This is a genomic window from Methylobacterium sp. Leaf108, from assembly GCF_001423265.1.
Classification (GTDB): Bacteria; Pseudomonadota; Alphaproteobacteria; order Rhizobiales; family Beijerinckiaceae; genus Methylobacterium.
On the sequence record NZ_LMND01000008.1, the window covers coordinates 1 to 55574 of the forward strand.

The 55574-nt window shown below is 66.2% G+C and carries 53 protein-coding genes, 1 tRNA gene and 1 pseudogene (1 of these 55 running past the window's edge); 22 read left to right on the forward strand and 33 right to left on the reverse strand.

The features are described from left to right. The first annotated feature begins 91 nt into the window (after positions 1–91). Positions 92–895, forward strand: coding sequence for an IS5 family transposase (locus ASF39_RS06975; protein ID WP_056282220.1), 804 nt, complete (start codon positions 92–94; stop codon positions 893–895). 435 nt (positions 896–1330) lie between these two features. On the opposite strand, the gene ASF39_RS20315 is transcribed toward ASF39_RS06975, so the two are convergent. From ASF39_RS20315 to ASF39_RS06980, 3 genes are all read right to left on the reverse strand, one after another. Beyond that, positions 1331–2107 (reverse strand): class I SAM-dependent methyltransferase, encoded by a 777-nt coding sequence (locus ASF39_RS20315; RefSeq protein ID WP_162240579.1) that lies wholly within the window; start codon positions 2105–2107, stop codon positions 1331–1333. A 138-nt stretch (positions 2108–2245) separates the two neighbouring features. Continuing rightward, the gene (locus tag ASF39_RS20320; RefSeq protein ID WP_162240580.1) at positions 2246–2932 is read right to left on the reverse strand and encodes an FkbM family methyltransferase; all 687 of its coding nucleotides are present in this window, start codon (positions 2930–2932) and stop codon (positions 2246–2248) included. 674 nt (positions 2933–3606) lie between these two features. Further along, entirely contained in the window at positions 3607–4566 is a 960-nt protein-coding gene (locus ASF39_RS06980; protein ID WP_082494416.1) for a methyltransferase domain-containing protein, read from the reverse strand. A gap of 1034 nt (positions 4567–5600) precedes the next feature. Between ASF39_RS06980 and ASF39_RS06990 the strand changes: the two genes are divergently transcribed. Both ASF39_RS06990 and ASF39_RS06995 read left to right on the forward strand, forming a co-directional pair. Further along, positions 5601–8852 (forward strand): rhamnan synthesis F family protein, encoded by a 3252-nt coding sequence (locus ASF39_RS06990; RefSeq protein ID WP_056282229.1) that lies wholly within the window; start codon positions 5601–5603, stop codon positions 8850–8852. A 237-nt stretch (positions 8853–9089) separates the two neighbouring features. Next, positions 9090–9551, forward strand: a pseudogene (locus ASF39_RS06995) (helix-turn-helix domain-containing protein); the annotation flags it as partial. Between the two features lie 427 nt (positions 9552–9978). On the opposite strand, the gene ASF39_RS21095 reads toward ASF39_RS06995, so the two are convergent. From ASF39_RS21095 to ASF39_RS07005, 3 genes are all read right to left on the reverse strand, one after another. After that, the gene (locus ASF39_RS21095; RefSeq protein WP_156648420.1) at positions 9979–10386 is read right to left on the reverse strand and encodes a hypothetical protein; all 408 of its coding nucleotides are present in this window, start codon (positions 10384–10386) and stop codon (positions 9979–9981) included. Positions 10387–10867: 481 nt separating this feature from the next. After that, on the reverse strand, positions 10868–11263 hold the full coding sequence (locus ASF39_RS07000) for a DUF4149 domain-containing protein (RefSeq protein ID WP_056282232.1): 396 nt from the start codon (positions 11261–11263) through the stop codon (positions 10868–10870). A 125-nt stretch (positions 11264–11388) separates the two neighbouring features. Continuing rightward, positions 11389–11667 carry a hypothetical protein gene (locus ASF39_RS07005; protein ID WP_056282235.1) on the reverse strand — a complete coding sequence of 93 codons (279 nt, stop codon included), beginning with the start codon at positions 11665–11667 and terminating at the stop codon, positions 11389–11391. Between the two features lie 682 nt (positions 11668–12349). Here ASF39_RS07005 and ASF39_RS07010 point away from each other — a divergent pair. After that, positions 12350–12961 (forward strand): heme-binding protein, encoded by a 612-nt coding sequence (locus tag ASF39_RS07010; protein ID WP_056282238.1) that lies wholly within the window; start codon positions 12350–12352, stop codon positions 12959–12961. 278 nt (positions 12962–13239) lie between these two features. Here ASF39_RS07010 and ASF39_RS07015 read toward each other — a convergent pair whose 3' ends face one another. Together ASF39_RS07015 and ASF39_RS22265 are read right to left on the reverse strand one after the other, a co-directional pair. Next, positions 13240–14163 (reverse strand): YiiG family protein, encoded by a 924-nt coding sequence (locus ASF39_RS07015; RefSeq protein WP_056282242.1) that lies wholly within the window; start codon positions 14161–14163, stop codon positions 13240–13242. 235 nt (positions 14164–14398) lie between these two features. After that, the gene (locus ASF39_RS22265) at positions 14399–14644 is read right to left on the reverse strand and encodes a hypothetical protein (RefSeq protein WP_056282246.1); all 246 of its coding nucleotides are present in this window, start codon (positions 14642–14644) and stop codon (positions 14399–14401) included. A gap of 135 nt (positions 14645–14779) precedes the next feature. Between ASF39_RS22265 and dinB the strand changes: the two genes are divergently transcribed. Beyond that, the gene (gene dinB / locus ASF39_RS07025) at positions 14780–15886 is read left to right on the forward strand and encodes a DNA polymerase IV (protein ID WP_056282248.1); all 1107 of its coding nucleotides are present in this window, start codon (positions 14780–14782) and stop codon (positions 15884–15886) included. Positions 15887–15949: 63 nt separating this feature from the next. Here dinB and ASF39_RS07030 read toward each other — a convergent pair whose 3' ends face one another. Then, positions 15950–16594, reverse strand: a complete 645-nt coding sequence (locus tag ASF39_RS07030; RefSeq protein WP_056282337.1) for a methyltransferase domain-containing protein — start codon at positions 16592–16594, stop codon at positions 15950–15952. Positions 16595–16614: 20 nt separating this feature from the next. After that, positions 16615–16857, reverse strand: a complete 243-nt coding sequence (locus ASF39_RS07035; RefSeq protein WP_200938179.1) for a hypothetical protein — start codon at positions 16855–16857, stop codon at positions 16615–16617. 264 nt (positions 16858–17121) lie between these two features. On the opposite strand from ASF39_RS07035, the gene ASF39_RS07040 reads away from it, so the two are divergent. After that, complete coding sequence (locus ASF39_RS07040) at positions 17122–17598, forward strand: BLUF domain-containing protein (protein ID WP_055887142.1); 477 nt, start codon at positions 17122–17124, stop codon at positions 17596–17598. Between the two features lie 426 nt (positions 17599–18024). Here ASF39_RS07040 and ASF39_RS07045 read toward each other — a convergent pair whose 3' ends face one another. From ASF39_RS07045 to leuC, 7 genes are all read right to left on the reverse strand, one after another. Then, positions 18025–19137, reverse strand: coding sequence for a hypothetical protein (locus ASF39_RS07045; protein ID WP_055887145.1), 1113 nt, complete (start codon positions 19135–19137; stop codon positions 18025–18027). 199 nt (positions 19138–19336) lie between these two features. Further along, the gene (locus tag ASF39_RS07050; RefSeq protein ID WP_156387734.1) at positions 19337–20380 is read right to left on the reverse strand and encodes a YihY/virulence factor BrkB family protein; all 1044 of its coding nucleotides are present in this window, start codon (positions 20378–20380) and stop codon (positions 19337–19339) included. A gap of 110 nt (positions 20381–20490) precedes the next feature. Beyond that, positions 20491–21381 (reverse strand): ImmA/IrrE family metallo-endopeptidase, encoded by an 891-nt coding sequence (locus ASF39_RS07055; protein ID WP_055887152.1) that lies wholly within the window; start codon positions 21379–21381, stop codon positions 20491–20493. 261 nt (positions 21382–21642) lie between these two features. Then, positions 21643–21906 (reverse strand): hypothetical protein, encoded by a 264-nt coding sequence (locus ASF39_RS07060; protein ID WP_055887155.1) that lies wholly within the window; start codon positions 21904–21906, stop codon positions 21643–21645. Positions 21907–22307: 401 nt separating this feature from the next. Then, a complete protein-coding gene (locus ASF39_RS07065; protein WP_244472301.1) occupies positions 22308–23654 on the reverse strand; it encodes a DUF6538 domain-containing protein in 1347 nt (448 codons plus the stop codon). Between the two features lie 84 nt (positions 23655–23738). Next, positions 23739–23823, reverse strand: a tRNA-Leu gene (locus ASF39_RS07070). 82 nt (positions 23824–23905) lie between these two features. Continuing rightward, a complete protein-coding gene (gene leuC, locus ASF39_RS07075; protein ID WP_055887158.1) occupies positions 23906–25318 on the reverse strand; it encodes a 3-isopropylmalate dehydratase large subunit in 1413 nt (470 codons plus the stop codon). Positions 25319–25486: 168 nt separating this feature from the next. On the opposite strand from leuC, the gene ASF39_RS07080 reads away from it, so the two are divergent. Together ASF39_RS07080 and ASF39_RS07085 are read left to right on the forward strand one after the other, a co-directional pair. Beyond that, a complete protein-coding gene (locus ASF39_RS07080; RefSeq protein WP_156648421.1) occupies positions 25487–26476 on the forward strand; it encodes a 2-hydroxyacid dehydrogenase in 990 nt (329 codons plus the stop codon). After that, positions 26473–27285, forward strand: a complete 813-nt coding sequence (locus ASF39_RS07085; RefSeq protein WP_082494417.1) for an AprI/Inh family metalloprotease inhibitor — start codon at positions 26473–26475, stop codon at positions 27283–27285. The genes ASF39_RS07080 and ASF39_RS07085 overlap by 4 nt, the downstream gene beginning before the upstream one ends. Positions 27286–27299: 14 nt before the next feature. On the opposite strand, the gene ASF39_RS07090 is transcribed toward ASF39_RS07085, so the two are convergent. The 4 genes from ASF39_RS07090 to ASF39_RS07105 form a co-directional block, all read right to left on the reverse strand. Next, positions 27300–28079 (reverse strand): hypothetical protein, encoded by a 780-nt coding sequence (locus ASF39_RS07090; protein WP_056282252.1) that lies wholly within the window; start codon positions 28077–28079, stop codon positions 27300–27302. A 133-nt stretch (positions 28080–28212) separates the two neighbouring features. Then, a complete protein-coding gene (gene proC / locus ASF39_RS07095) occupies positions 28213–29016 on the reverse strand; it encodes a pyrroline-5-carboxylate reductase (RefSeq protein WP_056282255.1) in 804 nt (267 codons plus the stop codon). A gap of 8 nt (positions 29017–29024) precedes the next feature. After that, positions 29025–29528, reverse strand: a complete 504-nt coding sequence (locus tag ASF39_RS07100) for a YbjN domain-containing protein (RefSeq protein ID WP_055887166.1) — start codon at positions 29526–29528, stop codon at positions 29025–29027. A gap of 301 nt (positions 29529–29829) precedes the next feature. Continuing rightward, positions 29830–30111, reverse strand: a complete 282-nt coding sequence (locus ASF39_RS07105; protein WP_056282258.1) for an accessory factor UbiK family protein — start codon at positions 30109–30111, stop codon at positions 29830–29832. A 248-nt stretch (positions 30112–30359) separates the two neighbouring features. Here ASF39_RS07105 and ASF39_RS07110 point away from each other — a divergent pair, with 248 nt between their 5' ends. Further along, a complete protein-coding gene (locus ASF39_RS07110) occupies positions 30360–31079 on the forward strand; it encodes a response regulator (protein ID WP_056282261.1) in 720 nt (239 codons plus the stop codon). 135 nt (positions 31080–31214) lie between these two features. Here the strand turns inward: ASF39_RS07110 and ASF39_RS07115 are convergent, their stop codons facing one another. Further along, entirely contained in the window at positions 31215–32216 is a 1002-nt protein-coding gene (locus tag ASF39_RS07115) for a hypothetical protein (protein WP_056282265.1), read from the reverse strand. Between the two features lie 364 nt (positions 32217–32580). On the opposite strand from ASF39_RS07115, the gene dnaK reads away from it, so the two are divergent. The 4 genes from dnaK (at position 32581) to ASF39_RS20325 (ending at position 37153) form a co-directional block, all read left to right on the forward strand. Further along, complete coding sequence (gene dnaK / locus ASF39_RS07120; RefSeq protein ID WP_055887176.1) at positions 32581–34497, forward strand: molecular chaperone DnaK; 1917 nt, start codon at positions 32581–32583, stop codon at positions 34495–34497. A gap of 130 nt (positions 34498–34627) precedes the next feature. Further along, positions 34628–35797, forward strand: coding sequence for a molecular chaperone DnaJ (gene dnaJ / locus ASF39_RS07125; protein WP_055887179.1), 1170 nt, complete (start codon positions 34628–34630; stop codon positions 35795–35797). 253 nt (positions 35798–36050) lie between these two features. Next, a complete protein-coding gene (locus tag ASF39_RS07130; RefSeq protein WP_244472304.1) occupies positions 36051–36614 on the forward strand; it encodes a phospholipid methyltransferase in 564 nt (187 codons plus the stop codon). Positions 36615–36799: 185 nt separating this feature from the next. Next, the gene (locus ASF39_RS20325) at positions 36800–37153 is read left to right on the forward strand and encodes a hypothetical protein (protein WP_156387736.1); all 354 of its coding nucleotides are present in this window, start codon (positions 36800–36802) and stop codon (positions 37151–37153) included. Positions 37154–37289: 136 nt separating this feature from the next. Here the strand turns inward: ASF39_RS20325 and ASF39_RS07140 are convergent, their stop codons facing one another. Both ASF39_RS07140 and ASF39_RS07145 read right to left on the reverse strand, forming a co-directional pair. Then, positions 37290–38015: a hypothetical protein gene (locus ASF39_RS07140; protein WP_244472302.1), complete on the reverse strand. Its 726-nt coding sequence runs from the start codon at positions 38013–38015 to the stop codon at positions 37290–37292. Between the two features lie 46 nt (positions 38016–38061). Then, positions 38062–38364: a hypothetical protein gene (locus tag ASF39_RS07145; protein ID WP_244472305.1), complete on the reverse strand. Its 303-nt coding sequence runs from the start codon at positions 38362–38364 to the stop codon at positions 38062–38064. Positions 38365–38629: 265 nt separating this feature from the next. Between ASF39_RS07145 and flhA the strand changes: the two genes are divergently transcribed. The 4 genes from flhA (at position 38630) to ASF39_RS07165 (ending at position 43136) form a co-directional block, all read left to right on the forward strand. Continuing rightward, positions 38630–40768 (forward strand): flagellar biosynthesis protein FlhA, encoded by a 2139-nt coding sequence (flhA, locus tag ASF39_RS07150; RefSeq protein WP_055887197.1) that lies wholly within the window; start codon positions 38630–38632, stop codon positions 40766–40768. Positions 40769–40948: 180 nt separating this feature from the next. Beyond that, a complete protein-coding gene (locus tag ASF39_RS21620; RefSeq protein WP_056282272.1) occupies positions 40949–42016 on the forward strand; it encodes a hypothetical protein in 1068 nt (355 codons plus the stop codon). 65 nt (positions 42017–42081) lie between these two features. Then, positions 42082–42558, forward strand: coding sequence for a TadE/TadG family type IV pilus assembly protein (locus tag ASF39_RS07160; RefSeq protein ID WP_162240581.1), 477 nt, complete (start codon positions 42082–42084; stop codon positions 42556–42558). Beyond that, a complete protein-coding gene (locus tag ASF39_RS07165) occupies positions 42555–43136 on the forward strand; it encodes a hypothetical protein (protein WP_156399111.1) in 582 nt (193 codons plus the stop codon). The genes ASF39_RS07160 and ASF39_RS07165 overlap by 4 nt, the downstream gene beginning before the upstream one ends. Before the next feature lie 37 nt (positions 43137–43173). Here the strand turns inward: ASF39_RS07165 and ASF39_RS07170 are convergent, their stop codons facing one another. The 3 genes from ASF39_RS07170 to fliI form a co-directional block, all read right to left on the reverse strand. Next, entirely contained in the window at positions 43174–44223 is a 1050-nt protein-coding gene (locus ASF39_RS07170; RefSeq protein ID WP_055887465.1) for a lysylphosphatidylglycerol synthase domain-containing protein, read from the reverse strand. 173 nt (positions 44224–44396) lie between these two features. Continuing rightward, positions 44397–44804 (reverse strand): flagellar export protein FliJ, encoded by a 408-nt coding sequence (fliJ, locus tag ASF39_RS07175; RefSeq protein ID WP_055887208.1) that lies wholly within the window; start codon positions 44802–44804, stop codon positions 44397–44399. An 84-nt stretch (positions 44805–44888) separates the two neighbouring features. Continuing rightward, positions 44889–46244: a flagellar protein export ATPase FliI gene (gene fliI, locus ASF39_RS07180; protein ID WP_055887210.1), complete on the reverse strand. Its 1356-nt coding sequence runs from the start codon at positions 46242–46244 to the stop codon at positions 44889–44891. A 484-nt stretch (positions 46245–46728) separates the two neighbouring features. On the opposite strand from fliI, the gene ASF39_RS07185 reads away from it, so the two are divergent. Continuing rightward, a complete protein-coding gene (locus ASF39_RS07185) occupies positions 46729–47430 on the forward strand; it encodes a response regulator transcription factor CtrA (protein ID WP_055887213.1) in 702 nt (233 codons plus the stop codon). Positions 47431–47888: 458 nt separating this feature from the next. On the opposite strand, the gene rpsU is transcribed toward ASF39_RS07185, so the two are convergent. Continuing rightward, entirely contained in the window at positions 47889–48215 is a 327-nt protein-coding gene (rpsU, locus tag ASF39_RS07190) for a 30S ribosomal protein S21 (protein ID WP_055887215.1), read from the reverse strand. Positions 48216–48463: 248 nt separating this feature from the next. Continuing rightward, on the reverse strand, positions 48464–49678 hold the full coding sequence (gene phaZ, locus ASF39_RS07195; RefSeq protein ID WP_056282283.1) for a polyhydroxyalkanoate depolymerase: 1215 nt from the start codon (positions 49676–49678) through the stop codon (positions 48464–48466). A 360-nt stretch (positions 49679–50038) separates the two neighbouring features. Between phaZ and ASF39_RS07200 the strand changes: the two genes are divergently transcribed. Beyond that, complete coding sequence (locus ASF39_RS07200) at positions 50039–50695, forward strand: glutathione S-transferase family protein (RefSeq protein WP_056282284.1); 657 nt, start codon at positions 50039–50041, stop codon at positions 50693–50695. A 201-nt stretch (positions 50696–50896) separates the two neighbouring features. Here ASF39_RS07200 and ASF39_RS07205 read toward each other — a convergent pair whose 3' ends face one another. Beyond that, positions 50897–51505 (reverse strand): YqgE/AlgH family protein, encoded by a 609-nt coding sequence (locus ASF39_RS07205; protein WP_055887231.1) that lies wholly within the window; start codon positions 51503–51505, stop codon positions 50897–50899. Between the two features lie 190 nt (positions 51506–51695). Between ASF39_RS07205 and ASF39_RS07210 the strand changes: the two genes are divergently transcribed. Next, the gene (locus ASF39_RS07210) at positions 51696–52178 is read left to right on the forward strand and encodes a peroxiredoxin (protein ID WP_055887233.1); all 483 of its coding nucleotides are present in this window, start codon (positions 51696–51698) and stop codon (positions 52176–52178) included. Positions 52179–52289: 111 nt separating this feature from the next. On the opposite strand, the gene zapE is transcribed toward ASF39_RS07210, so the two are convergent. Continuing rightward, the gene (gene zapE, locus ASF39_RS07215) at positions 52290–53504 is read right to left on the reverse strand and encodes a cell division protein ZapE (protein ID WP_082494420.1); all 1215 of its coding nucleotides are present in this window, start codon (positions 53502–53504) and stop codon (positions 52290–52292) included. Between the two features lie 217 nt (positions 53505–53721). On the opposite strand from zapE, the gene ASF39_RS07220 reads away from it, so the two are divergent. Continuing rightward, positions 53722–54030, forward strand: a complete 309-nt coding sequence (locus ASF39_RS07220) for a hypothetical protein (protein ID WP_244472303.1) — start codon at positions 53722–53724, stop codon at positions 54028–54030. Positions 54031–54256: 226 nt separating this feature from the next. Then, positions 54257–54508, forward strand: a complete 252-nt coding sequence (locus ASF39_RS07225) for a hypothetical protein (RefSeq protein ID WP_055887241.1) — start codon at positions 54257–54259, stop codon at positions 54506–54508. A gap of 25 nt (positions 54509–54533) precedes the next feature. On the opposite strand, the gene ASF39_RS07230 is transcribed toward ASF39_RS07225, so the two are convergent. Beyond that, positions 54534–55241, reverse strand: coding sequence for a spermidine synthase (locus ASF39_RS07230; RefSeq protein WP_056282286.1), 708 nt, complete (start codon positions 55239–55241; stop codon positions 54534–54536). Positions 55242–55296: 55 nt separating this feature from the next. After that, positions 55297–55574, reverse strand: the 3' portion of a protein-coding gene (locus ASF39_RS07235; protein WP_055887247.1) for a formate--tetrahydrofolate ligase. 1396 nt of this gene lie beyond the right edge of the window; the window shows 278 of its 1674 coding nt (coding positions 1397–1674); its start codon lies beyond the right edge, outside the window — the gene reads right to left on this strand; the stop codon is at positions 55297–55299.

Genomic DNA, 55574 nt, shown 5'->3' on the forward strand with positions numbered 1-55574 from the left:
AGCTTGGCGACGATCTCCTCGGGCTTCGGGTGCTTTGCCATCTCGTCCGTCCTCCAGGCTCAAAAGCCATACCAAAGGGCGGACCACTTCAATGGGGGCTGATCAGCAGCATAGCGGTGCGGGCTTGCGCTATGAAACCGATCTGACAGATGTGGAGTGGGCGGTGATCGCGCCCTTGATGCCGGAACCGGCGCCGTGTGGCCGGCCTCCTATCTGGACAACGCGGGAGATCCTGAACGCCATCTTCTACGTGCTGCGCGGCGGCATTGCGTGGCGGCTGATCCCGAAGGACCTGCCGCCGCGCTCGACCACGTTCGGCTATTTCGCTCGCTGGCGGGATGCGGGCCTATTTGCCCAGATCAACCATGACCTCGTCATGGCCGACCGCGAGCGGGTCGGGCGGGAGGCTTCGCCGACCGCCGCAGTGCTCGATAGCCAGAGTGTGAAGACCACCGAGAGCGGAGGGCCGCGCGGCTACGACGCCGGAAAGAAGATCAAGGGCCGCAAGCGTCAGGCCCTGGTCGACACGGACGGACGCGCTCTTGTCCTCGATCCACAGCCCGCCGACGTGCAGGATCGCGATGGTGCCGGACCGGTACTGCGCCTGTCGCGGCGGACCTTCCCGTTCATCGCCAAGGCCTTCGCCGATGCGGGCTATGCGGGCGACCGGCCCGCGACCGCAACGATCATCACCGTCGACATCGTGCGCAAACCCAAGGATCAGGTCGGCTTTGCCGTGCACCCGCGCAGATGGGTGGTCGAACGCTTCTTTGGCTGGATCAGCCGCAACCGCCGCCTGTGGAAAGCCCCGGAGGCGACCCTCGCCTCGGCCCAGGCCTTCCTCTACGCCGCCGCCGTAATGATCCTCGTCCGAAGGCTCGGCCGAGCGGCATGACTTATCGGACGGACTCTGAGGCAACCGCGGGATGGGGCCCTGAGCCCGCTCACGACCATCGTCAGCCTGCCAGAACGCCAGTCCAATCACGCCAAAGCTGCCGGCGTCGGCAAATCATCGACCAACCCCTTCAATGATGCGGTTCTTCGAGGTGTCCGAGAGCGAGCTTTGGTCACATCACCACGCAGACGCCTCCGAACAAAACCTCGCTTCCGCCTACCCGCGCCTTGGGCCTATGCGCTTTGCAATGCCGCTTGAATGGCCAAAGTCGAACTCAGGCTCGCTTCACTATGCTGAATCGCTCGACGGATCGCCTCCGTCGTTAGTGGCGCTGCCGTGAGGAACCTGGCCCATAGCGCGTCCCTCCACTTTGACGTGAAGATTGCACCATCAAACCCTGGGATCAAACATCAAGCGAAACTTGCTGCAGGCAGGCTAACTTGCGGACTGGGCCGGCTTTCGAGCTAGCACACAGTACTGAACTCCAAGATAACCAAACCTCTCAGACCAGTAAAAGCTCAGACATGGATTAACAAACCCTATATCTCGTAGAGTCTGCAAAAAATCCCATCCGAAGGTTGTAAAGCAAAGCAGACCATTGGGATCTAATGGATCGCCATGGTATTCCGGCTCCATGATGTGATCGATTTTACCGTTTGAATTGAACCTCGCGCGAACGAGGGAGCTTTCAAGATCGAGGTTAAAAGGTGCGGATAATACCAGCTGTCCATCCGGCCGCAGCACTCGGAATGACTCCTGCAACCCCTTCAAATAATCAGGGACATGCTCAATAACGTCCATCGTTACGAGAGCGTCAAAACTTTCATCTAAAAATGACAACTTTGTTAGATCTTCGCAGCGGATACCAGATTGGTTAACGGCACCAAGCTCCGTCCCGTCCCTCAAAAATTCACTGCCGATTGATTTTGGCCAATATTTGACAGCATGCTTATAAGTGTCCGTTACCTGTTCGGTAAAATAAACATCTGATTTGACTGGGATCTTGATCTCCGCTGACATCATGTGAAGCAATGCCCGCATACGATTATTTAAACGACAATCTTGGCAATCAATTGTTTCTCGCCACAGCGGGATCTTACGCCCGCCTTCTAGAAAACTGAAATACTTATTCACCGTCATTGCTGTATTTTTACAGCAAACGCCACAGTAGCACTTTATTTCAAATTTATCTTCATCTTTCAAAATTTCCATGTCTCTCGGCATCGTATACCGAAATATCGAGTCAGAAGAGTGCCGGTGAGCGTCAAAAGTAGCAAAGTCGCTGAACGATAAAAGTCCAATTGGTTGGATGCTCGGCATAGGGTTTCCGTTCAGACAAGACGAGTAGAGCTAAAAAACATAGCTATTGAGTACACGATTACATACGTGCTCAGGGTTTTCGCATCTTCCTTCGCTAAGGCCATGTAGTACTGCCGGATGATAAAACAAGTCGTCGTTTCTCAATTCGCATACTTTATAACCGAAATGCTTGAAAATGTGGCGAATAGCGGCGCGCTTTGGCTCCTCGAAATTATGCTCAACACTTACAAGACCAAAGCTATAACGATAGAAGTCGAAAGCTTCCAGCACTTGCAGTTCCGCGCCCTCTATATCTAATGACATATAATGAATTTCAGCCGGAGCACCGAAACGATCAAGCAGTTCGATCGGGTGCAACGTGTCAACGCTAACTATTCCTTTAGAAATACTTTCTCTTGTGAGCGATGTGGAGTTAATACTGTCGACCGCAAGAAGCTTGCTCAGTCCATGAGCGTCCTCCAGATCCAAACAAATCCTAGATTCAGGCCAGAGCGCGCAATTTACTGTTATGCACGAACGATTTGCGCATACGGATTTATAGTACCTCGGGTTAGCCTCAACGCAAATGCCATTCCAGCCAAGTTCTTTTTCAAGGTAAACTGTGTTGCTGGTAGTCACTCCGTCGAAAGCGCCAAATTCTAAAAAATATCCGCCGCGCAGCCCGCGATAAACTTCTGTGACCCATTGGTCCTGGCCCACATGCGACGCATATTTCATCCCGCGCTCCCCCCACCGAAGAACTGACCCTGTCAACGAAGGAGACATCACGCTCCTGCGTGTGGCGACCTCTCAGACGTTTGCTGGTTACTATGCCGCTGTCGCGCTGAAGATTCCTGCCGACGTCATGTACGCTTGGTATCGCACTGAGGGATGCGTCTCGTCCACCGTGCCGCGTACCCTCCCCTTCGCCGCGAAAAATCCTCTTTGGTAGACGCTTGTATCAAAGCCGGCGGGATTGGGCTGTCCCGTCCGTCACGAAAGAGACAGGTCGCCCCAACGCAGTGAGGACGCTTACACTGTCGTTCTTCTAACCGGCGCATCCTGGCCGACCGGGGCCAGGAAACTGAATAGCGTCAGCTCGAGCTGACCGCGCGCGATGGTTTTGCTCGCGTGACCGGCTCGTGTTCAGCTGAGGCCGTGTGCCGTGCCGCCTCCCGCAGTCGGAAGCGCTCATTCGCTTGGTTCCTTGAGAAACCCGGGCCGCTGCCGATGCGATCCAACCCATCTCACCTCGGGACCCAATACCTAAGCCAATTTACGAGAGGATTTATGCTTCGACGTCTGCCCGAAGCGGAGTTGAGGCATGACTCGATATTGGCCAAGCGAAATAGTGTTGATCGCATAGACATATAAAAATACGAATATTGCTTTTGATTTTATATTCCTGAAATCTATTTAGAAATGAATTGGCCTGTCCGCGTATCCTTTGCGTCATAGGCCTCCAATTTCGTACGCAAATGCTCGACTTGAATGTTGAGAAGCTTGTTGGCCGTCGTCAGCCGGGCAATCTCCTGCTCCCGAGCGGCCAGCGCCTCGGTGGCGGTGCATAATTCTGTCTCCAGAGCCTGCATCGCGCCAACCGCGTAGCGGAGCTCGTCGCGTTCGTGGCCGTCGTCGTAAAGGCTGGCGATGGGGATGTCGGCGCCGCCCGCGACGGCGATGAAGAAAGACGGCTCAATCGCATCCGTGCTCGTGAAGGTGCCCGCGCCCGTCGCCCGCGCAGTATGGCCGCCGGCCGCGGACGAGGCTTCGATCGGCAGAATCACTGAGCCGTGGATACTGCGCTGAGCGAGGAGCCGTACCGTGGGAAAGTGCCGTCCGAGCAACGCAACGAACTCGGTTTGCGTCATTTCGTGCGTGTGCCAGGGGTTGCTCGCGTGCCACGCCTCGTCCTCGGCCTCAGCGTTTGGGGTCGAAATCAGCAGGATGCCGTCAGGCTTGAGTACGCGGCGCAGTTCGGCCAACGCACCGGCCTGGTCGATGCCGTGCTCGATCGTCTCGAAGCAGATCGCTACGTCGATCGAGGCGTCATCTGCCGGCAGGTGCGTGATACTGCTGGCCACAAACCGCACCCGGTCCGACCCATAGCGTTGCTCGGCATGGGCGACCGCGACCGGATCGACGTCCACGCCGAGCACAGAGCGCGACCGTACGGCCAGCAGATGGCTGCCGTAGCCCTCGCCGCAGGCTACGTCGATCACCGATTTTCCGACCACCAGCCGCTCCGCGTAGATGTAGCGGTGCATGTGCTCGTATCGGATTGCACCCTTCACTTCGGGGCAGAATCGTTCTCCGGTAAACTCCAGTCCCGACTGGGACAATTCGGTGCTCAATTCCACAACAGTTTTCATCTTTTTGTCCGAAACAACCGCCTACGGGGCCATACTGACAGCTTCGAATGCTGATGGAACCTGCAGAAGTACTGGATACTGCAGGATGGACGAAACTGATGCAATCCGACACGGACGAGCCAGATTCCTCCGAGCGGCGGGGCTGTTGCTTTTACAGGAAACGCACGCGGACGTAAGTGCTCGCTCTCGATTTGCGAACTCCCTGACGTTTGCTGTACCGCCCCCCTCCACGTGTTATCCAACGTCCGGGACGGTGTCCCCCTGCCCGACATCTACCTCGGCTCAAGGCAAAAAAGTCGCGCCATGTCCCTCCAAGACGCGCCTCGCTGGGTGCAGCGTAATCCCTTCGACCTTGAGGCCGAGAGGCAGCTCTCCGGCTCGGACCTGTTCGACCCGGACTGGTACCGGCAAACGCAGGCTCCGGACCTGCCTACGGAGCGGGATTCGGCACGGCACTACCTTCAGGACGGCGCCGCCCTCGGCCTAAGCCCCGGCCCCCTGTTCGACGGGCCATGGTATCTCGAGCGCAATCCGGACGTCGCCGCAGCCGGGATGAACCCCCTGGTGCATTACCTGCAGTGCGGCCACGAGGAAGGCCGAGCGACCTGCCCTGTCGCCGACCCGGCTGAGGTTGCGCTCGTTGCGACCTCGTACCTGTTCGACCGNGCATTACCTGCAGTGCGGCCACGAGGAAGGCCGAGCGACCTGCCCTGTCGCCGACCCGGCTGAGGTTGCGCTCGTTGCGACCTCGTACCTGTTCGACCGGGACTGGTACCGGCAAACGCAGGCTCCGGACCTGCCCCCGGAGCGGGATCCGGCACGGCACTACCTTCAGGACGGTGCCGCCCTCGGCCTCAGCCCCGGCCCGCTGTTCGATGGGCCAAGGTATCTCGAGCGCAATCCGGACGTCGCCGCAGCCGGGATGAACCCTCTGGTGCATTACCTGCAGTGCGGCCACGAGGAAGGCCGAGCGACCTGCCCTGTCGCCGACCCGGCTGAGGTTGCGCTCGTTGCGACCTCGTACCTGTTNTCTGGTGCATTACCTGCAGTGCGGCCACGAGGAAGGCCGAGCGACCTGCCCTGTCGCCGACCCGGCTGAGGTTGCGCTCGTTGCGACCTCGTACCTGTTCGACCCGGACTGGTACCGGCAAACGCAGGCTCCGGACCTGCCTACGGAGCGGGATCCGGCACGGCACTACCTTCAGGACGGCGCAGCCCTCGGCCTCAGCCCAGGCCCCCTGTTCGACGGGCCATGGTATCGCGACCGCAATTCGGACGTCGCCGCAGCCGGGATGAACCCCCTGGTGCATTACCTGCAGAGCGGCCACGAGGAGGGCCGAGCGGCGCGCCCTGTCGCCGACCTGGCCGAGGTCGCGCTCGTTAAGACCTCGGACCTGTTCGACCCGGATTGGTACCGGCAGACGCAGGCGCCGGACCTGCCCCCGGAGCGGGATCCGGCACGGCATTACCTTCAGGACGGCGCAGCCCTCGGCCTCAGCCCCGGTCCCCTGTTCGACGGGCCATGGTATCTCGACCACAATCCGGACGTCGCGGTAGCCGGGACGAACCCGCTGGTGCATTACCTGAAGTGCGGCCACGAGGAAGGGCGGCCCATCCGTCTTGCCTGTACCCGCGACGCCGCGGCCCAGCGGATCGAGACCCGCCCGCTCGTCCTGCGCAAAAGCAAAACGGCCCGCATCGCTATCGTCGTTCATGCCTTCTACGTCGACGTCTTTGAAGAATTCCTCCCTTATATCGTGCGGGCGATACAGCACTTCGATCTGCTAGTCTCAACCGACACGCCGGCCAAGCGGTTGGCAATCGAAGCAGCCGCGAGCCGCGCCGGCCTCGCCCGTCGCACACGAGTCGCGGTGGTTGAGAACCGCGGCCGCAACTTCGGCCCTGTCGTCACCGTATTTGCGCAGGAAATCCTGCGCTGCGACTACGTGCTCCATGTCCACACCAAGAAGTCGCTGTACAGCGGCAACGAGCAAATACGCTGGCGCAACGATATCTACCGGACGTTGTTTGCCAAAGCCGACTGCGCCCACCTCGCCCTAACCCTGTTCGAGGATGACGCAAAGCTCGGCCTGTTCTTCCCCGAGACCAGCGCACACATGCCCTACTGGGCACATACTTGGCTCGCAAACGTCGGATCCGGTCACGAGCTCCTCGGACGGCTCGGCCTGCGCTACGACGGGTTCGACGAGTATCTCGATTATCCGGTGGGCGGCATGTTTTGGGCCCGCACGGCGGCCCTGCGTCCGCTTCTGGAGGCCGGCTTCGCGCCACACGACTTTCCCAACGAGCACGGCCAGACAGACGGGACACTCGCCCACGCCATTGAGCGGGCGATTACCCTCGTGTGTCGGTCTCAGGGGTACGACTACGTCTGCTTCGACTACGACAGGGGGCTAGCGCGCTACGGCAGCAGCGCTCGGAACTGGCACCAGTACAGCGGCCGATCACAAGACGAGATGCTTGAGCTGCTCCGCTGCGCCGACCTCATCTCCTTCGACCTGTTCGACACACTGGTTTGTCGCCCGGCTCGGCGGCCAGACGCGGTGCTGAAGCTCATCGAGCACCGCATCTCGGCGGAAACGGGTGGGCCGGTTCCGCTTTTCGAGGAACGCCGCGCTGCCGAGAACCGGGTCCGCGCTCGGAAGCATTATCAGGGCGACGTCAACTTGTGCGAGATCTACGCTGAACTCGCCGCCGCGGGCCCGATCCCTATCGACGTGGTCGAGCGGGCGCACGCCCTTGAGAGGCGAATCGACCTCGGCTGCCTCCTGCCTCGTACCGAGGTCATTGCCATCCTCAAGGCCGCGCACGGGCTCGGCAAGCGGGTCGTCCTGATAACGGATACCTACTACAAGAAAGCCGACATCCTCGACATCCTGCAACGCGTCGGCGTCGCAGAGTTGTTCGCGCAGGTCTACGTGTCCAACGAAGTCGGCGCGCGGAAGGACCGGGGCGATCTTTGGTCCCACGTTGAGGAGGCGGAAGGAGTGCCGCGCGCTCGCTGGTTGCATGTCGGCGACAACGAGCACTCCGACATCCAGGCTGCCTGCGATCGGCGCATCCCCTTCCTGCACGTCGCCCACCCGGCGAAGATCCTGGCCCAGAGCGGGTTCCAGCGCGACGACGGCGACTTGGCGCGGACGTGGCCCACCGACCTCGTTATCGGCCAGGCAATGCTAAAGCTCACGCGCGCGCCGTTCCTCGACCGGGACCGGCCGCCATACCTTTCGCTCGCCTCGACCCGCGACATCGGCTTCACGGTCTTCGGGCCAATCATGCTGCTGTTTATGTCGTGGCTGATCAGACACGCCGCGCTTGCCCTTGTCGATCGGTTGTACTTCCTGGCGCGAGAAGGCGACTTCCTGGTCCGGGTCTACCGCCTGATTCGCGAGCGCTACGGCCTGCACGATCTACCCGAGGGCCGTTATTTCCATGTGTCTCGGCAGACGGCGATCGCTGCCGCACTTGCCATCGAGTTCCGGCCGGAACTGGTGACATCGACGGGAGACTACACGGGCGACCTCCGCGCGCTCCTCCGCAACCGTACTGGCTTCGTGGCCCCGGCGCATCTCGGCCTCGACCGCTTCGAGGTCGCACTGGACGCCGATGCCTCGGTCGTCGAACGGGTCATGACCCTGCTGGAGCCGGAAATTACCGAGCATGCCGGCGACATGCGTGCGCGTTTCCTTGCCTACGCCCGCCAGGAGGGTTTCGATGCGGATGAAAAATGCGCCGTCGTCGACGTCGGCTACTCCGCCACCATCCAGAAAATGATGCAGGTGGCGCTCGGACGACCGCTTATCGGGTTCTACATGGCGACCTTCGACGCGGCGAGCGCAGTCGAAAAGGGCGGCGGCTTTGCCTTCGGTTGCGTGAGCGAGAACGCCAAGCCATGGACCTCGCCGATGCCCGCACTGAAGTACTCGCTCGCCGTCGAGGCGTTTCTGACGGCGGCGCACGGGCAGGTCGTCGGCTACACGGTGGGCGACCGCGTCACGCCGCTGTTCAAGACCGACCTCCGCACGGATGACGAGCATGCCGTCCTAGCCGAGTTGCACGACGGGGCAGAGCAGTACGTTCGCGACACTCTCGACCTCTACGGGCCAGAGCTGCTTAAGACCAACATGCCGCTCAAGGGGCCACAGGAATTCCTGCGGATGTTGATGGAGGGCCAGATTGCGGCGCCATTTGTGGCGGTGAAGGGCCTGGGCGTCGAGGACGACTTCTGCGGTATCCCCATCCACAAGGTCTACGAGGCTTTATAGGGCTCCGGATAGATGCCCTGGGCGTCTTTACCAAGCATCGCTAAGCAGGACGCACGCGGGGTAGCGTCAGCATCTCGGTCGTGATTCCTTCCTTGGGTTTGGAGCCTGAGGAGGATGCGATGGCTGCTCCGGTGCCGCTGCGATCAGACTTCGATGCCGAGGCCTTGCGCGGTCTGGCCAAGGGTTCGCGTGATCCGGCATGCCAGACCCCGCGCCCGTCCGGCCCNCATCTCGGTCGTGATTCCTTCCTTGGGTTTGGAGCCTGAGGAGGATGCGATGGCTGCTCCGGTGCCGCTGCGATCAGACTTCGATGCCGAGGCCTTGCGCGGTCTGGCCGTGGGTTTGCGTGATCCGGCGCAGACCCGCCGCCTGCTGGCGCTGTCGGTGATCGCCGCGGGTGGTCTGCGCTCGGAGGCGGCCAAGATCGGCGGGGTCGGGCTGCAAACGGTGCGCGACTGGGTCGTGGCCTTCAACGCCGATGGACCGGACGGGCTGATCGACGGCAAGCCCCCCGGGGCTCGTCCGCGCCTGAACGCCAACCAGCGCGATGTCCTCAAGGCGCGGGTCGACCACGGACCGACGCCGGCCGCACACGGTGTGGTGCGGTGGCGGTTGTGCGATCTGGCCCAGATCCTATCCGAGGATCACGGCGTGTCGGTCTCCGAGCAGACCTTGAGCCGAGTTTTACGGGCCATGGGTGTAGATCGGCGTCGAAGGATGACCCTGAGCAAAACAGACGTAATTCATTATGGAACCTAGGGAATTTCCATCGAAGGTGGGGTCACGATTGGCGCCGATCGTGACCCCACCTTCGACAAAGATTACGGTTTTAGATCAATAACTTAGCGTGATCTGAGGGAGGGGTCATCCTTCGAGGCTTTTTCACACCGCCCAGATCAGCGCAGTCATCGCCTCGGGGTGCGATGGAGCTGGCGCGCAAAGCGTCTTCGACGTCCTCAAACGGGGGCGCAAGCTGGCCCTAGCCTCGCTCCTGGTGAAGCAGGGCTTCGGGGTACGAGACGCCTGGGTCCGGGAGAATCTTAGCCGGAGCGAGAGCGATCAGTTCCTTGCCGAGGTTGGCCACCAACTCGGTTCATGACACCGAGGGCCGAGCTCTCGGGCGGCTCTATGGCTTACTCGTGGCCTTCTTCGACGGCTTAGCGGGTTTGATGCTTCCCGTCTCGGAGACACGTTCACGAGCCTGATCGAGGCGCTTCTTCGAGGCGACAAGCTCGCGCTGTGAACTGCCAAGCTGGCCCTTGGCCGCGTCGCGCGCGGCAACAGCTCGGGCGAGCTCCTCGCGTGAAGAAGCGAGTTTGCCTTGCCACTCACGCACAAGGTCGATGTTTGCCTGCTCCAACTCTCTCTGACGGTTCACAAACCCGCTTCTTTCTGTCTGAAGCAGGCTGACCTCAGTCGTAAGATTGCGGTTGGCTGACGCTTTGTTCGCGTAGGCTCCCCAACCTGCAAAGGCTAAAACCCCCAGGATGAGAGGAAGTAAATGAGCAGGTGCCGGCTTCCACGCAATAATCACCTGGAGTTTTCAACGCAGCAGTTCGAGCAAGCGAGGCATGGACCAGCTGTCTCCTAGGGCAACTGTGCGGACCCCGCTGGTCCGAACGGTTGATCGATCACTTTCACGACAATGCTCACGCAGCGTTAATCCTTGCTTACGGAGCACATCACAAAGCGGCTTGCACCGCCGACAGGAGCTTAATGTCGGATGGCTGCCGGCCTGAATGGTCGAGGCTCTTGTTGCTTTCGAACGAGGTGGCCGTCCTAAAAGACAAAAACTTGCTGAGGTTATTTAGGCAGGCCGGTTGGGGCGATGTGCCTCGCGACTGCCTCCGCCCTGACCAGCCTATGCTGCGACACCCGTCGCAGACAGTCGGCACATGACCCAGGTTGCCTAGGATCCGTGGTGGGAAAATTACACTAATGGGAAATGACATGCTCATATCGCGGCCGCAGGCCCCCTCAGCTTTACTCAACGCGCGGTATCTAAATGAAATCATCTAGGTAGAGAGTCTCAAAATCACTGCGGACGACCCAGCGATATGGGCCAGCGTGACTATGACGGATCCAGTGTGAAGGACTCGGAACCGTGTGCGATTTCCCAAGTCGGTTGCTCCATTGATGGCCGGCATGAGAATCTGGCGCGCGATGAGTGCCGTGACGGCTATGAGCCCTAGGATGAGGGCGGAGGTCCTATCAATGGTGGCTGCCAGCGCGGCGCCACTGAGGGCGCACCCTATGACGAAGACGTAGAAGTGCGGGAAGGCGCGGCGCAGGAGCGGGCCTGCCGCGTCGGCGGGGAGGGCACTGAACAGGAACGAGGCGAAGCCGAACGAGTACAGGACCATCCCGCCAAACATGAGGGCGGTTAGGAGGATAGCCGCTTGCGAGAGCATCGTTTTCAGACCTCGATGATTTTCAAATCGCCTTTGCGGGCAGCATTCGGTCTGCTCGGCCCCCGATAACATTGCCCTTCGCCGTGCAACGCTTCCCCGCTTTACGAAGTGGGGAAGGCCTTCGCTCAGATCGAGTCTTTCAGAGTCTGCTTCGTGCAGGCCCTGAACACGTCGTGGATCGCCAAGTCGGCATGCGCAGTCATGCTCGCAGCGTCATTGAGGCAGGACAGCACATCCTCACGCGGAACACCTACTTCGCTGGATTTCTCCAGCTGCTGCAACAGGCGGTCCCGGTCCGCGCCCGTTGCGGCACTCCAGTCCCGCAGGGTGTCCCGCGGTTGCAAGGCCAAGGCTGGCGCCGCAATCGATCCCAGTATCAAGATCAGTAAAGATCGGGTCAGCATCTTGGATGTCCCTCAATCAAGGTGGTATTTTAATACTCAATTAATACTTGATTATACCCCTTGAAAGCGCTAGGTGAATCAACACAACGGCGGCAATCCAAGTCGGCTATCATGTTTTACACTAGGACCTAATGGTAGAAAGGAGTGACTTGCAGTGGGCCTCCCTGGACGGGGAACCACGTTTCAGATCGCACCAACGCTATCTGTGAAGCCGAACTGCGTTGACGATGCGCCTTACTACCGCACTTGACCGGCATCGAGGCCTTCGCGCTGGATCTCGCCGCGTGCACCTACAGATCCTCATGGGGCCGAAAGGTTGAATTCTATCCGCAGCGGCCTGGCTTCTAATGGCCGCATTCGCTTCCCTCAGTCGCGACCAGATCCATCCTAGCTTGTTCTAGCTGCTACGGTTCTGCGGTGTGGCCAATTAGTCACGAGCACGGGCATGTCGTTGCATAGCAAGCCGGAACAGGCCCAGGGCATCGCTGCATTGGGAGCGATGGCGGTTCATGGTGACCTGACCAAGGTATCCATTGATGCTCTGGCCGCACTGATGGACGGCAGCCACGCCGCGGTCTTCTATGCCGGAAAACCAGTCGGCCTACATGACCTACGTCAGAGACCAGACTGCAAACGACCGCAGACCCCTTGTGTACCCCCATGACTAAAAGATGCGTGGACGATGGACAAGTTCTTCTACTACCTCGTGACTCTGCTTGAATCCGCGCTGTCGGTCGTGGGCATCCGCGGGACCTATGAAGAGCCGCGCTATGCGGTCGTCGAGCGACTCGACCGCGGGGTCGAGGTGCGGGCTTATGAAGGACGCGTTGCCGTCGAGACGGATGCCAGGGGACAACAGGACGGGGAGGCGTTCGGCCGGCTTTTCCGCTACATCACCGGGGCGAATGGTGGCGGTCAGCGGATCGCCATGACGACGCCCGTCGAGAGCAAAGGCCGCCTGATCGCGATGACGGTCCCGGTCGAACAGGGCGCCCAGGGAACCATGCGTTTCTACCTGCCGAGGGCGGTCGTCGAAGCCGGTGCGCCGGAGCCGACGGAACCTGGTGTGAGACTGGTTCGCATCCCTCCGGAACGGTTGGCCGTCCTGCGCTTCTCGGGCACCGCATCGCCTGCGGCTAGGGATGAGCAGGCCCGCATCCTGACGAAGGTGATGGAAGCCGCTGGACGAAAGCCGGCGGATCAGCCCTTCTTTATGGGCTACGATCCGCCGTTCTCGGTGCCATTCCTGCGCCGGAACGAGGTCGCGGTGCGACTACCGTCTCCCTCGTCGTGAGTTGCGCTAACGGATCGCCAAGCTTTTAGGAAGCCTCGATGGGGCCTGGTGGCTGAGGGGCCGGTGGCTCCGCCGGTGGATCAATCTCAGGTACCTGAGGGCCGGGAGTTGGATCGCCGATGGGCGGGAGGGGATCGTCTCCGGGGCGTGGCGTATCTGACTGCATCATTTGGCTTCCTCGTCATCCCGGCGAAGCGCGCGCCGCCGAGATGTAACGTCCATCGTACGGGATGGTCCCGTCAGCGCCGGCAGCGTCCGGCAGCGTCCGGCAGGACCGCCTAACGCGGGAAACGGGTCGCCGTCTGCGAGGACGAAATCAGGGTGTTGTAGTCGTTCACGATCCAGGTTGTGTCGATACGGCCGCGGCGTGCGTCACCCTTCGCGCGGCCGAGCTTCTCGCGGAACTCGCGTAGCTTGCCGAGCCAGGAAGCCGGTCGGCCCTCGAAGCCGGAGAAGGAGCCCGGCTCGGCCGTGGTATACTCGTCCATGCTCCTGACGGCCGAGGCATAAGTGGCGAGTGCGGCGTCGAAGGCCGGCAGGTCAACGATGGGCCTAGCTTCGCGCGGGAGCAGTTCCACCACCGGACGCGCTCGTAGCATGACGTTGGCGACGATCCAGCGCGCCTTGCGGCCTTCCTGCTTCTCGATCAGCGCGAGCTCTGCCTCGTCGCTCTTAAGCTTCTCACGGGCGAAGAGCGGTTCGAGCTTCGCCCGTTCTTCCAGGAAGGCATTGCCGGCAGGCGCGAGCTTGCCATGCAAAGTCTTGCCCTCCGCCATCTTGTCGACCTTGTAGTCCGCCCGCTCGTAATAGCCGTTCGCCTGCGCAATCAGCGGGGCGAGCGTTTCGTAGGCCGCGACGTACGGTGGGATGGCCGCGTCGAGCTCCGCCATGCGTGGTTCCGCACTCACGGCCGCCTTCGCCTTCGCGATCTCGTCGCGCACGTCATAGAGTGAGTAGAGCCCATACACGATGCTCTCACGACCTGTCGGGCCGGTCTGCATGTTCACCCAGCTTCCGTAACGCGCCATCGATTCCGAAGCGCGGAGCGTCCGGTTCAAGAGCCCGACATAGGCGTTCAGCTTGCGGATGACGGCCTGCGAGGCGACCGTCTCCGGACCGGCGGGGACCGAGGTCTGCGCAAAAGCCGGAACGCAGCCCATGAAGACGGCCAGGAACACGGCGCGTCGCGTCGGGAAGGTCATTGGATAGCCCCTCGTGATGAGGCGGGTGGGTAGCATTGCAGCCGCACGACCGAAAGCGGCGGCAGACGGTCGTGCGGGTCACGCCTGCGGAGCCTAATTTTCAATAAACACCAAAGCTTTACCCCCTGAGGATCTTTATCTAAAGCCGCGAAATTCTAAGAAATATGAAATCGAGGTAGGGTCAAACTCGGTGCCTATCATGCTTTTCTACAAGCATGGCCAACTCGCGCTGGTTTCAAGCTGCCTGAAAGGCGCCACCGGCCTGCGATACGAAGGGCTGCACCAACACACGACGACCGCTGAGGTCGTGCACGGTGACGCTCCACTCCGACCAGTCCTCCTGATCATCGAGTTCGTCCATGACGCTTTTGGCGACCGCCACAGCCCGAGGCATCAGGCGTCCGGGGCAACGCACATCCTTGCCAATGGCATCGAGAACGAGGGCGTAGCCATTGGTTGCGTGAAAGCGGTAGCGGGCCATGATCTGCAAATCCCCTTCGCAGCACCTTCCGAAAACGCCTCAGTTCGCGTTATGTTCTATATGAGGGTAGCCGGTGAAAAAGGGCAAGGCTGCGTGTCGGTGCGCAGCCCGTCGTCCGGTGCTTCAGGGGCGGGAATGCCGAACGATACAGCACCCTTGACCGAACCTGTCGCCGTCGCTCGGAAGATCATCCACATCGACATGGATGCGTTCTATGCGTCCGTCGAGCAGCGCGATGATCCGGCCCTGCGCGGGCGCCCCTTGGCGGTCGGCGGATCACGCGAACGCGGTGTCGTGGCAGCGGCGAGCTACGAGGCACGGGTGTTCGGCGTGCGGTCGGCGATGCCCTCGGTCACCGCCCGGCGGCTCTGCCCCGACCTCGTCTTCGTCAAGCCGCGCTTCGAGGTCTACAAGGCGATCTCCGCCGAGATCCAGGCGGTGTTCGCCGAGCACACCCCGACCATCGAGCCGGTGTCTCTCGACGAAGCCTACCTCGACGTCACCGAGAATCTCCAAGGGCTCGCGACCGCCACCGCGGTTGCACGGGCCATTCGGGCGGAGATCCTGGCTCGCACCGGCCTCGTGGCTTCTGCGGGTATCTCCTACAACAAGTTCCTGGCGAAGGTTGCCTCCGACTACCGAAAACCGGACGCCCTGTTCGTCATCACCCCGGCCATGGGACCAGCTTTCGTCGAGGCCTTGCCCATCGGACGTTTCCATGGCGTTGGCCCCGTGACGGAGGCCAAGATGAAGCGCCTTGGCATCCTCACGGGCGGCGACCTCAAGGTACGCTCGCTCAGTGAACTTCAGGCCATCTTTGGCAGCTCGAGCGGCTACTACCACAACGTCGCCCGGGGCATCGATCACCGACCCGTTCGGGCACATCGCATCCGCAAGTCGGTGGGGGCGGAGAACACCTTCTCCGAGGACACCACCCAGTTCGCCGTTCTCAGCGAGCGGCTACAGCCGATCCTCGACAAGGTCTGGACGGTCTGCGCGAGCAAGGGCGTCGCCGGCCGCACCGTCACCCTGAAGGTAAAATTTTCCGACTTCGAGCAGATCACCCGGGCGCGTTCCCTCACAATGCCGGTGGAAAGCCGCGAATCGCTGGCGCAGATCAGCCTCGGCCTGCTGCGGGACGTGTTTCCCCTACGCCGCAGCGTGCGACTGATCGGGGTGTCGCTATCCGGGCTGCAACATGGCGCGGCGGAAGAGCCACGTCAGCTTGGCCTTGCCCTGTAGCTGAGGGGCCGTGAGACAGCCGCTGCTAAAGCTTAGGCAACCCTCCGCCCGCCGCCTGCGCTACTACACGTCCGCTTTCGGCGTCGAGGTTCGTCCGATCACCGCCCGCATCGGATCAGTGGGTCCACCTTCCGGCAGTAGCACCCTGGCCTCAATCGCCGAGAACGCTGCGTGCTGCAGGTACAGTGCGATGAGCCGAGCATGATCATCCCCGCCGATGGCCCGCCAAATGGCCACCGCCTTCGTGGGGAAACAGCGGTTCGAGAAGGTGATGACCACGGGTGCGCCCGGCACCAGCACACGTGCGACCTCGCGCAGGACGGCCACGGGATCTTGTAGGTACTGCACCCCGACGCAGATCAGGGCGGCATCGATGCTGGCGTCGTCGAACGGCAGGATGGGGTCGGCGTTGAGGTCCTGCACAAAGTGCTGCGTCAGGCGTGCGTTGGCGGTGAGTTCTTCAGCGTTGAGGCCATGGCCAATTACACCCCCGTAGGCGACCTCTGCAGGCAGGTGGCTGACCCAACTCGACATCAGGTCGAGGATGCGGCCACCGGGCGGTAGTAGCGTGCGGTACAGGTCGGTCACGGCGTCGATAGCCGCGTCGTCGATATGCGTGACGAAGCGGGCCTGCGCGTAGAACAGCCCGTCCGGCGTGCGATCCTGCTTGGCGAAGGCTTCGGGAGGAAAGTTGGGGAGGTCGCTCATGATGGGCTCCATCGGCCGAGTCACCGCTCCGCACGCAGGCTCCCGACGAAGCGGCGCGCGACCTCCCGTACGGCTTCGTCGTCACGCTCACCATCTGGCCCCTTATCCCATAGATGGTCGAGGCTGGCATCGAGTTGATCGAGGAGCTCAGGGTGGTGCTGCGAGACAAAGCGGATGGTCCCGAAGAGCAGGTGCTCGATAGCCATCTCACGGCGTTGGGCATCGACGATTTGCACGGTGGGATCAGATGATTTCTCGGTCATGACGGTTCAACCGGCCGATGCGGAGTAGGGTTCGGCATACCCTGTCGCCATGATGCCGCATCGGACTGTTCCGGGGCATGGCGCCGGTCAGGAGACTTTCTCGCCCGCCCGTCCGCTAGTGCGTCCGGCGAGTAGCAGCACCTTCGGTGTCCGCGCGACGGCCTGGGCCGCTACGTTCAATTTCAAATTCGGCCAGTTACGCTATCCTGCCGCTCACGCACCGGGCGGAACGCCCTGCCTGGCATAAACGGAGCGGGCCTAACCATGTTTGACGAGTACGGTTTTCACCGCGGCACTGAGTTGGACGAAGCCGCGCTGCCCCCGCTCTATCATTTTGTCTACTGCAGCCGTGCCGCCGACGGCGTCGACGATGCCGAGGTCGGCCGCATCGTCGAGTCGGCCCAGCGACACAATCCCGCTCGCGGCATCACCGGGGTGCTGGTTTTCGGCAGCGGCGTTTTTTTCCAGTGGATCGAGGGGCCGGCCGTCCAGATACACAAGCTGATCGCGAGCCTGCATGGCGATCCGCGCCATTACGATATCGTCGCGCTGAGCCAGAGCGAGGAAAGGCGAGAGCGCCTTTATCCGAACTGGGACATGGAGAAGGTCGAAGCCGAGGACATCCGCCCGGTATTGCAGGACGCGCTCGAAAGCGCTGACGACAAGAACAATGTCGCGGCACTGACTCGGATGCTCGATCAACTCAATTCGGGGACGCTAGCTTCGTTTGGGCGAAGCTGATCGGGCCCAGCGAGGTGTCAAGCGGCGAATGAAAGCCGGAGGCTAAGGACGAATGCCCGCTCCAGTCGAGAGCACCCGGAAGCTTACGAAGGAGGTTTTAGACATCTCGAAGAACGCTGCGCTCATTGGCGCGCGGCGGTACTTCGCGACAAAAATCGACTCGCCCCATAGCCTACACCATCGGACGGCCGTTCTCGTAGAGAAGCATCGCCTCATGCGAGACCGCTGCCGTAGTTTCTTCAAGGTAGGTGCGCTCAGCCATGCGGTGGGCACGTGCGCCCCCGAGGAAGTCCACGCTGAGACTGCGACATAGCCTGGCTCAGTCAGCGACCAACGCGGCCGCCCAGGAAGCCGCGGCGCGGAAGGCAACAGGCACACGTGGCCAGCATATTCAGATCGGGGTCGGCGGTGATCATCGCGTGGTCCTCACGGTGCAGCAATGCGTTTGCGCAGAACCAAGTCGCCTCGGAACAGAAACTTCTGGGCACGTTTGCCGGTGTCTACCTCGGTGGTGAACACGTTGCCCTTCGAGTCCACCGCAAGATTGTGGACCCAGTGGAAGTCGCCTGCCTGCCGGCCGTTGCGCCCGAAACGGCCGAGCACCTCGCCGGTGTCGCGGCTGAGAGTGCGGACTTCGTTGTTCGCTCCGTCTGCGTTGATGAGGTAGGTCTCGCGCTCGTCCGGCCATAAGGCGAGCTCCCACACCGCGCCGTTGGCCCGCGTGCCGCGCTCGACGAACATCTCCTTCACGAAGCTGCCGTCCTTGTGGAAGACCTGGATGCGGTTGTTGGTGCGGTCGCAGACATAGACTAGCCCATCCCGGGCGATCTGGACGCAGTGCACCGGATTGCGGAACTGCGCGGCCGGCGCAGCATCGGGATCGTAGGGACCGAGCTTCTCGTCGGTCGGCGGCTTACCGTAGGCGCCCCACATGCGCTTGAACGCGCCCGTCTCGGCATCGAACACGATGATCCGATGGTTGTAGTAGCCATCCGCGACGTAGAGTTCGTTGGTCTCGGGATCGACCTGCATCGCTGCGGGCTTGCCAAGCCGCGCGGTATCCTGGCTATCGGTCTGCTGACCCGCCTTGCCGATCTGCAGGACGAACCGTCCCTCCTGGGTGAACTTCAGGATCTGGCCGTCGGTATCGCCATTGCCAGCCAGCCAGACAAAGCCCTTATGGTCGATGTGGATGCCATGCTCGTTCGTGGGCCAGTCGTAACCCTGGCCAGGGCCACCCCAGGACTTCAGCAGCGTCCCGGCTTGATCGAAGACGAGGACGGGCGGTGCCGGCTTGCAGCACCGGGTCCGCGGTGGATCGAGGCTTGCTGCCTTCTCGTCGTCGGTGAGTGTCCGCGGCCGCTGCACGACCCAGACATTGTCCGCCGCGTCGACGGCGACGCCGGCGGCCTGCCCCATGATCCAATCGTTCGGCAGACGTTTAGGCCAAGCCGGATCGACCTCAAAGCGGAGGGGCTCCTCTGCATGGACTGGCAGAGCGAGAACGACGGCGACAACGGCCGCAAGGCAACGCAGCATGCGGGTTCCTCCGGCGATCTTGTTTCTGGCGTGATCGCTTTGTCTCGGCCCATAGGGCACCCATAGATAGGTTTCGTCCAGTTCCCCAGCTTTAGCTTTTGGCCGCATTGTTTTTACCAGCCCGTTCACACTAGGCTGATGTTCGCCTTGCGCCATTTTCAGCCCTTTGACAAAGCGGCGATGGCGCTACTCCAGCGATTTATTCCTGGCTTGGTCCAACATTGTCGGCAGCGAAGGCGTCCCGGACGCCAAGGGGTTTGGGCCATCCCTCGGTGCTGTCGCGGGCGGTCTGGCGTTCCATTTCTGAATTGATCTCGGCGCCGAGCAGGACGACGACAATGGAAAGCCAGATCCAGGACATCAAGCCAATGCCAGCGCCAAGAGACCCGTAGATACGGTTGTAGCTATCGAAGCTCGCCACGTACCAGGAGAACATTCCGGACGTGCAAACCCAGAGAAACGCGGCCAGCGCGCTGCCCCAGGTCACCCAACGCCATTTCGCTCGGCGCCTGCTCGGGCCGTAGCGATAAATCAGCGTCAGGCTCAGGCTGACCACGACCAAAATCACTGGCCACCGGGCCACGGACAGGATGGTATCGGCCACCCCCCCGAACCCGAAGCGCTCCATGATCGCCGGAAGGACGACCACCACGCTGATCGTCAGGAGGAGAAACGCGGCGCCGCCGAGGGTGAATAGGAAGGTCGTGGCGTAGAACCGGACCAGGGTCCGATCCTCCCGTTCCCGGTAGATGACGTTGAGGGCATCGAAGAGGGCGCTGACGCCAGAGTTTGCACTCCATAGGGCGATGAGCAGGCTGATCGTCGATGTGAGGCTCAGCGACCCGGTGCTGCGAGCCGCGATCCGCACGAGTTGCTCGGAGAGCAGTTCGAGCGCGGCGGCAGGGAGTATGTAGGTCAGGAGGCCGACATGCTGGCTGATCACGTTGGGATCGGAAAACAACCCGTAGATCGAGACCACGGCGACGAGACCGGGAAACACGGCAAGCAGGGTGAAGAAGGCGACGCCGCCGGCGGTGGTGAGCACACGATCCTTCGGTAGAGCCCACAAGGCGCGCCACAGGATGTCCTTCCATCCTGCCTTCGGAATCTCGGAGGGGCGGCTCGCATCGCGGCCCCGATCAGGTTCCCGCGCGCGCTGGCGTGCCGTTTCGAGGGTCGCTGCATCCTGGGGACGCGTGGCGACCGAGCGCCAGTCGTCGCCTTCATCAACGTCCTGAACCACGGCTACGACCCTGTGGGGCATCGGTACGAATGATTGCGACGTGATCCTGACGACATCGGTTCAGCCGAAGTCGGAGCGGCGCTTCGTATCCGAGCCTGCGGAAGTGTCGCCTAGCGTCGCCCTGAATGGAAGCGGTAACGCCAGCCCTCCTCCAGCCTGCGCTCCTCCGCGCTCTCCTCCGGGACGGGTTCCAGACGCAGGAGGATCATCGCGAAGCCATTCTGCTGTAGGTACACCTGCTCGTAGAGGGACGGCGCGCGAAGGTCGCGCCTTACATCGATCCAGAGATCGGGACTGCACGCGGCCCTGTCGCTCGCGATGTTCGGCCGATGCGAACCGCTGTGATAGAGCGAGCTTGTCGGGACCGGGCTGCCGACTGCGCAGATGATGGCTGGAAAGGAGAGGCTGCGGTAGCAGCGTTGCACCCGGCCGTTGCCCGCCACGACAATGGCGATCCGCGCGGGATGGTACTGTACGTAGGACCGAGCCGCCGTCTCCTTGCCGACCGAGAAGTCGCGCGCGAGCGCAAGAACGTGTTGAAGATCGGGCTCGCGAAAGCCTGCCATGGCGCCCCGTAGCAGGTGCGGGGGCATCAAGATGAGGGTGGCGAAGCGGTTGGCCTCGACCTCCCTGCGCTGCCGCTGATCGCCCTCTTTCGCGTTGACGCGTAGCAGGTCAGAACTCTTGCACTCGAACCGGCCGGGCTGATCCGGGACGTGGTGCCCCATGAGAAAGTGGCCGAGTTCGTGCGCAATGGTGAAGCGGCGACGCGGTTCGCCCCCGCGCTTGGCGAGGATGGATCCTTCGGACCGCTTCGCGTCGGTCAGGAGGACGCCCTCGAACTCGTTGGTGTCGAAGTCCTCGATCCTTAGGATGCCGAGGCGCGTGCACAGCTCCTGGATCGGCACGGGCACCGGAAGGTTCGGCTCGGCCTTTAGGATGCCTTTGACGAGCGCCTCCGGCGAGCCCGCGCCCGTGAGGTCTATCCTGCTGATCGGCATCCGCGCAGCCCCTTTCCGTCCCTGAGGCGATTCATAGGGCTACCACGCACCCGCGATCCCGAGACCGGACTGCAGGCAGTTCGTGCGGGCGCTCACCCAACTGCGCCATCGCCAGTAAAGGCCATGCCGACGTGAAGGGCGGTCCGTATCATCCAACGGCTTGGGGTAAACTGAAATTGCTGCCGCGCTTGCCAAGCTGGCACGGCGGCGAACGCTAGGCCGAACAGCTTTTCCCGACAGCATGGGCCAGTGACATCGTGCTCAGAGGCTAGGCTTGCCTAGCCCGAGTTGCGCGTGCGCCTCGGCGGGCGTCATCATCCGAATGGCTTCCTCTGAGAAGCCAAGCTCCCGCAACTTCGCCCGTTGCTGGTTCGTAATCATCAAAGACACGAGAGGAGTTGACGCAAGCGAAACAGCGACACCGTTCGGCCGGGCATCCTCAGCTTGGCGCAGGCAATCGAGGAACGCTTCCTCTGCCGCCGCCTGATCGAGGAGCGTTCGGAGGTAATCGTCAGTCCCTACCATCGCCGATCACTCCCGTTAATTCCAAATTAACCGCCCCCTTCGTCTGAACCGCTTCGAAGATAGGCCCGAAACGTGTCTCCTCGTAGCAGCAAAATCGTATACTTACATCGCATCGATGATAGGCCTTTTCAAATTTACTTCTAGCAACGCAGGACTTCGAACCCTTCACGCATGCGAAAAGCTCTCTGCAACAGCTGGTATTTTTTCCAGCTCTCTCTTCATCGCTGACACATCATACTCGCCATACTGATCTCCAATCGACCGGTGCGAGTGGCCCGTGATCGCATCTGCAATGTTGGGTGCAAGGCCATGATTTTGCGCCAAGGTTTTGAAACGATGCCGCCATGAGTGGCTCGGTGATAAGCGCACGTCTGTGATACCCAGATCTCTGACCCACCGTCCTAGGATCTTAGTGCCATCACCACTGCGTTTGCCAAACTTGTCCGGTCGGAGATTTGCGAAAAGCGCGCCCGGGTCTTGCGCGCGAAGTCTTGCGCGCGAACGAAGTCGAGGAACCCCGCAGCAATTAATGCCGAATGCAACGGCGCCGTCCGTTCCGAACCGACCGTCTTCAACGAGCCCGCCCCGGCGTCGAAACGCATCGTTGGGACACCGTCGATCTCCCCTATGTCCTCGACACGCAACTGGCAGACTTCGGACAGCCGAGCGCCCGAGTAGGCGCATAGCCACGGTATCCACCGGCGAACCGGATCGGCTTCCCTGGCCGCCGCCTGCAGGATCGTGAGAGCCTCCTCTTCTGTAAAGCTGCGGATGCCCTGACCCGCTTTCTTTTTGGCGCTGATGCTGATTCCAGCGGCGGGGTTGCTCGGTAGCCGCCGGTTGCTGACACCCCATTGGAGGATCGTACGCACCGGCGCGAGCTTGGCATCGTTAATCGTCTTCGGCTTGCGGCCCGCGGCAACAAGATCGTTTTTCCAGGCAATGACGTTCTCAGACGTGACCGCCGCAGCATCGACGTGGCCGACGAATGCCGCAAAATCCCGAATCACCCGCCCCCATTCGTAGAGGGTCTTCTCGGTCGGGCTGCGCTCGGTAGCCCAGCCCTTCACGAGTTCGTCGAAGGTCACGGATGAACGTGCCGGCGAAGCTGAGGTCGGCGCTGCGGCTCGATGCATCGAGACTGGCGCCCCAACGGCCGGCCCGTCGAACTCACCCCGCGCGTATCGTGCGAGGGTCATGATCGCACGCTGCACGGCCGCGGCGATGGCTTTCGCGAGCTTGAGGTGATCCTCTTCGTCGACGATGAGACCCTGACGCTTAAGGACGGCGGTCGCTTCCTGTAGGCACCATTCCTCCATCGCGGACTGCCCACTCTCGACGCCCTCCATCGCATCGCGGATGAGGGCATCGCCCAGATCGACGCGCTGTGACCAGCCCCGACACCGCGGCGGCCACAGCTTGTCGCCCAGTTCGATGCGCCAGAAGGTCTGCCGGCTCGGCTCCTCTCGATAGTGGCCGATCCAGCGCTCGTAGAGGGGGGCAGCGAGTTCATGCGCCTCGCGCTCGCTCAGGGAGCGTGGCCCCACCCGCAACGCTGCCCACCGCTGCTCCAGCTCCACAAGGGCGACGGCGTGCAGCCGCTTCTCCTCCACGGGATCTTTGGTGCCAAGGCTTACCTTCTCTTCGCGCTTGCTAACGAGCGCGCGCAGTTCGAGCGGCACGGCACGGCGCAGGTAGTAGGAGGCGGTCTTGGGATGCTTCCAGGGACGCGTCGTCATCAACGCCATTGTACCACCCGTTTGTATTAACCGGGCAGTGTAAGTCCCTGATTTTGCTATTTCGTTCTGCGGATCAGCGGCTTAGCCGACTGATGGTGCCCAGGAAAGGACTCGAACCTTCACCTCTTGCAAGACTGGTACCTGAAACCAGCGCGTCTACCAATTCCGCCACCTGGGCCCGTCAGCCGCATCGCGGCTGCCGTCGTGGGTCGTTTAGGCGGGGCGGCCCACGACGTCAATCGGGATTTCGGGGTTTTGCCTCAGCGACCGGTCCAGTCGCGGATGTCGACGAAGCGGCCGGCCACCGCCGCCGCCGCCGCCATCGCGGGGGAAACCAGGTGCGTGCGGCCGCGGTGGCCCTGGCGGCCCTCGAAATTGCGGTTCGAGGTCGAGGCGCAACGCTCGAACGGGCTCAGCCGGTCGGCGTTCATGCCGAGGCACATGGAGCAGCCCGGCTCGCGCCAGTCGAACCCCGCCTCCTTGAGGATGCGGTCGATGCCCTCGGCCTCGGCCTGCGCCTTCACGAGGCCCGAGCCCGGCACCACCATGGCCGAGACGCTCGGGTGGACCTTGCGGCCCTCCACCATCCGGGCGACCGTGCGCAGGTCCTCGATGCGGCCGTTGGTGCAGGAGCCGATGAAGACCCGGTCGAGGGTGATGTCGGTGATCCGGGTGCCGGGCGTGAGGCCCATGTAGTCGAGGGCCTTCTCCTTCGATTGGCGCTTGTTCTCGTCGGGGATCGCCGCCGGGTCGGGCACGGCGCCCAGGACCGAGACCACGTCCTCGGGGCTCGTTCCCCAGCTCACGATCGGCGGCAGGGCGGCGGCGTCGAGGCGGACCTCGCGGTCGAAATGGGCGCCTTCGTCGGTGACGAGGCTTTCCCAATAGGCCTGGGCCCGGTCGAACAGCGCGCCGCGGGGCGCCTTCGGGCGGCCCTTCACGTAGGCGTAGGTGGTGGCGTCGGGCGCCACGAGGCCGGCCCGCGCGCCGCCTTCGATCGACATGTTGCAGATCGTCATCCGCCCCTCCATCGAGAGGGCGCGGATCGCCTCGCCGGCGTATTCGATGACGTAGCCGGTGCCGCCGGCGGTGCCGATCTCGCCGATGATGGCCAGGATGATGTCCTTGGCGGTCACGCCGGGCGGCAGGGTGCCGTCCACGGTCACGCGCATGTTCTTGGCCTTGCGCTGCAGCAGGGTCTGGGTGGCGAGCACGTGCTCGACCTCCGAGGTACCGATGCCGTGCGCCAGTGCCCCGAAGGCGCCGTGGGTCGAGGTGTGGCTGTCGCCGCAGACGATGGTCTGGCCGGGCAGGGTGAAGCCCTGCTCGGGGCCGATGACGTGGACGATGCCCTGGCGCCGGTCCAGCGCATCGTAGAACTCGATGCCGAAGTCGCGCACGTTCTCGGCCAGCGCTTCCAGCTGGATGCGGCTCTCCGGATCCTCGATCCCGAAGCTGCGGTCCGAGGTCTGGACGTTGTGATCGACCACCGCGAGGGTCTTTTCGGGATGGCGCACCCTGCGGCCGGCCACGCGCAGCCCCTCGAAGGCCTGCGGGCTGGTGACCTCGTGGACGAGGTGGCGGTCGATGTAGAGCAGGGTGGTGCCGTCGGGTTCGACGTCGACGACGTGGTCGTCCCAGATCTTGTCGTAGAGGGTGCGCGGGGCCGTCATGATCGTTGCGAAAGCCGTGTTGCGTGCCGGAATGGGATCGAGGTTCCTTAGTAGTGTCTCCGATGCGGTTTCGGAAGTGGCCGCACGGATGGAGCCGGGCTATGGCTGGCCTGCGGCCCCGACAGGCGGGGCCGGCAGGGACGGGACGGGAAACGTGCGAGAGCAACCGTGACGGCAGCCCGATCCATCGATCTCCTGCTCCTCAAGGCGATGCAGCCGAGCGTGATGGAGGCCCTGGCCGCCCGCTTCACCCTCCATCGCCTCGACCTCGCCGCGGACGGCGCGGCATTCCTCGCCGAAATCGGCCCTCGCATCCGAGGACTCGCGGTGGGCGCGCAGGCCCCCGTCGACGCCGCGTTGCTGGCGAAACTGCCGGCGATCGAGATCGTGGCGAGCTTCGGGGTCGGCTACGACACCATCGACGTGCGCACAGCCGCGGGGCGGGGCATCGTCGTCACCCATACCCCCGATGTGCTCGACGAGGAGGTGGCGGACCTCACATTGGGGCTCCTGCTCGCCACCGTCCGGCAGATCCCGCAGGCCGACCGCCACCTGCGCGCGGGACACTGGCCGCAGCGCTCGTTTCCCCTCACCGCGACCCTGCGCGGGCGCCGGGTCGGCATCCTCGGCCTCGGCCGGATCGGCCGGGCGGTGGCACGGCGCCTCGAGGGTTTCGGCGTCGCGATCGCCTATCACGGCCGCAATCGGCAGGCGGACGTCGCCTACGACTATCACCCCTCCCTCCTCGGCCTGGCGCAGGCAGTCGACGTGCTGATCGTCGTCGCCCCCGGCGGCCCCGCGACCCGGGGAATGGTGGACGCGGCGGTCCTGGCGGCCCTGGGCCCCGAGGGCATCCTCGTGAACGTCGCCCGCGGCAGCGTGGTCGACGAGGACGCCCTGGTCGCGGCCCTGACGGCGGGGACGATCCGCAGCGCCGGCCTCGACGTCTATGCCGGGGAGCCGCAGGTGCCGGCGGCCCTCGTCGCCCTCGATCAGGTGGTGCTGCTGCCCCATGTGGGTTCGGGCACCGACCATACCCGCGCGGCGATGGGCCGGCTCGTCGTCGACAACCTGCGCTCCTGGTTCGACGGGGGCGGCCCCCTAACCCCGGTTCCCGAGACGCCGTGGAGCGAGACCACCGTGAGGACACGTCCATGATCCGCATCGGCGCCACCGTCCTGGCGGCGGGCCTCGCGCTCGCCGGCCCGCTCCATGCGCAGGACGCAACGGCACCGGCGGAAGCCGGGGCGCCCGCCTTCGTTCCGAGCCTGCCCCAGACCCTGGCCGGCGTGCCGGGAACCTGGGACCTGTCGCGCGACGCCAGCACCCGCCGCTGCGTGCTCACGCTGTCGGCCGCCAGCGGCGAGGCCGGGCGCCGGCTCACCTTCCCGGCCGGCTGCCGGCGGGCGCTGCCGGTGCTCAACCGGGTGGCCGGCTGGCTGTTCACCGAGGATGCGATCCGGCTGGTGGACAAGGACGTGCGCCCGGTCCTCGCCTTCAAGCGCCGGTCGGACGCGCGCAGCTACGGCGCCGGCCTGGAGGACGGCGAGGCCTACAGCCTGGTGCCCCTGCAGATCGCGGCCACCGGTGCGGCGGAGGCCGCCGCGATGCCGGCGGCCGCGCCGCAGAACGGCCCGCGCGATCCCCTGGCGCGGCCTGCCGGAGCCGGCGGGCCGGATCCGGCGCCGGGCCTCTACGCCCTAGACCGGTTCAAGGAACAGGATGTCTGCCGCGTCGAACTGCTGGCGGGAGAGGCGGCCAAGCCCGCCCCGGTGCGGCTCGTCGAAGGTTGCCGCGACACCGGGATCGCGGTGTTCGATCCGGTGCTGTGGCAGGCGGGGCAAGGCCGCATGACCCTGCGGGCCAAGCGCGGCCACACGGTCGAGCTCGTCCCGGTCGGCGAGGGCCGCTGGCGGCGCGACCCGGACGTCGGCACCACCTTCGTGCTGCGCCGGGTCGAGCCCTAAGCCGATCCCGAGCCTCAGATCATCGCGGCCGGATCGGCATCCGTCCGGTCACGATCGCTTCGGCGGGGACGGCGGTCGAGGAGCGAGCGCCCGATCGCACGCAGGGGCGCGGTGAGGCGGCGGGCATCCTCGGCCCGTTCCATCAGCCGCTCGCCGCCGCGGATCTCCTTGTCGAGGCGCGCCATGGTGCGGGCGAGCGCCGGGTCCTCGTCGTCGAACCAGATCTCGACGGTGCGGGCGAAAGCGATGACCACGCCCTGGAGCTTGAGGCGACCGAGCGGCCCCTCGGTGTTGATGCCGGCCGCCGCCAGCATGTAGCGGTGGGAATTAAGGGCGACGCCGTTGAGGGCCAGCATCGAGAGCGGGTCGCCGCGTAGAGCATAGGCGATCCGGCGCAGGGCCGGCTTGTAGGGGGTCATCGCGTCGAGGCGGCGCATCAGCACGTCGAACAGGCGCTCGCGGGTCGGCTCCTCGGCCAGGTCCGAGGTGTCCGCGTCGAGGACCGCGTGGTCGATCATCCGCGAGAGGCCACCGAGTACGGCCCCCTTGGAGGGGAACAGGTCGCGCAACTCGGCGAGGGTCATCCCGGCTTCCCGGGCGATGTCGCCGACCTCGATGTCGTTCCAGGGCTGCTCGGCGGCGAGCCGCATCAACGCCTCGACGGCCTCCTCGCGCTTGGGAGACTTCGGTTTTCTGGCGTCGCGCCTGGACGCCTCCGGTTTCGCGGCGGTCGCGGGACCGGCAGACGTGAGGTCCGTGCCGTTCTGGCGGGGCGAGGCGTCGTTGTCGTCCATGGCTGTCCGGTCCTCTTCCAACGCCCCTCATCTAAGGCGCGGGATCGGGTTGGGTTAGAGGGCTGCGACGCCGCTTTGGCCCGCGATCGAACGCGGACGGGCGGTCAGCGCCGCGAATCCGGCGGAGCGGTCGTCAGCCCGACAGTTCGCCGGCCCGGCGCGCGGCCGCGGCCACCGCCTCGCGCATCAGGGCGGTGAGGCCGTCCTCGCGCATCAGGACCGCCAGGGCCTCGGCGGTGGTGCCGCCGGGCGAGGTCACGTCGCGACGCAGCTGCGAGGCCTCGCGCGGATCGGCATCGAGGAGGGCGCCCGCCCCCGCCACGGTGGCGCGCGCCAGGCGCCGGGCCATGTCCTGCGGCAGGCCCGCGGCGCATCCGGCCTCCGCCAAAGCCTCGACGAGGTGGAACACATAGGCCGGGCCCGAACCCGAGACGGCGGTGAGCGCATCGATCAGCGCCTCCGCCTCAAGCCATTCGACGAGGCCGACGCAGGCGAGGAGCGCATCGGCCTGGGCCCGCTGCAGGGCGGTGACCCCGGAACCGGCGACCGCGCCGGTGGCTCCGCGCCCGACGCTGGCGGGCAGGTTCGGCATCGCCCGAACCACCGCATCGGTGGGCAGCCGCGCCATGAGGTCGGCGATGGTCTTACCCGCCAAGATCGAGAGGACCAGCGTCCGCGGCCCCACCAGCGGCGCCAGCCCGGGAGCCGCCTCGGCCAGCCCCTGCGGCTTGACGGCCAGCACCAGGACATCGGCCGGCGCCGAAGAGGCGGGATTGAGGGCGAGACCGTGCTCGGCGCACAGGGCGGTCGCCTCGGGCGAAGGCGAGGGATCGATCACCACGGTGCGGGCCGGATCGAGGCCGGCGCGCAGCCAGCCCGCCAGCATCGCGCCACCCATCTTGCCGGCGCCGACGAGGGTGAGGGAGGCGGGCAGCATCGCGACGGTCAGGCCTCACCCTCGGTCTCGAACAGGACGGCGTCGAGGGCCTCGCGCGCCGGCTTGCCGGCCCAGATCACGAACTGGAAGGCCTGGTAGTGGCGCTCGCAGGCGTCCACGGCCGACTTGAGCATCATCGCGCATTGGGCCTGGGTCGGCACGGCGCCCCCCGTCAGCAGCAGGGAGTGGCGGAACATCACGACGCTGTCGGTGGACCACAGGTCGAAATGCCCGATCCAGAGCTGCTCGTTGATGAGGGAGACGAGGTTGAGCACCTCGGTCCGCCGACGCTCGGGGACCTTGATGTCGAAGGCGGAGGCCACGTGCAGGGCCTCGACGTCCTCGATCCAGGTGAAGGCGACGTGGTAATCGGCCCAGCGCCCGGAGACGGCCACCGACATCTCGTCGGTCTCGGCACGGTCGAAGATCCAGTCGCGCAGGGAGGCGAGCCGCTCGACGGTGTCGAGGGGGTGCTCGTTACGGTCGTGAGCTTCGATATGCAGGAGGGTCATGGCGGTCCAGTTTGGCGATCCGGCGGGATCGTCGAGACGTGTTGAGACCAGCGGCGACGGCATCGCCGTCCTGCACCGCAGCCTGACACTGCAGCGCAAGATTTAAGGCGACAAAACCAAAGCTTAGACGGTCACGGCGGTGGCGGTCGGGGTCGGCGAATCAGTGCGTTCCCGACTATAGACCGGGCCGGACTCCCGTTTCAAAGCGGTCGGCGCGGCGCATGAACAGGAAAGCGACGGTCCACCGTTCCTTCCTGTGCACAAGCGCCTGCGCCACTCCACCCCGCGACGGGGCCTTGCGTCACAGTGACTCGGTGGCTCCGGGCGCCGTGCGGACCGGCGCCGACACGCCTTCCAGGGCGGCGACTCGGGCGGCCAGGGCGTCGTTCTGGCTGCGCAGGGCGGCCACGAGGTCGCGCAGGACGTCGACCTCTTCGCGCGAGGCGATGTCCATGTCGCGGATCAGGCGCTCGACCTGGGCCTTGAACACCGTCTCGGCCTCCCGGCGCACGCCCTGCGCGGCCCCGGCGGCATCGGTGGCGAGACGGGCGAACTCGTCGAAGAGGCGGTTTGAGGGCGGCATCGTCGTCTCCTGTCGGGTCGAGGAACCGCACCGGGCCAGGAAGGCGGCATCGGAATCGGCGTCAGGCCCGACATAAGAATCGCGGGCACGCAGGGCAATGCGCGCCGGGCATTCCGCCGGGATCGTCCAGGCGGGGCCAGGCGAGACACACACGCTTACAATTTCGCCGGGTCCTTGGCCTTCGACAGCCGGGCGGCTCGCGGCATAACCTCGAGGTTCCGATCGTCAGGATCCGCCCCGGCCACCCCATGAACGCCACCGCCACCCCCCACATCCTCGTGGTCGAGGACGACCGCGAGATCAGCGCCCTCGTCGCCCGCTACCTGCGCGCCAACGACTGCCGGGTGACCCTGGCCGGCGACGGGCGCGAGATGGACCGGCGCCTGGCGGATTCGCGGGTCGACCTCGTGGTCCTCGACCTGATGCTGCCGGGGGAGGACGGCCTGTGCCTGTGCCGGCGCATCCGCCGGGAATCGGCGGTGCCGATCCTGATGCTGACCGCCAAGGCCGAGGAGATCGACCGCATCATTGGTCTCGAGATCGGCGCGGACGACTATCTCGGCAAGCCGTTCAACCCGCGCGAACTCCTGGCGCGGATCCGCGCCATCCTGCGCCGCGGATCGGCCGGCGAGACCACCGAGGAGGGCGTGCGGCGCCTGAGCTTCCTCGGCTGGACCCTCGACGTCTCCCTGCGCCAGCTCCTGAGCCCGGAGCAGGCGCGGGTGGCGATCACGGGGGCTGAGTTCGACCTGCTCCACGCCCTGTGCATGCGCCCGGGCCGCGTCCTGTCCCGCGACCAGCTCCTCGACCTGACACAGGGGCGCGCCGCCGGCCCCTACGAGCGCAGCATCGACGTCCTGATCAGCCGGATCCGGCAGAAGATCGAGGGTGATCCGCGCAACCCCGAGATCATCCGCACGATCCGCTCGGGCGGCTACCTGTTCACACCGGAGGTCGAGCGCACCTGAGCCCGAGGTCGGATTCGGACATCTCCCGGCTCACACCTTGTCCGGTCGATCACTTCGTGATGCGGACATGGGCTTGGCTCTGGCGCCGCAGGGGCTCGGTGATCCGGGTCCCGCTTCATCCAGATGGAAACCGTATCAATCCGCAAATCCACCGTCGGGGTTCAGCCCCTCCACCGCGGGCTTGGGCCGGCGCGGACGCGGGGTGGCGCTGGCGCTCGGGGCCGCGGCGGTGGCCGGGCTGACGCCCAGGCGGGTCGCCAGGGCGATGGCCCGGCCTTCCGAGATCCGGACGTGGCAGAAGCCGTGGCTGCCCTCGCGGGCGTAGTTGCGGCAGATCTGCTCGCGGTCGGAGGAGAACGCCGCCTGCTCGGTGACGATGGGCCGGACGTCCTGGCCGCGCGCGCGCTGCGTCATCACCTTGTAGTTGTCGCGCACCGCCTTGTCGGCGACGCCGCGGGCGGTGTCGAATTCGCCCGAGCGCGGGATCAGACTCGCGGCTCCCGGCCCCCACAGGCCCCCAGGCGTGGTCGCGCAATCGGCCGCCGCGAAGGTGCAGACCGGGCCGCCCGACAGCGGCGTCACCAGGACCGCGCCATCCAGCACCTCGAAGCGCAGGGGGCATTCGCCGCCCGCGACCTCGAACCGGGCGATGCCGTCGGTCCTGGCCTCGGGGGTGAGGGTGACCGGAGCGCCGTCGTTCAGGGGCACCTTGCAGGTCTCGGCCGCCTGAGAGACCTTCGTGCCCGGAAGGGTCGCGCGCACCACGATGGCGGAGCCCGAGCGTTCGAGCTTGAGGCTGCCGCCCGAGCCGTTGCGCATCAGCTCCTGGCCGAAGACGTTGTCCTCCGCCGGGACCTTGAGCATGACCGGCTTCAGGGGAGCGGGCGCGGGCCGGGGCGCATCGGTGCCGGGTTCCCCCGGCGCGCCCGCCGGTGAGGGGTCGCCGGCCGGGGCCTGGGCCGGCGGCGCGGTCGGCACCCCGCGCGGCGGCACCGGCGGCTTGGCGGCCTTGCCGATCCCGAACAGCTCCTCGAAGAACGATTGCGCCGCCGCCGTCCGCGGCAGGGCGGCCAGGCCCGCGGGGACGAGGCTCGCCGGCATCAGGGCCGCCAGGAGGAGAACGCGGGTGGAACGCATCGAAACTTTCCGGCAGCCGGCCGTCGAGACTTGAAATGTCGGCGACAGACTAACACGTCGTCGGCTGGCCGAACGTGGCGTTCCCGCAACAGGTCGATCCGTCGGACGAAGACGTGGTTCGTCTTCGACTTCTACAGGATCGCCGGGGAGGCGACGCCGGAACATCGGCGGGCCGTCGTCTTGCGGCTCCGCATCCACCTTCTTATATCCGGCGGGGCGCGGGATTAAGACCCGGATCGGGCCGTTTCGGCCCTGCGATCCGGGCCCGACTCCGGTCTTACGACATTCAGTTTGCACCGCCATGGGCCGAGCTGCTCCGGGGCTCGGCGGTCTGCTTGCAGAGCATCACGAGAGGGATCCCACCATGGGTAAAGTTATCGGCATCGACTTGGGCACCACCAATTCCTGCGTGGCCGTCATGGAAGGCACGCAGCCCAAGGTCATCGAGAATGCGGAAGGCGCGCGCACCACGCCTTCCATCGTCGCCTTCACCGACGACGGCGAGCGCCTGGTCGGCCAGCCGGCCAAGCGCCAGGCGGTCACCAACCCCGAGCGCACCTTCTTCGCGATTAAGCGTCTCGTCGGTCGCACCTACGACGACCCGATGACCCAGAAGGACAAGGGCCTCGTGCCCTACACCATCGCGCGCGGCGACAACGGCGACGCCTGGGTCGAGGCCGACGGCAAGAAGTATTCGCCCTCGCAGATCTCCGCCTTCACCCTGCAGAAGATGAAGGAGACCGCGGAGGCGCATCTCGGCCAGCCGGTGACGCAGGCCGTCATCACCGTGCCCGCCTACTTCAACGACGCCCAGCGCCAGGCCACCAAGGACGCCGGCAAGATCGCCGGCCTCGAGGTGCTGCGCATCATCAACGAGCCCACCGCCGCGGCGCTGGCCTACGGCCTCGACAAGAAGAAGGCCGGCACCATCGCGGTCTACGATCTCGGCGGCGGCACCTTCGACGTCTCGATCCTCGAGATCGGTGACGGCGTGTTCGAGGTGAAGTCCACCAACGGCGACACCTTCCTCGGCGGCGAGGACTTCGACAACCGCGTGGTCGAATACCTGACCACCGAGTTCAAGCGCGAGCAGGGTATCGACCTCACCAAGGACAAGCTCGCCCTCCAGCGCCTCAAGGAGGCCGCCGAGAAGGCCAAGATCGAGCTGTCCTCGGCCACCCAGACCGAGATCAACCTGCCCTACATCACCGCCGATGCGACGGGTCCGAAGCACCTCGCGCTCAAGCTCAGCCGCGCCAAGTTCGAGAGCCTGGTCGACGACCTCGTCCAGCGCACGATCGAGCCCTGCCGCAAGGCCCTCAAGGACGCCGGCGTCTCGGCCTCCGAGATCGACGAGGTCGTGCTCGTTGGCGGCATGATCCGCATGCCCAAGATCCAGGAGGTCGTGAAGGCCTTCTTCGGCAAGGAGCCCCACAAGGGCGTCAACCCCGACGAGGTCGTGGCCATCGGCGCGGCGGTCCAGGCCGGCGTGCTCCAGGGCGACGTCAAGGACGTGCTGCTCCTCGACGTGACCCCGCTGTCGCTGGGCATCGAGACCCTGGGCGGCGTGTTCACCCGGCTCATCGACCGCAACACCACCATCCCGACGAAGAAGTCGCAGACCTTCTCGACGGCCGAGGACAACCAGAACGCGGTCACCATCCGGGTCTTCCAGGGTGAGCGCGAGATGGCGGCCGACAACAAGATGCTCGGCCAGTTCGACCTGATGGGCATTCCCCCGGCACCCCGCGGCCTGCCGCAGATCGAGGTGACCTTTGACATCGACGCCAACGGCATCGTCAACGTGACGGCCAAGGACAAGGCGACGAACAAGGAGCACCAGATCCGGATCCAGGCCTCGGGCGGCCTTTCGGATGCGGACATCGAGAAGATGGTCAAGGACGCCGAGGCCAACGCCGAGGCCGACAAGAAGCGCCGCGAAGTCGTCGAGGTGAAGAACCAGGGCGAGAGCCTGATCCATGCCACCGAGAAGTCGGTGAAGGAGTACGGCGACAAGGTCTCGGCCGAGGACAAGGCCGGGATCGAGACGGCGATGACGGCGCTTCGCACGGCCCTCGAAGGCGAGGACGTCGAGACCATCAAGGCACGCACCACCGACCTGATGCAGGCCTCGATGAAGCTCGGCGAGGCCATGTACGCGGCCAGCCAGACGCCGGAGGGCGGCCCCGAGGCCGCGGCCGGCGCCGAGGCGAAGAAGGACGACGTGATCGACGCCGACTTCTCGGAAGTCGACGACAAGGACCAGAAGAAGCGGGCGTGAGCCCACGTCCTGGCGCGGGACCGGCCGTCTGGCCGGCCCCGTTCTTCTCGATCATATCGTTGAGCGATGACGGCTTTGATCCCTGGGCTCCACGGCCCGGGGATCGGCCTGTGCGGACCTGAGGGCAGGCATGTCGAAGCGGGACTATTACGAGATTCTGGGCGTCTCCAAGACCGCGTCCGACGGCGAACTGAAGGTGGCCTTCCGCAAGCTCGCCATGGTCCACCACCCGGACCGCAACCCGGGCGACAAGGAGGCCGAGCTCAAGTTCAAGGAGCTCAACGAGGCCTACCAGTGCCTCTCCGACGGGCAGAAGCGCGCCGCCTACGACCGCTTCGGCCACGCCGCCTTCAGCCAGGGCGGCGCGCCGGGCGGCCCCGGATTCGGCAACGAGTTCGGCGACTTCATGTCGGACATCTTCGACAATTTCTTCGGCGACGGCCGGGCCGGGCCGGGTGCCGCGGCCGGGGGCGGGCGTGGCCGCGCCCAGCCGGGCCGCGAGCGCGGGGCCGACCTGCGCTACAACCTCGAGATCTCCCTGGAGGAGGCCTACGCGGGCAAGGCGGAGACGATCACGATCCCCACCGCCATCACCTGCGAGCCCTGCGGCGGCACCGGCGCCAAGCCGGGCTCGAAGCCGCGCCCCTGCACCACCTGCGGCGGCTACGGCCGGGTGCGGGCGGCACAGGGGTTCTTCGCGATCGAGCGGACCTGCCCGAACTGCCACGGACGCGGCGAGATCGTCGACGACCCCTGCGCCTCCTGTTCCGGCGCCGGTCGCGTCACCCGCGAGCGCACCCTCTCGATCAACGTGCCCGCGGGCGTCGACGACGGCCTGCGCATCCGGCTGGCCGGAGAGGGCGAGACCGGCCAGCGCGGCGGTCCGGCCGGCGACCTCTACGTGTTCCTCTCGATCAAGCCGCACACTTTCTTCCAGCGCGACGGCGCCGACCTGTTCTGCCGCGTACCGATCTCCATGGTGACGGCGGCCCTGTCGGGCGACATCACCGTGCCGGTGATCGACGGCACCCAGACCCAGGTCCGCATCCCGGCCGGGACCCAGACCGCCAAGCAGTTCCGCATCAAGGGCAAGGGCATGCCGGTGCTGCGCTCGCGCGACGTCGGCGATCTCTACATCCAGGTCTTCGTCGAAACGCCCCAGAGCCTGACCAAGCGACAGCGCGAACTCCTTCAAGAATTCGACCAGTCGGCCTCCGATGCCACTCACCCGGAAAGCGCGGGATTCTTCTCCAAGATGCGCGATTTCCTGGGCGGTCTCGGCGGCACCGCACGCACGTGACGAGGGGCCGGATCAAATCGCCGCCTGCCACGGTTATGGCAGCGGCACCGATGCCATCGGGATGGCGCGCCGGCCCGGGCCTTGCCCGGCCGACGGCAGCTTGACTGTAGCGTGTCTTTCGTCGTCTAGCCTTTCTTTGTCGTTCGTCATGTGAGGACGTTGGGTCTTGCCGTCGCTTCGCCCTTCCGGTGCCAAATCCTCGACCGACAAGCGCTTCGCCGCGGCGCAAGCCGGCCGCGAGAAGCGCGATCCGCTGGAGGACGAGGCCCGGTTCCTCCGATCCTGGTTCGAGCGGCCCCTCGTCACCGGATCGGTGACGCCCTCGGGCAAGATGCTCGCCCGCACCATGGCGTCCTACGTCGATCCGCGCCTCGACGGCCCGGTGATCGAACTCGGTCCCGGCACCGGTCCGGTCACCGACGCCCTGGTCCGCCGCGGCGTCGCCCAGGAACGGCTCATCCTGATCGAGTACAACCCCGACTTCTGCGCGTTGCTGCGGCGGCGGTTTCCCCGCGCCACCATCGTCCAGGGCGACGCCTATGCGATCGCCGAGACGGCGGGGCCGCTCCTGGCCGGCAAGGCCGCCGCCACCGTGTCCAGCCTGCCGCTGTTCACCAAGCCCCTGGAGCAGCGCCTCGGCCTCCTCAACGCGGCGCACGATCTGATGCGGCCCGACGCGCCCTTCGTCCAGTTCACCTACGCCCTCGTGCCGCCGATCCCCAAGCGTTGCGACGCCGGCAGCTACATGGCGAGCCGGTCCAACAAGGTCTGGCTGAACCTGCCCCCCGCCCGCGTCTGGGTCTATCGCCGCCCGTGAGGGACGAAGGTTCGGACCGTCGCGGACCGAGAAACGCCCCGGACGACGCCCCGGCCTGCGTACCATCCACGCCCGTTGCCGAACGGATCCTGAAGCCGGGCATCAGCATCGGTTCAGTCGCCGCTCCCTAGGGTCCGTCGCACACACCGGGATCGTCCCGGTGAACCGACCCGATGGAGACCGGCATGGCCTTTCGTGACCTGACGACCCGATCGCAAACATGGATGCTGGCCGCCGCGATCGCGCTCGGTGTGTCCGGCGCAGCGTCCGTCGGCGCCGAGGCTGCGCCGTTGGCGCCGGCATCGGCCCTGGTTCAGGATGCGCAGCCCGACGTGGTCCCGGTTCAGTATGGTTGGGGCGGCGGACATCGCCATCACCACCACCATCGCGGCTACGGCTGGGGCGGCGGTCATCGCGGTGACGGCTGGGGCGGCCATCGCGGACGCGGCTGGGGTGGGCACCACGGCGGCTGGCGCGGCCACCATCACCACCGCGGCCACGACGGCTATGGCTACGGCCGCCGCCGCGACTACTATTGAGCGCCAGACTGTCTGAGCGGCTCTCGCGGACGGAGGGCCAGAGTAGCCTTTAGAGACGAAAACACCCGCGTCGGTTTCCCGACGCGGGTGTTTTCGTTTTCGCAGACCGGACCAGACCGGTCCGGCCGGGAATGCGTCAGCCGACGATCCCGCGCTTCTCGCGCTCGGCGGCGGTCGGCTCCGACCCGAGCAGGGTCCGTCCGGTCTCGGTGCCGAGGCCGGCGGCCGGCGCACCGGGGCGCGTCGTGCCGACGTCGTGGGAGCCCGTGCGCGTCTCGGTCAGGGTACCGCCGGTCCAGCCTTCGGCCCGCCAGTTCTCGGCCCGGGTATCGAGGTCGATCGCACCGTGCTCGGACAGGAGCGCGGTGACGCGCGCGACATGGGCCTCCTCGGTCCGGACGGTGACGAGGGTGCCGCCGCGGCGCACGCCCTCGGCGTAATGCTCGGCTTCCGAGTCGCTCAAGCCGGCGCCGGTCAGGGCGCCGAGCAGACCACCGGCCGCCGCGCCGACGCCGGCACCTGTCAGGGTCGCCACCAGCCAGCCGGCCGCGACGACGGGGCCGACGCCGGGGATCGCCATCAGGCCGAGGCCCGTCAGCAGGCCCGCGCCGCCGCCCAGCACAGTGCCGAGGGTGGCGCCGGTTCCGGCCCCATCCGTGGCATCGCCCTCGTCGGCGACGGCCTTGTGGGTGGTGCCGGTGGTGTGGTTCGTGGTGCCGGGGAGACCGGAATGCCGGTCGTCGGTGTTGTTGGCGACGATGCTGATGTCGCCGTTGGGGACACCGGCCGCCTCGATGGCGTCCACCGCACGGGCGGCGGCGGCATAATCGTCGAACAGGCCTGTCAGGGTACGGGTCGCCATGGGATCAACTCTCTCTCGCTGGGGGAAAAGGGGACGGCTGCCGGCGCTACTGCGCGGCGACGTTGCCCTTGAAGTCCATGCCGATGGTCACCGGCTTGCCGGCATGCTCGGCCGTGCCGCGCCAGATGCCGGCGTCGTCCTTGCGCAGATCCTTGACGGTGCCGAAGCCCATCTTGGCGAAGCGCTCCTTTACCTGGGCTTCGGTGAAGCTGTTGGCGCCCGATTCGAGCGGCTGCCCGACGCTGCCGGTGGCGGCATGGGGGGCGCCGTCCTTGGTCGCCGGGGTCGCGGCCGGCGCCGTCATGGGCTTGATCTCTGTGGGCTTGGTCTCTGCGGGCTTGGTCTCCATCGGCTTGGCATCGGGTGCCTGTGCGAAGGCGGCCCCGGTGGTGATGAGAAAAGCGGCAGTGAGAAGGGGCAGGCGCATGGAAAGCTCCTCGGATCGATGCAGGTTGCTGCCTGTTCAAGCAGTTCGGAGGAGTCTTGGTTCCTTGTCCGGCCTCGCCCGGGTCGGCTCGGAGGGCGGCCGTTAACGGTCCGCTAACCCTGAACCCGGCAAATCTTGCCGGGTCCGAATCCCGCGCAGCGCGGGTGCCGGATCCTCAGGAGCCACGATGAGCGAAGCGGCACCCCCCGCCCGGGTCGGCGAGTTCACCCGCCTGGCGATGCCGACGCGCGAGAACCTCAACGCCTTCTCCAAGCGCACCGACCTGTTCTTCGCCACCGCGGTGATGGGCATCCTGACGGTGCTGATCTTCCCGCTGCCGGCGTTCCTGCTCGACCTGCTCCTGGCGGTCTCGATCATCATTTCTGTGCTGATCATGATGACCGGCCTGTTCATCGACAACCCGCTCGAGTTCACGGTCTTCCCGACGCTGCTGCTGGTGGCGACCCTGCTCAGGCTCGCCCTTAACCTCGCTTCGACGCGGCTCATCCTCGGGCACGGCCACGAGGGCACGGCGGCGGCCGGCCACGTCATCGAGGCGTTCGGCAACTTCGTGATGGGGGGCAACTTCGTCATCGGGATCATCGTGTTCGCGATCCTGATCATCGTGAACTTCGTCGTCATCACGAAGGGCTCGGGCCGCATCGCCGAGGTGGCGGCCCGCTTCACCCTCGACGCCATGCCCGGCAAGCAGATGGCCATCGACGCCGACCTCTCGGCCGGGCTCATCGACGAGAAGGTCGCCAAGTCCCGCCGCGCCGCCCTGGAAGAGGAATCCTCGTTCTTCGGCGCCATGGACGGTGCCTCGAAGTTCGTGCGCGGAGACGCGGTGGCCGCGCTGCTCATCACCTTCATCAACGTCATCGGCGGCATCATCATCGGCGTCGCCCAGCAGGGCATGCCGTTCATGCAGGCGGCCAAGACCTATACCCTGCTCACCATCGGCGACGGGCTCGCCAGCCAGGTGCCCGCGCTCATCGTCTCCACCGCGGCCGGCATCCTCGTCTCGAAGGCGGGCGTGAAGGGCTCGGCCGACAAGGCGCTCGGCAAGCAGCTCGCCAACTACCCCAAGGCGCTCGGCATGTCGGCCGGCGTCATGGTGCTGATCGCGCTCCTGCCGGGCATGCCGATGCTGCCGTTCCTGGGGCTCGCCGGCGCCTCGGGCTACGCCGCCTGGAAGATCGCCAAGGTCGCCCGCGAGGCGCCGCCGCTGGACGCCGACGGCGCGCCGATGGACGCGGGCGCGGTGGCCGCCGCCCAGGCCGCCAAGGAGGAGACGGTCACCGACCTCCTCAAGCTCGACGACCTCAAGCTGGAGATGGGCTACGCCCTGCTGGCCATGGTCAACGGTCCCGAGGGCCAAGACCGGCTGACCGACCAGATCAAAGCCCTGCGCCGCCAGCTCGCCGGCGAACTCGGCTTCGTGATGCCCTCGGTCCGCATCCTCGACAACGTCCAGCTCGACGCCAACGCCTACGTGGTGCGCGTCAAGGAGATCGAGGCCGGCACCGGCCAGATCTTCCCCGGCCAGTTCATGGCGATGGACCCGATGGGCGGCCAGGTGCAGCTCCCCGGCCAGCACATGCTCGAGCCCACCTTCGGCCTGCCCGCCACCTGGATCGACGCATCCCTGCGCGATCAGGCCCAGATGAAGGGCTACACCGTGGTGGATGCCGCAACCGTGGTCTCGACGCATCTGACCGAGATCATCAAGGCGCACGTCTCGGAACTCCTCAACCACGTCGAGGTGCAGAAGCTGCTGCGCGAACTCTCGAAGGACCACGCGGACCTCCTGAAGGAGGTGGTGCCGAGCCAGATCGGCACGACGGGGATCCAGCGGGTGCTGCAGTTCCTGCTCGCCGAGCGGGTCTCGATCCGCGATCTCGGCGCCATCGTCGAGGGAATCGCCGAGGTGTCGGGCAGCGTGAAGAACCCGCGCGACATCGTCGAGCACGTCCGTGCGCGACTGGGCCGCCAGATCTGCGCGCAGTACCAGGACGGGCAGGGGACGCTGCCGATCATCACCCTGTCGCCGGCCTGGGAGCAGGCCTTTCTCGACGCCATCGCCGGGGAGCGCGACGAGCGCTACCTCGCGATGCAGCCGTCGAAGCTCACCGAGTTCGTCAACACCGTGCGCGACCGCTTCGAGACGGCCGCGCGCATGGGCGAGATGCCGGTCCTCGTCACCTCGGTGCAGGCGAGGCCCTTCGTGCGCTCGATCATCGAGCGTTTCCGCCGCGAGACCGCCGTGCTGAGCCAGGCCGAGATCCACCCGCGGGCACGGTTGCGGACGGTGGGATCGGTCTGAGCGAGCGCCGGACCGCAGGTCGCATCAGGAGTTCGCTAACCCTGATGCAGGGTTCGGTTCGCAACCCTGGCTCGCTAAGGTGTCGCTGGGTAATCGATGTGTCGGAGTCACCCGACGTTAGTGTTTCGCGGCGCCTGATGGTCGACAGCGGGCCAGGGTGGTCGACGGGGCACGTGTTCGATGTTCTTGCGGGACGAGAAGGGTGCCGTGATCATGATCCTGGCGCTGGCTCTGCCGGCGTTGATCTTCGGCGTTGGCGGTGTGGTCGAGACGTCCCGCGGAATTGCTTACCGGCAGCGCCTGGCGAGCGCGGTCGAACTGTCGTGCACGCAGGGGCAGGCGTTCGTGAACGGACACAAGCGGCTCGACGTGACGAGCGCGAACGGCACCAAGACCTACGATTCCGATCTCGAGCGGATCAAGAACAACAACTTCGCCGCCAAGGCGATGGAGGACGTCGCCCCGGCGGCGCGCGCCACGAGCACCGACACCAACATCAACGTCACGGCGACCGGCGTCATGCCGCTGATCTTCAGCGGCGCCTTCGGACAGGCCTCCATGAGCTTCACCGTCGCGCGGGACTGCGCGGTCAATTCGACGGCGGTCGCCTTCGCCGATCGCAACCCCTCGACCCTGCTGATCTCCGAATCCTTCGAGCAGCCCTCCCACACGGTCGCTCCCAACAGCTGGACCGTTCTCAAGAACGCGAGCAGCGAGTGGAACGGCTGGAAGGTCCAGAATGCCGGCATCGAGATCAACGGCCTGCGCGAACTGGCCAGCAACTCGATCCGCTTCGGCGATTTCTTCGCCGAGCTCGACAGCGACTGCAAGACGTCCGTCAACGCGGGCGTGAGCAACTGCCGCACGAACTCGGCGATGTCGCGCTTTCTCAGACTCACGACAGGATCGTACCAGGTCCGATATTGGTATATCGCTCGTGAGCGCGATGCATCGCGTCCGGGTCAGGTGATTTGCGGCAAGACGAGCAGCGATGTCTCCTACTATCAGGTCAACAGCCAGACCAACCGGATCGAGTTGTTCGTCGAGAAGGAGGGCGACTACACCTTCAACGCCAACAACATGGTCGATGTCTGCGTGCAGGCCGACAAATGGGTCGAGCGGGTGATCGATTTCACGGTGCCCGTGGAGGCGAACTACAAGATCACCTGGCGCGCGGCCGGCAAGGAAGATTCGTTCGGGGGGCTGATCGACTACCTCCGGATCTGCAAGAACGGCTGCCCCGGCTGAGGTCCTGTCCGATGTGTGGGGATCGGCGCGGGGATGTGGCGATGCAGGAGGCGGGAGACGCCGCGATGTCCCGTAGGGGTTCGATCCGGAACCGGCTGTCCGCGGCGGCCTTCGCGCGCTGCGAGAAGGGGATCGCCGCCCTGGAACTGGGGCTCGTCGCCATGCCGCTGACGATGCTGCTCTTGGGCATCCTCCAGCTCGTCGTGTTCCAGTACACCCAGAGCCTCCTGAGCAACGGCCTCTACGACAGCGCGGCAAGGCCCCCCGCTTCCGTGCTGGCGAGCGACCAGTCCCTCTTCAAGGGCGACCTGTGCGACAGGATCGTCATCATGGCGCGCGCGAGCTGCGTCGCGGCGGTCGTCGTCGAGATGGCGCGGCTCGATTCCGTCGCGACGACGGCGACGCCGATCACCGGCACGACCTTCTCCTCGGGCACGAGCCAGCAGGCGATCGTACTGCGCGCCGCGCTGCCGGTGACGCAGTTCGTCCCTTTCATTCCGGTGATGACCGCCAAGTCGTCCGTGGTGTTCAGGAAGCCATGAGCGTCTCACCTGCGCCGGTTCACCCGTTGGCCCGCCTGTTGCGGTCGTTCGGCCGGGAGACCGGCGGCGCGGTGGTGATCGAGTTCGCGATGACCGCCACCATTCTCCTCGGGCTGCTGGCCATGGTCGTCGACCTCAGCATGATGGCCGGGATCAGCCGCGACGTCGAACGGTCCTCGACGCAGATCGCGTCGCTGCTGGCCAGCTGCCCCTCGGGGGATTGCGCCACGAAGACGATCGATTGGTATTACGACCGCAAGGTCAACGCCCTGGTGCAATACCCGCAGGCCAAGGTGACCCTGATCCAGGCCAAGAAGGTCGGCGGCACCATGCTGCCCTGCACCGGGCGGGTGACCTTCATCGATCCCTCGGTGGCGGCCAAGGCGTCGCCGGTGTTCGCCGAGAACGACGAGGGTTTCATCGTGGTGGTGGAGGTCGCCTACCTCGCCTTCGTCCCCTACACGGGGGCGCTGATGACGCTGTCGACGGCTACCGTCGAGAACGTCACCGGCAAGGGCGCCGTCTTCACCTCGCAGACCTCGGCGGTGCGGACCTCCACCGGCTCGGCGAGCTGCTGAAGCCCAGCCTTCGTCCCGAGATGCGAGCGCCGCCGCCTCAGACCGGCGTCTTGCGGATGCGTGCGTCGATCGCCTTCGGATCGAGGCCCGGCGCGGTCAGCGGCGGGGCGGGTGCCGTCTCCACGGCGGGGTCGCCCTTGATGGCCTTGGCCAGGCGATTGCGCTCGTAGAGCAGCACGACGACGACGGAGATCAGGAACGGGATCCAGAAGTAGAACAGCCGGAACACCAGGAGGGCGGCGATGATCGACGGGCGCGCCACGTCCGGCATCGCCACCACGAAGACCAGCTCGAACACCCCGAGGCCGCCGGGCGCGTTCGACACCAGGGCCGCCGAGAACGAGGCGAGGAACACCGCCAGCACCACGAGGAAGCCCGGATTCCCGGCCTCCGGCAGGGCGAAGTAGATGATGCCGGCGGCCCCCAGCAGCTCCAGGGGCGCGGCGACGATCTGCCGGGCCATGATCTGCGGGCGCGGGTATTCGAGCTTGAACGACCGGATGGTCATGGGCTTGAGGCGCAGGAGCGAGCCGATGACGTAGAGGGCGACGAAACCGAGCAGGCCCGCGCCGAGGATGCGGGCGGTGGCCGGGTCGGTCAGCATCGACGGCATGTAGCCGTTGAGGCGCGTGAGGGTGTCGGGCAGGGCCACGAGGACGAGGCCGCCGAGCAGGATCGTGCCGAGGCCGAAGGTGAAGGAGCACAGGGCCACCAGCACCGCGACCTGGGCCGCCGACAGGCCCTTGGCGGTATAGGCCCGGTAGCGCACCACGGCGCCGGAGAACACCGAGGCGCCGATGTTGTGGGAGAGGGCGTAGGTGGTGAACGAGCAGACCGAGACGAAGAACCACGAGATGTGGCGCACGCCCAGATGCAGCAGGGCGATGCGGTCGTACCAGGCCAGCGCCGCATAGGCGACGAGGGTCGCGAGCCCGGCCAGCAGGAAGCGGTGGACCGGGATCTCGGCGAAGCTGCTCTTGATCTCGGCCACCGAGATGCCGGCGAGCTCGCGATAGAGCAGGTAGCCCGAGACGACGACGGCGGCGAGGCCGACGATCGGCCAGATGAAATCGCTGATCTTCTTCATGATCGACAGGTCGAGCCCCCTCACGCGGGCCCTCCCTGCACGACCGTGCCCGGCATCGCAAGCACGACCGGGAGCGGGCGAACCTCGGGAGAAAGCCGGCACGCCCCGGCTGATGTCACGCGATCATGACGCTTTCGTGCCAGCCCGGCCGGTGCGGCGGGCTGGCGCCCGCGTCAGGCGCGGATGCGCGACAGGCCGATCCCGTCCATGGCGGCCTGGTCGCGGATCGCCTCGGCGGCGCGTTCGGCGCTGCGCTCGCGGTCGTCGAGGATCTCGACCTTCTTGAGGTCCTCGAACGCCTCGCCGAGCTCGGCCTTGGCCTCGGCGAGCTGCCCTTCGAGGGCGGCGGCCGACTGGCGCATGTTGTCGCGGCGGCCCGCGGCGGCGCGGGCGTAGGTCGGGTAGGCGAAATGCGTGACGTCGGAGATGCCGGCCCGGCTTTCCTCATGGGCGACCTCGCGGTCGAGCTCCAGCGCCATGCGGTTGAAGTCGGCCATCATCATCTCGATCTGGGTCACGCGGCGACGTTTCTCGTCCACCTGGAAGCGGCGGAGCCGGATCAGCGTGTCTCGCGATTTCATGGTGACCGTTCCACTGTTACGCAACTCGGCCGAGCGACGCCGGGGCATCCTCGGTTCGGCTCGCGCCGAGCGCGGGCGGGTCCGTCATGGACCGCCCACGATCTCCGCCAGCCGCAGGTAACCATCCCCGATCGAAGTTGCTTCTTCCTTACCCTGACCCAGAAAAGCCTCCATTGCCGGCATCAGGCCGATCGCCTCGTCCACTTCGGGCGAGGCGCCCGAGCGATAGGCGCCGAGGCGAATCAGTTCCTCCATGTCGGCATAGGTGGACAAGAGCCGCCTGGCGCGCCGCACGGTGGGCAGATGGGCCGGGTCGCAGGCCTTCGGCATGGTGCGCGACACCGACCGCAGCACGTTGATGGCCGGATAGCGCCCGCGCTCGGCGATGCCCCGCTCCATCACGATGTGCCCGTCGAGGATGCCGCGCACCGCATCCGCCACCGGCTCGTTGTGGTCGTCGCCCTCCACGAGCACCGTGAACAGGCCCGAGATCGCCCCTGCCCCGACGCCGGGGCCGGCCCGTTCGAGCAGGCGCGGCAGCTCGCTGAAGACGGTGGGGGTGTAGCCCTTGGCGGTGGGCGGCTCCCCGGCGGCCAGGCCGATGTCGCGCTGGGCCATGGCGAAGCGCGTGATCGAATCGATCATGCACAGCACCTGCTTGCCCTGGTCGCGAAAGTACTCGGCGACCGCCAGCGTGACGTAGGCCGCGTTGCGCCGCATCAGGGCCGGCTCGTCGGAGGTGGCCACCACCACCACCGAGCGGGCGAGGCCGGAAGGGCCGAGGTCGTCCTGCAGGAACTCCTGCACCTCGCGCCCGCGCTCGCCCACGAGGCCGATCACCGCCACGTCGGCGGCGGTGTAGCGGGCGAGCATCGACAGCAGCACCGACTTGCCGACGCCCGAACCCGCGAAGATGCCCATGCGCTGGCCCGCGCACATGGTCAGGAAGGTGTTGATGCAGCGGATGCCGAGATCCAGCGGCGGCCCGACGCGCTTGCGGGCGTGCGCGGGCGGCGGATCCGCCCGCAGGGGATAGATCGCCGGGCCGTGGACGAGGGGGCCGAGCCCGTCGATCGGCCGGCCGAGGGCATCGATCGTGCGGCCGAGCCAGGCCGTCGAGGGCCGGATCGCGCCCGCCGCTTCGTCGCGGACGATGGCCGGGCAGCCGCGGCGCACGCCCTCCAGCGAGCCGAACGGCATCGCCAGCGCCCGGTCGCCCTGGAACCCGATGATCTCGCAGGGCACGCTCGCCGCGCCGCCGGCGCCTTCCACGCTGATGTCGAGCCGCCCGCCCAGGCGCATCGCCGAGACCGGGCCCGCCACCTCCACGAGCAGCCCGCGGATGGCCACCACCCGGCCGTAGGTCTCGAGGGGCGCGATCGCGTCGAGCGCCCTCATCGCCGCCGACAATCCGAGCCGGCCGGCACCGCGATCCGCCATCGTTTCCTCCGCCGCCATCGTTTCCTCCGCCGCCGACGGTTCCGCCGCGCCCCGTCGCGCAATCTTGTGCGAGGCTGGCAACGGTTCGTTTACCTCCCTCCTTAACACTGCCCTCATCGCGACGGCAGCGGTGGACGGGTCCTTCGACGAGGCTCGCCATCGCGGTCGTCGGATTGGTACGACCACCGTGGCCTTCCGGTGACGTGCCACGTGAAACGCTTTCGATAACAGACGCCTCGGTGCTTTTTCTCGGCCCGGCTGTCGGTTCTTTTCAGGTCTTGGATCGGAACAGACCGACAACGGATCGACGAACAGATGGCCGGCCCCGAATTCAGGGCTTGCCACGGAGAATCAGGTTTTGTTAACGATTAACGATTAGCGTTTGACGTCCAGGACGAGGGAACGTCCGCCACGGGCCGGTGGCGGGCGAACAGCGGGGGCTTGCCCAGACGCTGAGCACGGCCGGCTGTGCTGGGGACCGACGATGCGGGTACTTCTGATCGAGGACGACAGCGCAACCGCGCAGAGCATCGAGTTGATGCTCAAGTCCGAGAACTTCAATACTTATACGACGGACCTTGGCGAGGAGGGCATCGACCTCGGCAAGCTCTATGACTACGACATCATCCTGCTCGACCTGAACCTGCCCGACATGTCGGGCTACGAGGTGCTGCGCAACCTGCGCGTCGCCAAGGTCAAGACGCCGATCCTGATCCTCTCCGGCATGGCCGGCATCGAGGACAAGGTGAAGGGCCTCGGCTTCGGCGCCGACGACTACCTCACCAAGCCCTTCCACAAGGACGAGCTCGTCGCGCGCATCCATGCCATCGTGCGCCGCTCGAAGGGCCACGCCCAGTCGGTGATCACCACGGGCGACCTCGTGGTCAACCTCGACCAGAAGACCGTGGAGGTCGCGGGTTCCCGCGTCCATCTCACCGGCAAGGAGTACCAGATGCTGGAACTCCTCTCCCTGCGGAAGGGCACGACCCTGACCAAGGAGATGTTCCTGAACCACCTCTACGGTGGCATGGACGAGCCGGAACTCAAGATCATCGACGTGTTCATCTGCAAGCTGCGCAAGAAGCTCGCCAATGCCTCGTCGGGCAAGAACTACATCGAGACCGTCTGGGGGCGCGGCTACGTCCTGCGCGAGCCGATGGACGGCGAGGAGCGCATCGCGGTCTGATCCCGGCCCCAAGGCCGGTCGGACCGATCAACGGCCCCGCTTCGGCGGGGCCTTTTTTGTGCCGTCATCCCATTTCCGGTTGATCACTTCGTGATGCGGACATGGGCTTCGCTCAGGCGCCGCGCAGGCTCGGTGATACCGCTCCCGCTTGATCCAAGCGGAAACCGTATCATCCGCAGGGTCGCCGGCACCTCCGTGCGCGACGGCTCGCGACGCCTGCCGCCTTTTCCGGCGTATCCGTTCGGCCTTTCCTGGGACGCCTGGAGCGTGATCCTGGGAAACCCGGGCGAGCGCCGCGTCCGCGGCTCGATACGACCGGCCTGTCGTACCAACGAAAAAAGCGGGCCCACCGCACCGGTGGCCCGCTTCCTCAGAGTCCAAACGACACGATCCGCCGCGCCGGGCTACCCGTGCCGCAGGGCGGCACGGGGGTGAGGGCCAGAGGCCCCCGCCTCGCTTCAGGCGGCGCCGGGGCCGGAGCCGGCCGCGGGTCCGATCGCCGGAGCGGTCGGGGCGAACGGCGAACCGCCGGGACGACGGGGAGCACCGGCGCCGAAACGGGGCTTGGGCTTGGGAGCCGCGATCAGGCCTTCGCGAATCGCGGTCTTGCGCGCCTGCTTGCGGGCCCGGCGCACCGCCTCGGCCTTCTCGCGCGCCTTGCGCACGGACGGCTTCTCGTAGGCCTTGCGCTGCTTCATTTCCCGGAAGATGCCTTCACGCTGCATCTTCTTCTTCAGGACGCGGAGAGCCTGATCGACGTTGTTGTCGCGAACGAGTACCTGCAACGGTCTAGATCCTCTAGGACGGTGATGGTTTTGGAGCGATGATGGTCTTGGACGAACCGGCGCCGGCCCCGAGCCCCTCGCGGGAAAACTGAAAAAACGCCCCTCGCCCGGAATAGCCCGGGAGGGACGCCCCTCAGACACACTCGAATCGACGCAGAAACTGCACTTGGGGCAGGCTCATACACCAAGGCGGGACACATTCCAACAGCCGGCCGAACGGGTTGGGCCCGGCGGGTGCCGCCTGTGGCTCAATTGTGCGACTGGATGAAGTTGCGCACCAGCGGATAGGTCTGGTTCTCCCACTTGCGGCCGGAGAACACGCCGTAGTGGCCGACGCCGGCCTGGAGGTGGTGGCTCTTCATGTGCGGCGCCAGGCCGGTACAGAGGTCGTGCGCCGCCATGGTCTGGCCGACGGCGCAGATGTCGTCGCGCTCGCCCTCGACGGTCATCAGGGCGGTCTTGCGGATGCCGCGCATGTCGATGGGGTTGCCGCGGTACGTCAGTTCGTTCTTGGCCAGGGTGTATTCCTGGAACACGGTCTTGACGGTCTCGAGATAGAACGCCGCGTCGAGGTCGAGCACGGCGAAATACTCGTCGTAGAACGTCTCGATCCCGTTGGCCTTGTCGGTCTCGTCGTTGGCGATGTGCCAGAACAGGTCCGCGTGCTGCTGGATGTGGCGCTTGGCGTTCATCGAGAGGAACGCCGAGACCTGCATGAAGCCCGGGTAGACGCGGCGACCGGCGCCGGCATGGCGCGAGGGCACCGTGGCGATCAGATTCTTCTCGAACCACGCGAGGGGCTTCGAGGTGGCGAGCTTGTTCACCGAGGTCGGGCTGATCCGGCAATCCACCGGGCCGGCCATCAGGGTCATGCTGCGCGGGTGGGCGGCATTGCGCGACTGGGCCATCACGGCGGCGGCCACGAGGGTCTGCACCGCGGGCTGGCACACGGCCACGATGTGGGCGCCGTCCCCCATCGCCTCGAGGAACCGGACGAGGTGGTCGACGTAATCGTCGAACCCGAAGGTGCCCGCCGAAAGCGGCACGTCGCGGGCGTTGTGCCAGTCGGTGATGTAGACGTCGTGGTCGGGCAGCATCGTCTTGACGGTGCCGCGCAGGAGCGTCGCGAAATGGCCCGAGAGCGGCGCCACCACGAGGACGCGGGGCTGCACGCTGTCGATGTCCTTCCGGAACCGGAGCAGGGTGCCGAAGGGCGTCACCAGCACCGCCTCCTCGGTCACCGGCACCTGGCGGTTGCCCACCGTCACCGCGTCGATGCCGTAGGCGGGGCGCGCGAAGGTGAGGCCGGCGCGCATCATCATGCGGGCGCTGGCGGTGAACCAGTTCAGCGGTTCGCGGTAGCCCGCGCTCCGCCACGGGGCCAGGGCCTCGTTGACCATCCGCCCCCAGGTGCGGGTCTGCTTGGCGATGTCCGACTGGACCTCGAAGGCATCGTACAGCATGGCGCCGGGACCTCTACGCGAACGATCGGACGCCGAAACATCCGCCCTGACCGGGCAGGAAAGCTCATACCGTTCGTTCAGCCGTCCCATGACGGCAGGCTGGGCCACTCCGGAACGGAAGGCAACGGGGGCGAAATACGATCCCGCCGTGTTGTGGTGCCCCTGCATCAGGTAAGGTCCGTGCCGGCCCATCCGTCCGGGGCCGGCGCCGGGTTTGCAATGCCCGTGCCGGCCGCGCGACGCATTCGTCCCGGATGCCGCCGATACGGCACGAGTCTTGGATCGCCGAGGTTCGGTCCCGGATCGCCGAGTCCCGGACCGCTCTGCCGGACCCTACGGACCACCTTCGAGGAAACGCCGATGTCAGCCGCGACGCTCACGATTTCGAGCCGCAACTATTCGTCGTGGTCGCTGCGCGGCTGGCTGATCTGCAAGATGTCGGGGCTCGCGTTCGAGACCGAGCTCCTGACGGGGACCGACGCGTCCACCCGCGCCGAGCTGCTGCATCTATCGCCGTCCTTCCTGGTGCCGCGGCTGCAGCACGGGAGCGTGGCGGTGTGGGATACCCTGTCCATCGCGCAGTACCTCCACGAGATCCTGCCCGGGTCGGGCCTGCTGCCCGAGGACATCGCCGCACGCGCCCATTGCCGCTCCATCTCCGGCGAGATGCACGGCGGCTTCATCAACCTGCGTTCGGCGCTGCCGATGAACCTCAAGGCCCGGCACGCCGACTTCAAGGTCTTCAACGGTGCCGCGGGCGACATCGACCGCATCGTGACGATCGTCGAGGATTGCCTGGCCCGCTACGACGGCGCCTACCTCTTCGGCGAGGCCCCGACGCTGGCCGACGCCATGTACGCCCCGGTCTGCACCCGCTTCCGGACCTACGACGTCCCGCTGCCGCCCCGGATCGCGGACTACCGCGACCGCATCCTCGCCTGGCCGCTGATGGCGGAATGGGCCGAGCAGGCCCTGGTCGAACCCGAGGACATCGACGAACTCGACATGGAGTTCTGAGTAGAGACCCGCTGTCCGAGCGCGCATCGAACCCAGATGATGCACGCTCGGGTTTCATTGGCTAGGGTCCGCGACATCGGCGGCCACCGATACGGTTCCCGCTTGGATAAGGCGGGACCCGTATCACCGAGCCCGCGCGGCGCCCGAGCGACGCCGAAATCCGCGGGGCGAAGCCATCGAGCGGATGTCGTACGAGACCCGTCACGCCCGTCCGGCGGTGAGGGAGAGCATCGCCGGGTCGATCCCGTTCGAGCGCAGCGTCCGCTCGTATTTCGCGTCGAGCGCCGTGTGGAAGATCAGGTCCGGATCGGCCGGGCAGGTCAGCCAGCCGTTGGCCATGATCTCGGTCTCGAGCTGGCCCGGCTGCCAGCCGGCGTAGCCGAGCGCCAGCACCGCGTTGGCCGGCCCGTCGCCGGTGGCGATGGCCCGCAGGATCTCCACGGTGGCGGTGAGGCAGATGCCGTCGTCGATGATCAGGGTCGACTGGGCGATGTGGAAGTCGTCGCTGTGCAGCACGAAGCCGCGCTTGGCGTCGACCGGACCGCCCATCAGCACCGGCATGTGGCCGATCCGCTCGCGCAGGCGGATCGCGTCGTCCTCGGTGGCGATGTCGAGCTGCACCAGCAGGTCGGGCATGTTGAGGTCGTCCACCGCCTTGTTGAGAATGATGCCCATCGCCCCGTCGGCGGAATGCGCGCACAGGTAGATCACCGAGCGCGCGAAGCGTTCGTCCAGCAGCCCGGGCATGGCCACGAGGAACTGTCCGTCGAGGTAGCCGGAGGACTCGGTGGCGGTGGTGGGGGTCTGCATGGCGCGATGCTAGCGGTCCGGCCCGCGTTGTCCAGCGCGCAATGTGCAGCGCACCAGACGGCGAGGCGCCCGAGGTCGAGGCGCCCAAGATCGAGGCTCAAGCTCGACACTGCCGAGCCTTCCGCGCTAGACGAACGGCACCCCCATGCGGCGACCGCCGCCGGCCCTGAAAGACCTGAGGAAACACGCGATGACCATCGAGGTTGGCCAGCACCTGCCGCAGGTGACCTTCCGGGTCAACGGACCCGACGGGCCCGTGGCCAAGACCACCGACGACCTGTTCAAGGGCCGCCGCGTCGTCCTCGTCGGTGTGCCCGGAGCCTTCACCCCGAGCTGCCACCGCAACCACCTGCCCGGCTTCGTCGCCAAGCTCGACGAGATCAAGGGCCGGGGCGTCGACGCCGTGGCGGTGACCTCTGTCAACGACGTGTTCGTGCTCGACGCCTGGCAGAAGGCCAGCGGCGCCGAGGGCATCGACTTCCTGGCCGATGGCAATGCCGAATTCGCCAAGGCGACCGGCCTCGACATGGACGGCACCGGCTTCGGCCTCGGGCCGCGCTCGAAGCGCTATTCCATGCTGGTCGACGACGGCGTCGTGCGCGTCCTCAACCTCGAGGAAGTCCCGGTCAAGACCGAGATCTCGGGCGCCGAAGCGCTGCTCAAGGTCATCTGAGCGGGATCGGCGGACGCGTTCGCACGTCCGCCGCCCGTCCTGAAGACCCGCTCGGCGGATGCCGGCGAGACGCGACGTCAAAACAGAGTGGCGCAGGCGCCCGTCCCCGCCTCACGTCTCGACGAGGCCGGTGCTGGCGCCCGAGGCTTCCGAATCGCCCCGGCCGTGCGGCAGGCCGAGGTATTCGGCCGAGCGCATCTCGATGAGGCGCGACACCGTGCGGTCGAACTCGAAGGCCTCGCGGCCCTCGGTGGCGGTGTAGAGAGCCTGCGCCTCGGCCGCCGCCGACGCCACGAGCTTCACGTGGCCGTCGTAGAGGGTGTCGACGAGGGTGATGAAGCGCTTGGCCTCGTTGCGGTTGTCCGGCCCCATCACCGGGATGTCGGAGACGATGAGCGTGTGGAAGGTATGGGCCAGCGCCATGTAGTCCGACGCGCCCAGCGGTGTCGCGCAGAGGTCGGCGAAGGTGAAGCGGGCGACGCCGGCGGCCTCCTCGGGCACCGCCACCTGTCGGCCCTTGACGCGAATCGTGGCCGGGCGGCCCCGGGCCTTGCCGGTGAGGCTGCGGAAGGCGAGGTCGAGGGCGGCGCCGGCGGCTTCGTCGGCCGGCACGTGGTAGACCGAGGCGCCGCCGAGTTTCTCCAGGCGGAAGTCGGTGCGGCTGTCGAGGCGCAACACCGACACGCGGGTCTTGAGTTCGGCCACGAAGGGCAGAAACAGGGCGCGGTTGAGGCCACCCTCGTAGAGCCGGTCGGGCTCGACGTTGGAGGTCGCCACCACCGTGACGCCGTGCCGGAACAGGGCCGCGAACAGCCGCCCGAGCAGCATCGCATCGGCGATGTCGGTGACCGTGAACTCGTCGAAGCACAGCAGCGCCGCCTCGCCGGCCAGGGCCTCGGCCACCACCGGGATCGGGTCGTCGCCCTTGGCGGTGCCGGCCTTGAGGGCCTGGCGGTGGGCGTGGATGCGCTCGTGCGCATCGGCGAGGAAGCCGTGGAAATGCACCCGGCGCTTGGTGCCGGAGGCCGCCTCGTAGAACAGGTCCATCAACATGGTCTTGCCGCGGCCCACCGATCCCCAGATGTAGAGCCCCTTGGGCGGCCCGTCGGCATCGTCGCGGCGGCCGAACAGCCAGCCCAGCGCGCTGCCCTTCTTGGCGCGCCGGCGCCGCTCCAGCACCTGCAGGAGGTCGTCGAGGGCCGTGACGAGGCGCACCTGCGCGGCATCGCGCTCGATGACGCCCGAGGCGACGAGGGCGGAATAGCGCGCCGCCACCGGCCCGGCGGGGGGCGCGTCGGCGCCGGTATGGCGGGGCGGGACACTCACGGCGGACGACCTCGCGGGTGCGGGATGGGCGACGACGACGGGTCGACCGGCTTCGCTCTGCCGCGACACTCCGCCGGGATCAACCCCGGCCAGCGACACCGCGCCCTGGTCGTCAGGGCATCGACCCGCCTCTGCCCGGAGCGTAAGCTTCACGCCATCGGGGCTCCGCGGCCGTCACGCCGCGGCCGGCGGCCCCGAGCGCACAGGAGGTCACGCCATGGTCCGATCCGTTCGCCTCGTGCTGGCCGGTTGCGCCGTCCTCGGCTCCCCCTCCCTAGTCGCGGCCCAGGGGCGCCCGGCCACCACCGCGATGGCCTGCGCCGCCGCGAGGGATTTCGTCGCGCGGGCCGGCGCCGTCGTGATGACCACCGGACCCATCACCTATGCGCGACTCGTGCGCGACGGCGGCTTCTGCCCGCTGCCGGAAGGGCCCAAGCCGGCGTTCGAGCGCACCCTCGACGATCCGCAATGCTTCGTCGGCTACACCTGCCAGGACAAGTTCAACGAAGGCATCGGCCGCGACTGACGCCATTTCCGGTTGATCACTTCGTGATGCGGAAATGAGCTTCGCTCAGGCGCCGTCCGGGCTCGGTGATGCGGTTCCCGCTTGATTCAAGCGGAAACCATATCACACCGTCCGAGGTCGGGTTTCGCCCGCCTACGGTCAAGCTGCCATCTTGAGGCCCCGTCGCTCGCGCATGTCCGAGGCCGTCAGTACGGCTCCGCTTCGAGCCGTCGAGAGGGACAGGCAGATGGCGTCCATCGGCGAGGCAGCCCCCATCGTCCGCAGCGAGGCGGGCGAAGCGGGGCAGGGTACGTCGGCCGAAGTCGTGCGGCTCGAGCGATCGGTGGCGTTCGCCCTCGACCTCATCGCGACGGCACGGCACGAGCGCGACGCCGCCCCGGTGCAGGCGGCCCGGCGCAATCTCGCCGCAGTCTACGGCCTGACGCGCCTGAGGCGCCGACAGGAGCAGAGCGACGCCCGCCCGCGGGCCTCGGCCTGAGCGACCCGCGCCCGACCCCGTCCGATCAGGCCGGACGGCGGGCGGACGAGGTGGCGCGCAGCGGTCGGGTCGCGAGCCAGATCGTGTGGCGGGCGCCGCCACCCTTGCCGTTGGCCCTGACGCCGACTTCCTCCACCGCAAAGCCGATCCGGCGCAGACGCTGCGTGAACGATCCGTCGGGGGCGGCCGACCACACCGCCAGGACGCCGCCGGGGCGCAAAGCGGCCAGGGCCGCCGCCAGGCCCTCGCCGTCGTACAGCCGGTCGTTGGCCGGTCGCGTCAGGCCGTCGGGCCCGTTGTCGACGTCGAGCAGGATGGCGTCGTAGGCGAGCGGGCGCTCGCGGATCACCCGGGCGACGTCGTCCTGGCGGAGGCGGACGCGGGGATCGTCGGGACCGGGGCCGCAGATCGCCGCCAGCGGTCCCCTGGCCCAGGCCACCACCTGCGGCACCAGCTCGGCGACCACCACCTCCGCATCGGGCCTCAGGGCGGCGAGGGCGGCGGCCAGGGTGAACCCCATGCCGAGCCCGCCGACGAGGAGCCGCGCGCCCGCCCTGGCGCCGATGCGGGCGCAGGCGAGGTCGGCCAGCGCCTCCTCCGAACCGCTGAGGCGGCTGTTCATGAGTTCGTTGTGGCCGAGCTGGATCGAGAACTCCGATCCGCGCTGCAGCAGGCGCAGCACCTCGGTGCTCCCGGGGATCGCGGCCGTATCCAGAAGCACCCAGGGTTTCACGTGAAATCCTCTGGCGAGCCGGCCCTCCCGTCACCGGGAGGGCCGGGCGGCGAGGTTAGAACAGCCCTTCGATCTGGCCGTTGGCGTCGAGGTGGATGCCCTCCGACGCCGGGACCTTGGGCAGGCCCGGCATCGTCATGATCTCACCGCAGATCACCACGACGAAGCCGGCACCGGCCGAGAGCCGCACGTCGCGCACGGCGATGGTGTGGCCGGTGGGAGCCCCCATCAGCGCCGGATCGGTGGAGAACGAGTACTGGGTCTTGGCCATGCACACCGGCAGGTTGCCGTAGCCCTCCTTCTCGAACTGGGCGAGCTTGGTGGCGGCCTTGG

What these genes read in the sequence shown, in the direction of transcription:
- ASF39_RS06975 (WP_056282220.1), top strand. Translation starts at nt 92, where the DNA reads ATGGGGGCTGATCAGCAGCATAGCGGTGCGGGCTTGCGCTATGAAACC.
- ASF39_RS20315 (WP_162240579.1), bottom strand. Translation starts at nt 2,107, where the DNA reads ATGGAAATTTTGAAAGATGAAGATAAATTTGAAATAAAGTGCTACTGT.
- ASF39_RS20320 (WP_162240580.1), bottom strand. Translation starts at nt 2,932, where the DNA reads ATGAAATATGCGTCGCATGTGGGCCAGGACCAATGGGTCACAGAAGTT.
- ASF39_RS06980 (WP_082494416.1), bottom strand. Translation starts at nt 4,566, where the DNA reads ATGAAAACTGTTGTGGAATTGAGCACCGAATTGTCCCAGTCGGGACTG.
- ASF39_RS07000 (WP_056282232.1), bottom strand. Translation starts at nt 11,263, where the DNA reads ATGCTCTCGCAAGCGGCTATCCTCCTAACCGCCCTCATGTTTGGCGGG.
- ASF39_RS07005 (WP_056282235.1), bottom strand. Translation starts at nt 11,667, where the DNA reads ATGCTGACCCGATCTTTACTGATCTTGATACTGGGATCGATTGCGGCG.
- ASF39_RS07010 (WP_056282238.1), top strand. Translation starts at nt 12,350, where the DNA reads ATGGACAAGTTCTTCTACTACCTCGTGACTCTGCTTGAATCCGCGCTG.
- ASF39_RS07015 (WP_056282242.1), bottom strand. Translation starts at nt 14,163, where the DNA reads ATGACCTTCCCGACGCGACGCGCCGTGTTCCTGGCCGTCTTCATGGGC.
- ASF39_RS22265 (WP_056282246.1), bottom strand. Translation starts at nt 14,644, where the DNA reads ATGGCCCGCTACCGCTTTCACGCAACCAATGGCTACGCCCTCGTTCTC.
- dinB (WP_056282248.1), top strand. Translation starts at nt 14,780, where the DNA reads ATGCCGAACGATACAGCACCCTTGACCGAACCTGTCGCCGTCGCTCGG.
- ASF39_RS07030 (WP_056282337.1), bottom strand. Translation starts at nt 16,594, where the DNA reads ATGAGCGACCTCCCCAACTTTCCTCCCGAAGCCTTCGCCAAGCAGGAT.
- ASF39_RS07035 (WP_200938179.1), bottom strand. Translation starts at nt 16,857, where the DNA reads ATGACCGAGAAATCATCTGATCCCACCGTGCAAATCGTCGATGCCCAA.
- ASF39_RS07040 (WP_055887142.1), top strand. Translation starts at nt 17,122, where the DNA reads ATGTTTGACGAGTACGGTTTTCACCGCGGCACTGAGTTGGACGAAGCC.
- ASF39_RS07045 (WP_055887145.1), bottom strand. Translation starts at nt 19,137, where the DNA reads ATGCTGCGTTGCCTTGCGGCCGTTGTCGCCGTCGTTCTCGCTCTGCCA.
- ASF39_RS07055 (WP_055887152.1), bottom strand. Translation starts at nt 21,381, where the DNA reads ATGCCGATCAGCAGGATAGACCTCACGGGCGCGGGCTCGCCGGAGGCG.
- ASF39_RS07060 (WP_055887155.1), bottom strand. Translation starts at nt 21,906, where the DNA reads ATGGTAGGGACTGACGATTACCTCCGAACGCTCCTCGATCAGGCGGCG.
- ASF39_RS07065 (WP_244472301.1), bottom strand. Translation starts at nt 23,654, where the DNA reads ATGGCGTTGATGACGACGCGTCCCTGGAAGCATCCCAAGACCGCCTCC.
- leuC (WP_055887158.1), bottom strand. Translation starts at nt 25,318, where the DNA reads ATGACGGCCCCGCGCACCCTCTACGACAAGATCTGGGACGACCACGTC.
- ASF39_RS07085 (WP_082494417.1), top strand. Translation starts at nt 26,473, where the DNA reads ATGATCCGCATCGGCGCCACCGTCCTGGCGGCGGGCCTCGCGCTCGCC.
- ASF39_RS07090 (WP_056282252.1), bottom strand. Translation starts at nt 28,079, where the DNA reads ATGGACGACAACGACGCCTCGCCCCGCCAGAACGGCACGGACCTCACG.
- proC (WP_056282255.1), bottom strand. Translation starts at nt 29,016, where the DNA reads ATGCTGCCCGCCTCCCTCACCCTCGTCGGCGCCGGCAAGATGGGTGGC.
- ASF39_RS07100 (WP_055887166.1), bottom strand. Translation starts at nt 29,528, where the DNA reads ATGACCCTCCTGCATATCGAAGCTCACGACCGTAACGAGCACCCCCTC.
- ASF39_RS07105 (WP_056282258.1), bottom strand. Translation starts at nt 30,111, where the DNA reads ATGCCGCCCTCAAACCGCCTCTTCGACGAGTTCGCCCGTCTCGCCACC.
- ASF39_RS07110 (WP_056282261.1), top strand. Translation starts at nt 30,360, where the DNA reads ATGAACGCCACCGCCACCCCCCACATCCTCGTGGTCGAGGACGACCGC.
- ASF39_RS07115 (WP_056282265.1), bottom strand. Translation starts at nt 32,216, where the DNA reads ATGCGTTCCACCCGCGTTCTCCTCCTGGCGGCCCTGATGCCGGCGAGC.
- dnaK (WP_055887176.1), top strand. Translation starts at nt 32,581, where the DNA reads ATGGGTAAAGTTATCGGCATCGACTTGGGCACCACCAATTCCTGCGTG.
- dnaJ (WP_055887179.1), top strand. Translation starts at nt 34,628, where the DNA reads ATGTCGAAGCGGGACTATTACGAGATTCTGGGCGTCTCCAAGACCGCG.
- ASF39_RS20325 (WP_156387736.1), top strand. Translation starts at nt 36,800, where the DNA reads ATGGCCTTTCGTGACCTGACGACCCGATCGCAAACATGGATGCTGGCC.
- ASF39_RS07140 (WP_244472302.1), bottom strand. Translation starts at nt 38,015, where the DNA reads ATGGCGACCCGTACCCTGACAGGCCTGTTCGACGATTATGCCGCCGCC.
- ASF39_RS07145 (WP_244472305.1), bottom strand. Translation starts at nt 38,364, where the DNA reads ATGGAGACCAAGCCCGCAGAGACCAAGCCCACAGAGATCAAGCCCATG.
- flhA (WP_055887197.1), top strand. Translation starts at nt 38,630, where the DNA reads ATGAGCGAAGCGGCACCCCCCGCCCGGGTCGGCGAGTTCACCCGCCTG.
- ASF39_RS21620 (WP_056282272.1), top strand. Translation starts at nt 40,949, where the DNA reads ATGTTCTTGCGGGACGAGAAGGGTGCCGTGATCATGATCCTGGCGCTG.
- ASF39_RS07160 (WP_162240581.1), top strand. Translation starts at nt 42,082, where the DNA reads ATGTCCCGTAGGGGTTCGATCCGGAACCGGCTGTCCGCGGCGGCCTTC.
- ASF39_RS07165 (WP_156399111.1), top strand. Translation starts at nt 42,555, where the DNA reads ATGAGCGTCTCACCTGCGCCGGTTCACCCGTTGGCCCGCCTGTTGCGG.
- ASF39_RS07170 (WP_055887465.1), bottom strand. Translation starts at nt 44,223, where the DNA reads ATGAAGAAGATCAGCGATTTCATCTGGCCGATCGTCGGCCTCGCCGCC.
- fliJ (WP_055887208.1), bottom strand. Translation starts at nt 44,804, where the DNA reads ATGAAATCGCGAGACACGCTGATCCGGCTCCGCCGCTTCCAGGTGGAC.
- fliI (WP_055887210.1), bottom strand. Translation starts at nt 46,244, where the DNA reads ATGGCGGATCGCGGTGCCGGCCGGCTCGGATTGTCGGCGGCGATGAGG.
- ASF39_RS07185 (WP_055887213.1), top strand. Translation starts at nt 46,729, where the DNA reads ATGCGGGTACTTCTGATCGAGGACGACAGCGCAACCGCGCAGAGCATC.
- phaZ (WP_056282283.1), bottom strand. Translation starts at nt 49,678, where the DNA reads ATGCTGTACGATGCCTTCGAGGTCCAGTCGGACATCGCCAAGCAGACC.
- ASF39_RS07200 (WP_056282284.1), top strand. Translation starts at nt 50,039, where the DNA reads ATGTCAGCCGCGACGCTCACGATTTCGAGCCGCAACTATTCGTCGTGG.
- ASF39_RS07205 (WP_055887231.1), bottom strand. Translation starts at nt 51,505, where the DNA reads ATGCAGACCCCCACCACCGCCACCGAGTCCTCCGGCTACCTCGACGGA.
- ASF39_RS07210 (WP_055887233.1), top strand. Translation starts at nt 51,696, where the DNA reads ATGACCATCGAGGTTGGCCAGCACCTGCCGCAGGTGACCTTCCGGGTC.
- ASF39_RS07220 (WP_244472303.1), top strand. Translation starts at nt 53,722, where the DNA reads ATGGTCCGATCCGTTCGCCTCGTGCTGGCCGGTTGCGCCGTCCTCGGC.
- ASF39_RS07225 (WP_055887241.1), top strand. Translation starts at nt 54,257, where the DNA reads ATGGCGTCCATCGGCGAGGCAGCCCCCATCGTCCGCAGCGAGGCGGGC.